Source organism: Pseudoalteromonas sp. DY56-GL22 (assembly GCF_041414715.1).
GTDB lineage: Bacteria > Pseudomonadota > Gammaproteobacteria > Enterobacterales > Alteromonadaceae > Pseudoalteromonas > Pseudoalteromonas simplex.
Genome location: NZ_JANHZR010000003.1, coordinates 115,343 through 173,013 on the forward strand (window position 1 = coordinate 115,343; position 57,671 = coordinate 173,013).

The 57,671-nt window shown below is 41.4% G+C and carries 50 protein-coding genes and 1 pseudogene (1 of these 51 cut by a window edge); 24 read left to right on the top strand and 27 right to left on the bottom strand.

All coding sequences use genetic code 11. The features are described from left to right. Window positions 1–123: 123 nt before the first annotated feature. The 6 genes from NO991_RS08465 to proB all read right to left on the bottom strand — a co-directional run bounded on the left by NO991_RS08465 (window position 124) and on the right by proB (window position 11,480). Window positions 124–5,196, bottom strand: a complete 5,073-nt coding sequence (locus NO991_RS08465; RefSeq protein WP_371351935.1) for a S8 family serine peptidase — start codon at window positions 5,194–5,196, stop codon at window positions 124–126. A 413-nt stretch (window positions 5,197–5,609) separates the two neighbouring features. After that, window positions 5,610–7,136, bottom strand: coding sequence for an arylsulfatase (locus NO991_RS08470; protein WP_300543152.1), 1,527 nt, complete (start codon window positions 7,134–7,136; stop codon window positions 5,610–5,612). A 221-nt stretch (window positions 7,137–7,357) separates the two neighbouring features. Next, the gene (gltX, locus tag NO991_RS08475; RefSeq protein ID WP_054551203.1) at window positions 7,358–8,842 is read right to left on the bottom strand and encodes a glutamate--tRNA ligase; all 1,485 of its coding nucleotides are present in this window, start codon (window positions 8,840–8,842) and stop codon (window positions 7,358–7,360) included. A gap of 81 nt (window positions 8,843–8,923) precedes the next feature. Continuing rightward, window positions 8,924–9,283, bottom strand: coding sequence for a glutathione S-transferase N-terminal domain-containing protein (locus NO991_RS08480; protein WP_054551202.1), 360 nt, complete (start codon window positions 9,281–9,283; stop codon window positions 8,924–8,926). Window positions 9,284–9,350: 67 nt separating this feature from the next. Then, the gene (locus NO991_RS08485; protein WP_054551201.1) at window positions 9,351–10,313 is read right to left on the bottom strand and encodes a GGDEF domain-containing protein; all 963 of its coding nucleotides are present in this window, start codon (window positions 10,311–10,313) and stop codon (window positions 9,351–9,353) included. Window positions 10,314–10,376: 63 nt separating this feature from the next. Further along, the gene (proB, locus tag NO991_RS08490) at window positions 10,377–11,480 is read right to left on the bottom strand and encodes a glutamate 5-kinase (protein ID WP_300543149.1); all 1,104 of its coding nucleotides are present in this window, start codon (window positions 11,478–11,480) and stop codon (window positions 10,377–10,379) included. A gap of 385 nt (window positions 11,481–11,865) precedes the next feature. Between proB and NO991_RS08495 the strand changes: the two genes are divergently transcribed. Continuing rightward, the gene (locus NO991_RS08495; RefSeq protein ID WP_138616362.1) at window positions 11,866–12,810 is read left to right on the top strand and encodes a DMT family transporter; all 945 of its coding nucleotides are present in this window, start codon (window positions 11,866–11,868) and stop codon (window positions 12,808–12,810) included. Here the strand turns inward: NO991_RS08495 and NO991_RS08500 are convergent. Genes NO991_RS08500 through pdsO form a run of 3 tightly spaced genes read right to left on the bottom strand, consistent with a single transcriptional unit; the run spans window position 12,720 to window position 16,056 of the window. Beyond that, window positions 12,720–13,304 (bottom strand): class GN sortase, encoded by a 585-nt coding sequence (locus NO991_RS08500; RefSeq protein ID WP_300360760.1) that lies wholly within the window; start codon window positions 13,302–13,304, stop codon window positions 12,720–12,722. The two genes, NO991_RS08495 and NO991_RS08500, sit on opposite strands and share 91 nt — an antisense overlap. Next, window positions 13,292–15,292: a marine proteobacterial sortase target protein gene (locus tag NO991_RS08505; protein ID WP_300360758.1), complete on the bottom strand. Its 2,001-nt coding sequence runs from the start codon at window positions 15,290–15,292 to the stop codon at window positions 13,292–13,294. The genes NO991_RS08500 and NO991_RS08505 overlap by 13 nt, the downstream gene beginning before the upstream one ends. A 26-nt stretch (window positions 15,293–15,318) precedes the next feature. Further along, entirely contained in the window at window positions 15,319–16,056 is a 738-nt protein-coding gene (gene pdsO / locus NO991_RS08510) for a sortase-associated OmpA-like protein PdsO (protein WP_054551198.1), read from the bottom strand. 219 nt (window positions 16,057–16,275) lie between these two features. Here pdsO and pdsR point away from each other — a divergent pair, with 219 nt between their 5' ends. From pdsR to NO991_RS08530, 4 genes are all read left to right on the top strand, one after another. After that, window positions 16,276–16,965, top strand: coding sequence for a proteobacterial dedicated sortase system response regulator (pdsR, locus tag NO991_RS08515; protein WP_054551197.1), 690 nt, complete (start codon window positions 16,276–16,278; stop codon window positions 16,963–16,965). Next, window positions 16,965–19,091 (top strand): proteobacterial dedicated sortase system histidine kinase, encoded by a 2,127-nt coding sequence (gene pdsS / locus NO991_RS08520; RefSeq protein ID WP_371351936.1) that lies wholly within the window; start codon window positions 16,965–16,967, stop codon window positions 19,089–19,091. The genes pdsR and pdsS overlap by 1 nt, the downstream gene beginning before the upstream one ends. Before the next feature lie 113 nt (window positions 19,092–19,204). Continuing rightward, entirely contained in the window at window positions 19,205–19,375 is a 171-nt protein-coding gene (locus NO991_RS08525) for a hypothetical protein (RefSeq protein ID WP_156426462.1), read from the top strand. Window positions 19,376–19,425: 50 nt separating this feature from the next. Then, on the top strand, window positions 19,426–19,635 hold the full coding sequence (locus NO991_RS08530) for a hypothetical protein (RefSeq protein ID WP_054551195.1): 210 nt from the start codon (window positions 19,426–19,428) through the stop codon (window positions 19,633–19,635). A 1-nt stretch (window position 19,636) separates the two neighbouring features. Here the strand turns inward: NO991_RS08530 and NO991_RS08535 are convergent, their stop codons facing one another. Genes NO991_RS08535 through NO991_RS08550 form a run of 4 tightly spaced genes read right to left on the bottom strand, consistent with a single transcriptional unit; the run spans window position 19,637 to window position 23,478 of the window. Further along, window positions 19,637–20,137: a DUF1543 domain-containing protein gene (locus NO991_RS08535; protein ID WP_054551194.1), complete on the bottom strand. Its 501-nt coding sequence runs from the start codon at window positions 20,135–20,137 to the stop codon at window positions 19,637–19,639. A gap of 8 nt (window positions 20,138–20,145) precedes the next feature. After that, window positions 20,146–21,489, bottom strand: coding sequence for a sigma 54-interacting transcriptional regulator (locus NO991_RS08540; protein ID WP_054551193.1), 1,344 nt, complete (start codon window positions 21,487–21,489; stop codon window positions 20,146–20,148). Window positions 21,490–21,491: 2 nt separating this feature from the next. Then, a complete protein-coding gene (locus tag NO991_RS08545) occupies window positions 21,492–22,019 on the bottom strand; it encodes a hypothetical protein (protein ID WP_371351937.1) in 528 nt (175 codons plus the stop codon). Window position 22,020: 1 nt separating this feature from the next. Next, a complete protein-coding gene (locus tag NO991_RS08550) occupies window positions 22,021–23,478 on the bottom strand; it encodes a HAMP domain-containing sensor histidine kinase (protein ID WP_300360750.1) in 1,458 nt (485 codons plus the stop codon). Between the two features lie 312 nt (window positions 23,479–23,790). Here NO991_RS08550 and NO991_RS08555 point away from each other — a divergent pair, with 312 nt between their 5' ends. From NO991_RS08555 to NO991_RS08575, 5 genes are all read left to right on the top strand, one after another. Next, window positions 23,791–24,018, top strand: a complete 228-nt coding sequence (locus NO991_RS08555; RefSeq protein ID WP_054551190.1) for a cag pathogenicity island protein Cag25 — start codon at window positions 23,791–23,793, stop codon at window positions 24,016–24,018. 9 nt (window positions 24,019–24,027) lie between these two features. Beyond that, on the top strand, window positions 24,028–24,255 hold the full coding sequence (locus tag NO991_RS08560; RefSeq protein ID WP_054551189.1) for a hypothetical protein: 228 nt from the start codon (window positions 24,028–24,030) through the stop codon (window positions 24,253–24,255). 98 nt (window positions 24,256–24,353) lie between these two features. Further along, complete coding sequence (locus NO991_RS08565) at window positions 24,354–24,587, top strand: EF-hand domain-containing protein (protein WP_054551188.1); 234 nt, start codon at window positions 24,354–24,356, stop codon at window positions 24,585–24,587. Window positions 24,588–24,591: 4 nt separating this feature from the next. Further along, complete coding sequence (locus tag NO991_RS08570) at window positions 24,592–24,825, top strand: EF-hand domain-containing protein (protein WP_054551187.1); 234 nt, start codon at window positions 24,592–24,594, stop codon at window positions 24,823–24,825. Between the two features lie 92 nt (window positions 24,826–24,917). Next, window positions 24,918–26,558 carry an amidohydrolase gene (locus NO991_RS08575; RefSeq protein ID WP_300360745.1) on the top strand — a complete coding sequence of 547 codons (1,641 nt, stop codon included), beginning with the start codon at window positions 24,918–24,920 and terminating at the stop codon, window positions 26,556–26,558. Between the two features lie 2 nt (window positions 26,559–26,560). Here NO991_RS08575 and NO991_RS08580 read toward each other — a convergent pair whose 3' ends face one another. Then, the gene (locus NO991_RS08580) at window positions 26,561–26,791 is read right to left on the bottom strand and encodes a YgjV family protein (RefSeq protein ID WP_054551185.1); all 231 of its coding nucleotides are present in this window, start codon (window positions 26,789–26,791) and stop codon (window positions 26,561–26,563) included. Between the two features lie 268 nt (window positions 26,792–27,059). Between NO991_RS08580 and NO991_RS08585 the strand changes: the two genes are divergently transcribed. The 3 genes and pseudogenes from NO991_RS08585 to NO991_RS08595 all read left to right on the top strand — a co-directional run bounded on the left by NO991_RS08585 (window position 27,060) and on the right by NO991_RS08595 (window position 30,938). Continuing rightward, window positions 27,060–27,716: a Crp/Fnr family transcriptional regulator gene (locus tag NO991_RS08585; protein WP_054560870.1), complete on the top strand. Its 657-nt coding sequence runs from the start codon at window positions 27,060–27,062 to the stop codon at window positions 27,714–27,716. Between the two features lie 361 nt (window positions 27,717–28,077). Continuing rightward, window positions 28,078–29,697: a hypothetical protein gene (locus NO991_RS08590; protein ID WP_187490632.1), complete on the top strand. Its 1,620-nt coding sequence runs from the start codon at window positions 28,078–28,080 to the stop codon at window positions 29,695–29,697. 221 nt (window positions 29,698–29,918) lie between these two features. Continuing rightward, window positions 29,919–30,938, top strand: a pseudogene (locus NO991_RS08595) (IS630 family transposase). A gap of 85 nt (window positions 30,939–31,023) precedes the next feature. Here the strand turns inward: NO991_RS08595 and NO991_RS08600 are convergent. Together NO991_RS08600 and pepB are read right to left on the bottom strand one after the other, a co-directional pair. Next, complete coding sequence (locus NO991_RS08600) at window positions 31,024–31,590, bottom strand: phosphoribosyltransferase (RefSeq protein WP_187490633.1); 567 nt, start codon at window positions 31,588–31,590, stop codon at window positions 31,024–31,026. Window positions 31,591–31,799: 209 nt separating this feature from the next. After that, window positions 31,800–33,095, bottom strand: a complete 1,296-nt coding sequence (pepB, locus tag NO991_RS08605) for an aminopeptidase PepB (RefSeq protein ID WP_054551182.1) — start codon at window positions 33,093–33,095, stop codon at window positions 31,800–31,802. Window positions 33,096–33,244: 149 nt separating this feature from the next. Between pepB and sfsA the strand changes: the two genes are divergently transcribed. Next, complete coding sequence (gene sfsA, locus NO991_RS08610; protein ID WP_054551181.1) at window positions 33,245–33,964, top strand: DNA/RNA nuclease SfsA; 720 nt, start codon at window positions 33,245–33,247, stop codon at window positions 33,962–33,964. Here sfsA and NO991_RS08615 read toward each other — a convergent pair. After that, the gene (locus NO991_RS08615) at window positions 33,954–36,497 is read right to left on the bottom strand and encodes a penicillin acylase family protein (protein ID WP_371351939.1); all 2,544 of its coding nucleotides are present in this window, start codon (window positions 36,495–36,497) and stop codon (window positions 33,954–33,956) included. The genes sfsA and NO991_RS08615 overlap by 11 nt on opposite strands. A 147-nt stretch (window positions 36,498–36,644) precedes the next feature. Between NO991_RS08615 and NO991_RS08620 the strand changes: the two genes are divergently transcribed. The 10 genes from NO991_RS08620 (at window position 36,645) to mdoH (ending at window position 47,323) form a co-directional block, all read left to right on the top strand. After that, window positions 36,645–37,634 carry an AraC family transcriptional regulator ligand-binding domain-containing protein gene (locus NO991_RS08620; RefSeq protein ID WP_371351940.1) on the top strand — a complete coding sequence of 330 codons (990 nt, stop codon included), beginning with the start codon at window positions 36,645–36,647 and terminating at the stop codon, window positions 37,632–37,634. Window positions 37,635–37,846: 212 nt separating this feature from the next. Further along, the gene (gene dksA / locus NO991_RS08625) at window positions 37,847–38,290 is read left to right on the top strand and encodes an RNA polymerase-binding protein DksA (protein ID WP_054551179.1); all 444 of its coding nucleotides are present in this window, start codon (window positions 37,847–37,849) and stop codon (window positions 38,288–38,290) included. A 20-nt stretch (window positions 38,291–38,310) separates the two neighbouring features. Continuing rightward, a complete protein-coding gene (gene gluQRS, locus NO991_RS08630; protein ID WP_300359394.1) occupies window positions 38,311–39,255 on the top strand; it encodes a tRNA glutamyl-Q(34) synthetase GluQRS in 945 nt (314 codons plus the stop codon). A gap of 292 nt (window positions 39,256–39,547) precedes the next feature. Next, window positions 39,548–40,834, top strand: coding sequence for a polynucleotide adenylyltransferase PcnB (pcnB, locus tag NO991_RS08635; RefSeq protein ID WP_300543626.1), 1,287 nt, complete (start codon window positions 39,548–39,550; stop codon window positions 40,832–40,834). Window positions 40,835–40,836: 2 nt separating this feature from the next. Next, complete coding sequence (gene folK, locus NO991_RS08640; RefSeq protein WP_054551177.1) at window positions 40,837–41,325, top strand: 2-amino-4-hydroxy-6-hydroxymethyldihydropteridine diphosphokinase; 489 nt, start codon at window positions 40,837–40,839, stop codon at window positions 41,323–41,325. Window positions 41,326–41,354: 29 nt separating this feature from the next. Next, a complete protein-coding gene (gene panB, locus NO991_RS08645; RefSeq protein WP_054551176.1) occupies window positions 41,355–42,149 on the top strand; it encodes a 3-methyl-2-oxobutanoate hydroxymethyltransferase in 795 nt (264 codons plus the stop codon). Then, entirely contained in the window at window positions 42,150–43,001 is an 852-nt protein-coding gene (panC, locus tag NO991_RS08650; protein ID WP_300359389.1) for a pantoate--beta-alanine ligase, read from the top strand. Between the two features lie 96 nt (window positions 43,002–43,097). After that, window positions 43,098–43,298: a hypothetical protein gene (locus NO991_RS08655; RefSeq protein WP_370625252.1), complete on the top strand. Its 201-nt coding sequence runs from the start codon at window positions 43,098–43,100 to the stop codon at window positions 43,296–43,298. A 352-nt stretch (window positions 43,299–43,650) separates the two neighbouring features. After that, entirely contained in the window at window positions 43,651–45,369 is a 1,719-nt protein-coding gene (locus NO991_RS08660; protein ID WP_187490639.1) for a glucan biosynthesis protein, read from the top strand. Continuing rightward, window positions 45,341–47,323 (top strand): glucans biosynthesis glucosyltransferase MdoH, encoded by a 1,983-nt coding sequence (gene mdoH, locus NO991_RS08665; RefSeq protein WP_138599593.1) that lies wholly within the window; start codon window positions 45,341–45,343, stop codon window positions 47,321–47,323. The genes NO991_RS08660 and mdoH overlap by 29 nt, the downstream gene beginning before the upstream one ends. A gap of 52 nt (window positions 47,324–47,375) precedes the next feature. Here the strand turns inward: mdoH and NO991_RS08670 are convergent, their stop codons facing one another. From NO991_RS08670 to NO991_RS08715, 10 genes are all read right to left on the bottom strand, one after another. Then, window positions 47,376–48,344 (bottom strand): PstS family phosphate ABC transporter substrate-binding protein, encoded by a 969-nt coding sequence (locus tag NO991_RS08670; protein WP_054551171.1) that lies wholly within the window; start codon window positions 48,342–48,344, stop codon window positions 47,376–47,378. Between the two features lie 91 nt (window positions 48,345–48,435). Beyond that, window positions 48,436–49,767: a phosphate regulon sensor histidine kinase PhoR gene (gene phoR, locus NO991_RS08675; protein WP_138616392.1), complete on the bottom strand. Its 1,332-nt coding sequence runs from the start codon at window positions 49,765–49,767 to the stop codon at window positions 48,436–48,438. Window positions 49,768–49,823: 56 nt separating this feature from the next. After that, window positions 49,824–50,513 (bottom strand): phosphate regulon transcriptional regulator PhoB, encoded by a 690-nt coding sequence (phoB, locus tag NO991_RS08680; protein ID WP_054551169.1) that lies wholly within the window; start codon window positions 50,511–50,513, stop codon window positions 49,824–49,826. A 146-nt stretch (window positions 50,514–50,659) separates the two neighbouring features. After that, the gene (locus NO991_RS08685) at window positions 50,660–51,610 is read right to left on the bottom strand and encodes a porin (RefSeq protein WP_300359380.1); all 951 of its coding nucleotides are present in this window, start codon (window positions 51,608–51,610) and stop codon (window positions 50,660–50,662) included. A 400-nt stretch (window positions 51,611–52,010) separates the two neighbouring features. Beyond that, a complete protein-coding gene (gene fba, locus NO991_RS08690) occupies window positions 52,011–53,075 on the bottom strand; it encodes a class II fructose-bisphosphate aldolase (RefSeq protein ID WP_187490641.1) in 1,065 nt (354 codons plus the stop codon). Window positions 53,076–53,271: 196 nt separating this feature from the next. Then, window positions 53,272–54,447, bottom strand: a complete 1,176-nt coding sequence (locus tag NO991_RS08695) for a phosphoglycerate kinase (protein ID WP_138599591.1) — start codon at window positions 54,445–54,447, stop codon at window positions 53,272–53,274. A gap of 42 nt (window positions 54,448–54,489) precedes the next feature. Further along, entirely contained in the window at window positions 54,490–55,506 is a 1,017-nt protein-coding gene (gene epd, locus NO991_RS08700) for an erythrose-4-phosphate dehydrogenase (protein WP_054551164.1), read from the bottom strand. Window positions 55,507–55,954: 448 nt separating this feature from the next. Continuing rightward, window positions 55,955–56,416, bottom strand: coding sequence for an isoprenylcysteine carboxylmethyltransferase family protein (locus NO991_RS08705; protein ID WP_054551163.1), 462 nt, complete (start codon window positions 56,414–56,416; stop codon window positions 55,955–55,957). Beyond that, entirely contained in the window at window positions 56,413–57,036 is a 624-nt protein-coding gene (locus NO991_RS08710; RefSeq protein WP_300416656.1) for a 3'-5' exonuclease, read from the bottom strand. The genes NO991_RS08705 and NO991_RS08710 overlap by 4 nt, the downstream gene beginning before the upstream one ends. Window positions 57,037–57,044: 8 nt before the next feature. After that, window positions 57,045–57,671, bottom strand: the end of a protein-coding gene (locus tag NO991_RS08715; protein ID WP_300416658.1) for a DUF294 nucleotidyltransferase-like domain-containing protein. Its footprint extends 1,212 nt past the window's final position; only the last 627 of its 1,839 coding nucleotides appear in the window; the start codon falls outside the window, past its right edge; it ends in the stop codon at window positions 57,045–57,047.

A 57,671-nucleotide genomic window follows, 5' to 3' on the forward strand; every position in this document is an offset into this window, starting at 1 on the left:
AATAGCTTGTACATTTTGCTACATAGGTTTTCAGTTTTAGTTATTAAATTCCATTATTTAATTTACTCAATGACAAAAAAAGGGCCCGAAGGCCCTTTGCTACATAACACACTTAGGGAGTGTTTAGTCTCGTTTCATACGGCGACGAAGACCGGCAAAACCAGCTAATAACACTGTTATCCATGCTAAAGAGCCGCTTGAGCCTCCTTTTTCTTTTGACTCTGGTGTCACAGCAGTTGGTTTATCAACACCATCTGAGTTAACAGTTAAGACAAATGATGTTTCAGCTTTATCAGTTGGGTTTTCTATATCAGAAACCACAACCGTTACATCAATATCGCCATAGAAATATTGTTCAGGGGTGATGGTTACCGTATCACCATCTACTTCATAGCTTGCGTTATCTGCAATTACAGATATTTCATTTCTTGAATTCATCTCATCGATATGCTGAACCTCAAATGAAATAGATGTGTACTCTTCTGTCACCATATCATCAAGTGCAATCACTGTGATGTTACCAGGGATCGCCAGTGTTGCAGTTGAAGTCATGTCATTCAGACCCGAGATTGCTGCTTTAGCTGCAACTTCAAGTGTTTGACCTGTAGCTGTTGGCATAACTTCGGCCCATGCGGTGACTTCAAATTGTGATGACTCTGGACCAACATAGTCCATACATACTACGTATCCATCGCTGATTACTTCATCTAAGTTGTTATAAGCAATCTGAATACCGCGATAGCTTTCAAGAGGACCGTATTGATATTGTGCACCGCGGAAACCTTGTAAACCGATACTTCCAGCAGGACGAGTAGTACCAAAATCTAAATTATCGTATGCATAGTAAATTTCATGCTCGCCTTTACCAAAGCGCGTTTTGGCATTAAACAGCACTTGGAAGTCAAATGAGTTATCACGTTTAGTGTAAGTGTATTGACCCGTTTCACGATCATAAACAGGGTTGTCGTAATCTGACGCGTTATCCCACTCAATAATACCCCAACCTGTTGTTGTACTTGCAAGGGAGATCCCTTCGTTAGACGATAAACCCACTGACATTACTGAACGTAATAAGCCGCTCTCTGCAAACTCCCAACCACGCCATAATGGACCCATATTCTCATAAGGGAATGTTTCATAAGGAAACGGATTATGCACTGGGAAGAAGTAACGACTACCGCTTGTATTCACTGTCCCCATACCACGAATTTGAATTATCGAGTTTTGGATATTTGTATTATCAGCATTGTTATAGAGACTGAATGTGTCAAATGCGCCATTGTAAAAGCTTGCTATTGGTAACGAATAACCACTTCGTGAATTATATAGATTACTTTCATCGAAGCCTGAAAGCATAGGCATAATGCCAAACTCAGATAAGTCGACATAACCGCCTGGGTTTGAGTTACCAAAATCAGGCGTACGACACATTTCATCAGTGATGTTATCAGTGACGATGTAATCTGGCTCTACATCTCGGGTATCCGCTTGTGTGCCCGTTACAATAACTTTACCATCAGCAATTTCAACGTTGATTTCAGATGCTGTTGAAACCATTACATTTTCTGCTTTGATATCAAGACCAGCAGGAATATCGAGTTCTAGTGAGAACTCACGATCTATACCTGAGTTATTCGCTAATACTTCAAATGTGTAAGGCACCATATCGCCCACTTTTGCACCTGTATATGGCGCATCAAGATGAGCAACATCATTGCCACGGTTAAGCTTAAATGGAATAGAGCCTAGGTTGCCATGATTTACGGCCGATGTGCCCACATCAAGCAAAGAGTAGTAAACGCTGTCTGAATCAAATTCCATATCCCAATTAACAGTCATTTCAACTGTGTTTTGGCCATCACTGCTAGGAAGGCTGGCTGTCACACCAGAAGCTACTTGATCAGACACAACCGCTGTAGCAAGTTCAAAGGTTTCTTCAACAGCATCAACAGACGATTTATTCGTATTATAAACTACAACCCAGTACTCACCTTCTTCAGGGTTGTTGATATTACAGAAGTTTTTATAAATTAAATGGTTAGATACACATAAGATCTCGTCTTGTGGCTGAACAATACCATCACCGTTATAATCTTTACCTACATAGATTATTGGGTTACCCACATTCAAGGTACCTTCTAGCTCAGATTCAACACCAACAGTTTCAGCAATAAAACGTTTTGTGTTCGCAGGCACTGTTACAAACTTAGTAAATGTTGCTTCGTCTAGAATATCACTAGCATCAACTTCTTCTGTTCGATTCATGGCCCACGGGAAAGTACGCTCATCATCTTTTGGCAAAGTTACTGTCGTGATATCTGCTTTAACCGGCTCATATGCGCGTGCAACAGGTGCTTCAACACTCGGTAATACAATACCTTTAGCAACATAAGTGCCTACATTTGAATGAGCAGTTGTTTCTAATGAAGATGGTAAATTACCGCGGTCATATTTAAACGCTACTGGCCAATGTGCATCTGGGATACCAGCTTCTTCAGCTTGGAACACAAGGTTGGTATGAAGCTCAACTTCTGAGTTACTAAACCAATCTTGGGTATCCATGATTGATGCTTTAACAATGATTGTTTGCGTTTCACCTTTTTTCAGTGTGAAAGTTTTCGGGAAGATATCAATATTCACACCATTTTGAGCGGTTTGTGAATTAACATCAAATGCCCAGTTTTCAACATCTTCATGGCTTACAGTCCAGGTTCCATCTTCTGTTGCTTTGATAGTTCGAACCCATTGACACTCTGGTGCACAAGAAAAGTTAACCAAATTTGGTAAGTTAAGTTTGTGAGGTGTACCGCCATTATATGGATCAGCCGCTAAGAAGTTGTCGGCTGTTTCGTCCATAACAAAACCTGCTTCAGCTGCTAATGCAACATTGATTCGACCTGCACCAGCACGGTAAATTTTAGCATCAGCAACAACATCATTTTCACTGTTTAAACGATGGTACTTAACTACGTTTTCGGCAGTCATTGATAGTGCAGATTGAATCTCGGCTGCACTCCACTCAGGATGAATCTGACGCAGTAATGCCATTGCACCGGCAACATGAGGTGATGCCATAGACGTGCCGCTAATCGCTGCATAATCTTGACCATGTGGTGCCACAAAAGGATGCTCATCAGAGTATGCCGCATAAATATCAACACCAGGAGCTGCAAGTGTTGGAGCTAGTACTTCAACATTCGAATAAGATGGACCTCGCGATGAGAAGGTTGCTAACCAATCAGCATCTTCAGCATCAACACGGCGCTCAATCACTGTTGGCTTAATAGTGATCATATGACCTTTCTCTGATGTGCTATCAACCCAATCTTCTAAACCGTCATCGGGCCACACACCATTCCATTGATCATAGGTAAAATGAACGCCTGGTAATGAGTAAGCCTCAGGTACTGTAGCTTGATCACTGTCACGGTTGAACATAATGAAACCATCAGCGCCACCGGCTTTTACATGATCTACTTTTGCGGTACGGGCATTGGCAGCTGTATCTGTAGCTGAGTGACGTTGACAGATTACAATAACATTCGTGCTGCCATCAGCCGCACCAGCTATTTCTGTCCCATCTTTGTAGAAATTAAACGTATTTTCAGGATAATCGGCAGTACAGTATCCATCAGAGTCTTTAAAGCCATTGACGTCTTCATAGTCTTTAGCCCAGACAACAACGCCGGTAATTTCTTCGCTATTAATGGCACCGCCAACTAACCCCATATCTGACCAACTTGGTACTTCAGAACCCATCGTTTCATCAGCAAAGCCCGCATATTCAACTGCAGTTTCAACGACAACAGTACGGCCATGTGTTGTTGCTGCAACTTGCGCAAGCCACGGCGACGAGTTATCTAAATAGCCAAAACATTCAGCTGCGCCACACCCCTGACCGCTGTTACCTGCTGCCGCGGCAACGTTGATGCCCGCTTCACGCGCTGCTAAGAATGCAAGTTGTACTGGATCGGCCCAAACGTTTGAATCGGCTCCACCAATTGAGAAGTTGATTACATCAACCCCATCAGAAATTGCATCTTCAATACCAGCAACTAACGCTTCACCAGGACAACCTGCATATTCTTCACTTGATGGGTAACATACTTGATAAGAAATAATATTTGCATGCGGTGCAACACCTGAGATTTCAGGGAATAAACCCTCTTTCAAGATATTGCCATCAGTATTTTCACCAAAACTAGGTAGCATATATGGAACGTCTTTGACTACGTTACCTGCCGCAGTTGACGCAACATGCGAACCATGACCTTGATAATCTTCACCAATCGCTGGCCAGCCTGGGATCATGGCATCAAACGCATCTGTGATCACATCGTAAGAACGTACACCAATTAGTTTGTTATTACATTGAATCTCTTCTGGCTCTTCAACACAGTCACCAACATAAACGCCCGCACCAAATGGGTTTTCATGCTCATAACCATCAGCACCCACAGCTGCAAATGACGGGTGATCTGAGTTAATACCTGTATCAATAATACCTATGATTTGGCCTTCACCTTTGCCCTTGATCCCACTTGGAACACTTGTTCCATCCCAAATTTGATCAGCACCGATGTGCTTAGGGCCTTCATCTGAAAGTAAATCATAATTTTTAGAACGCATTACTGATACAACAGAGCCAAGCGAAGCGACCTGTAATGCCTCTTGCTCTGTCATTTTTACAGAGAAACCATTTAGCGCTTTAGTGAATTGACGGCGCATCTCTGTACGCCCTGTAACTGCCGTTACGTTTTGCATAACAGCACGTTGTTTCGAATAAAGCTTGTTTTGATATTCTGTAACGGCTGAAATTGCAGGCTGACCTTTTTCAAAAACTTTGGTAATACCTTGAGCTTGCATAGATTTTGATAAAGACGAAGTTAAGTCTCTAGCTTCAAGAGCAACAGAGTTATCACGTAAACGAATAATATAAATATGTTCGCCACCCAGACCTTCTTCTTTAAATTTGCTTGCTTGGCTATTTAATTGAACATTTAAACCATCGTTTTGTAGCATGCTTGAAGAGTTACCTTGCTCGAACTCTTTGGAAAATGCTTTCACTTCTTCAAATGTAATATTTGGTGCTTTTAATTGGTGCTTAACTTGATTGTTCTCAACACCGACTGCATGTGCAGCACTAGCACTATAGAGAGCTGCAGCAACAGCGATCGAAAGTGTTTTGACTTTCATAAAGTATCCCCTGGATAGTTAGTTTGAATAGTTATTCAAGCTTTTTGAATTTCCATTTCAACGCTTGTAGTAACAATATAACCACAGGGAGAATCAAAAATGACGTACATTCGTGTAGCGTTTTGTACACACTGTTAACATTAAAGTTACCAAAGGTGGGCTAATATAGCGTTTCTATATACAATATCTCTGAATACAAAATAGAAGTAGCATATTTTATTTAGGTAAGAAATGAAGATAAAATTTATTTATTAATAAATTGATTATGATGATGCAGTGGTAAATCGCATAACTCTCATGCAACTATAACTTGAGCTGGCTCATGGTTTTCAAATTCTAAGCAGTAAAGGCTTTACCAGCGATGAGCAAAACTGTCATTTTGCAACATTGTGTTCTGGTAAAGCCTATCGTTTTTAGCGGTTTAACGCTTGCTGAGAAATCATTTCAGCAACACTACCCACTTGTACTGACATACTCTCTTGACTAGGCGGAAATGCCTTAAAGGTTTTTACAAACTCTGCAATTTGATTACCTGCTGGGCCTAAAATCCAACTACGGTTTTCTGCCCACTCATCATACCCCCTAGCATCAATGAAACGCTCAAATGGATCCATTTTTAAGTTAATAATATAAGGTGTAGTAAGGGCTTGCTGTGTAGACCTAAACCAATGATTTTGTTCCGTAAAGATTAATTTCCAGTCACCGTAACGCATTCCATGAAAGGTCGTCTCGGTGAAATAATAAAACTCTTTACGCTTTGTTTTACCATTGTTTAGTAAGATATCACTTTGATCGAAACCATCTAAATGAACCTTATACTTTTGACCATTGATTTTGGTACCTTTTAATAAATTAGCTTTTAAATCTTTATCGCCAACCCACGACATAATCGTTGGCATCCAATCTTCCATTGTCATGAACTCACCTGTGCTCACACCTTTAGGAATATGGTCCGGCCATTTAACAACCATAGGTACTCTGAAGCCACCTTCCCAGCCACCAACGCCTTTTTCACCATGAAATGGCTGATTACCACCATCTGGCCATGAGTTTGATGCGGCACCGTTGTCGGTAGAAAACATCACTATTGTGTTATCAGCGACTTTAAGTTCATCAAGTAAGTTAAGTAACTCACCTACATCATCATCCATTTCGGCCATACCATCAGCATATAAACCAAAGCCAGTTTTACCGTCATAAGCTTTATTAAGGTTAGTTTGGTAATGCATTCGAGTTGTGTTATGCCACACGAAGAAAGGTTTATTCTGTTTTACTGCATCACGAATAAAGCGTTTTGACTCTACAAGTACTTCTTGGTCTAAATTACGCTGACGCTCTTTTCCAAATGGGCCAAGATCTTTAATCTCTTGTTTGCCATTTCCAAGCGCTTTTGAATGAATGACTCCACGCATTTTTAAGCCTAACTTTTCTTGTGTTTTAGCGTCTTGAGGATAATCTTGCTGCTCTGGATACTCACCCGCATTGAGGTGATATAAGATACCAAAAAATTCATCAAAGCCATGATTTGTAGGTAAGTGTTCATCACGATCACCTAAGTGATTTTTACCGAATTGGCCTGTAACGTAACCTTTTGATTTGAGCATGGTTGCTAAGGTTGGATCTTTCTCTTGCAAACCTTGTGGTGCGCCAGGAAGACCTACGGTACTGAGACCTGTACGCATAGGATACTGACCAGTAATAAATGCAGCGCGGCCAGCAGTGCACGAGGCCTGTGCGTAATGATCCATAAATATCATGCCATCATTCGCAATGCTATCAATGTTCGGTGTACTGCCTCCCATCATACCTCGATGGTAAGCACTAATATTCCACATACCAACATCATCGCCCCAAATAACAAGTACATTGGGTTTTTCTGCAGCGACACTTGGTAAACTTAAGCCTAAAATGGCCACACAGGCCAGTATGTATTTAAACATCACTTTCTCCTTGAAAACTGACTAAAGCATTTGCCTTAGCTTCAAAAATCCCTCGCTTGCAGTCACCTTATACTGCTTTCTTAAGATATTCATACAAGTGATAAATTGTGCATGTTTAATACTATTAGAGCAGTCCCTATTTACAAGTTAAATCTGGGGTAACTTTGATTTAAATATAAAAAAACCGAGCATAAAGCTCGGTTTATAAAACTAAAGGATGATTAAGCTTGCGGATAATCGCGGTATGCACGCTCAATTTTTTTCGCTTGCTTTTTAGACACACCAAGATGTGCTAAAGCAACACGTAAACGAGCACGCGATAAGTCAGAGCCTAAAATTTCCATCGCATCAAGTACTGATGTTGAAGATGTCTTACCTGTGATAGCCACAAAGATTGGCTCTAGGAAGTCTTTAATCTTCAACTCATGGAAAGTCGCCACTTCTTTTGCGATAGCAAAAATCGCTGGTTTTTCCCAACTACGTAAACCTTCTAATTGCCAGATGAAGAACTGTAATGCTTGACGGATTACATCTTCATCAGCTTTACCTGCTGTTAATAGCGCAGGATCATAACTTGGAATACCACCTACAAAGTGGCCCGCAAGGTCAACCATGTCAGAAAGCGTATTAATACGTGTTTTAGCTTCTGGCAATACTTTAGCGAATAGCTCGGTATTAAATTTCCAATCAACAAAACGCTGCATTAGCTCTGCATCAGATAAGTTTTCACGGATCCACATACCGTTTAACCAACTAAGCTTATCGATATCGAAAATTGGGCCGCCAAGCGACACTCGTTTCATATCAAAGTGTTCAATCATCTCTGCTAAGGTGAACTTTTCACGCTCATCAGGCATTGACCAACCCATACGGCCTAAATAGTTTAATAGTGCCTCTGGAAGGTAACCCATTTCTTTATAGTAGTTGATTGAAGTTGGGTTTTTACGCTTCGATAATTTTGACTTATCTGGGTTACGCAGTAACGGTAAGTGACCTAGTACTGGCGCTTCCCAACCGAAGTCTTCATATAATTTTAATAGCTTAGGCGCTGAATTGATCCACTCTTCACCACGGAAAATGTGGCTAATTTGCATGTGATGATCATCAACAACGTTGGCAAGGAAGTAAGTTGGGAAACCATCTGCTTTAAGTAGCACTTGCATGTCTACATTTTCCCATGGGATCTCAATTTCGCCACGTAGGTAGTCGTTAAACTTAAACGTGCCTTCGCTTGGGATCTTCATACGGATTACGTAAGGCTTACCCGCTTCAAGGTTTGCTTTAATTTCATCTTCAGAAAGATTTAAACCACGACCATCGTATTTAGGGCGTAGGCCTTCGGCCATTTGCTCTTCACGCATTTGGTCTAGTTCTTCGCTCGTAGCAAAACAGTAAAAAGCTTTACCCTGTTCAACTAACTGATGCGCGAATTTCTTATATAAATCGCTACGCTCAGATTGACGGTATGGACCAAACTCACCGCCTACATCTGGACCGTGATCCCAGTTTAAGCCTAACCATTGTAAGCTATCCATAATAGCTTGCTCTGATTCTGGCGTACTACGAACTTGGTCTGTATCTTCAATACGTAACACAAACTCACCGCCTTGCTGCTTAGCAAAACAGTAGTTAAATAATGCGATATATGCAGTACCTAGGTGCGGGTCACCAGTTGGTGACGGAGCAACACGGGTGCGAATTGTCATGGTTATATCTCTCAAAAGACAATTAAAAAATTTGCCCAAATGCTAGCACAGCACGGGCTATAATCGAAGTGAAAAGCCGCTTTATGCCGCGACTTTATCTAAATAAGCAATGATATCGTTTGATTCATACAACCAAGTCACTTGGCCGTTTTCTTCAATGCGTAAACAAGGAACTTTTACTTTTCCGCCCTGCTCTAATAGCTCCTGGCGAAATTGCTCGTTATCTTTGGCATCACGGGTTTCAACTGAAAGGCCTTGACGTTTAATGGCACGGCGTACTTTCACGCAAAATGGACAGGCTTTAAATTGATATAGTTTAAATTGTGATGTCACTGAATCAAGCGCGGCTTGCTCTGCTGCCGGACGCTTTTTACTACGTGGCGTGAATACAAAATCAAAAAACAAAATGATGCGGCCTAACAACCAACGAACAAACTTCATCTTACCTTCTCATAGGGTTCAAAAAAATAGTGGGCAATTTTAACACAGCTAAGCGCGCTGCAACACCTTAAAACAGCTCAATTGAATCATCTTGAGGTTGGCTTTGTTGAATATCTAGTTCGGAATAGGCAGTGACACAATTACGACCGCTGTTTTTAGAATGGTATAAGGCCTGATCGGCTTTTTGCACAAGGCTGGCAACCATTTCAAACTCGTAGATTGGCATAAAACCACTACTCACTGTTAAGTTGCCTACTTGAGGAAATGGGTATTGAGCAACACAGGAGCGAAAACGATTAAGTGCATTTCGTGCATCTAGCTCGTCACTTGCTTGAAATAACACAGAAAACTCTTCGCCGCCGTAGCGAAAAACGTAATCTTCAATACGAAAGTTATTTTTTAAAAGCTGTGCCACAAGTAAAATAACCTCATCACCAATTACATGACCATAGTTATCATTAACACGTTTAAAATGATCAATATCGACCATAGCAAGGAACCAATGACACTGCTTAGAGTCATGCTCGACCGCTGTATTGGCAGCTATCTCAATCACTTTTTTATCAAATGTTTGCCTGTTAAGAAGTTCAGTAAGTGGATCCTGCTGTGATTTATGTAATAAAGAGAGCTGATTCGCATAGATATTCAGCATATAAATAGCTAACATACTGCAGCGCTCGGTTAACTCTTTATCAGATTCAACAACAAGTATACCGACAACATTGCCAGTGTAATAAATTGGCACATATGTCGATATCACCCCACAATCACGGCTAATCCGAATTTTATTGCGACTGACTTTTGCCAATAAGTCTAGGACTTCTTGCTCGCTAAGCTCCTCAATGGCTGTGTTCTTATTTAACAGCCGTGCGGGAAGACCAATATTAAAGGTTTTATTAATATAGATTGCAAAACGTGTAAACTCACCTAATTCAGCAACAGCATTTATCAGTGCACTGTCTAACTCAGGCTCTTCTTCCTGTTGCGTTATAGTGACTACCCAGTCATGCCCGCAAGCATTAGAAGCCATTTAGAAGCCCCCAAAATAAAACATAACTTTAGTTTAGTTAAGTTTGCTAGAATTACTAAAAAACTATAACAAAATCATATCATCTCGGTGAATGACTTCACTGCTTGGTGCAAATACAAGCAACTCAGTTATTTGCGATGAATGACAGCCTTTAATTTGATCAATTTCTTGATGGTTAAAGTTAACAAGGCCTTTAGCAATACATTGCCCTTGGCAGGTCACCACTTCAATCACATCACCACGCTCAAACTGCCCTCGCACAGTTTTTACGCCTTTTGCCAAAAGGCTTGCGCCACGTTCTTTAAGCGCAAGGCTTGCGCCATCATCAATCACTAATTGCCCCGTGCTTTTAGGCCCTGCAAGTAACCATTTTTTGCGGCCATCTTTTGGTGCGGTGAGTTTTAAAAAGCGTGTACCAGGGAGCTTGTCGGCCATGCAATTTAAAATCACATTTTTGCCTGCGCCTTTGGCAATAATTACCTCAACACCGGCGCGACGTGCAATATCGGCTGCTTGCAGTTTGGTTGCCATACCACCGGTACCTAGGGTGGTGCCACTGCCACCAGCGAGCTCTCTAAGCTCATCATTAATATGCTCAACTTCATTGATAAGTGTTGCATTGGCATCAGAGCGAGGATCGCCTGTAAATAAGCCTTCTTGGTCAGTTAACAATAACAGCTTTTCAGCATTCGCTAATATTGCGACTAAAGCAGATAAGTTATCGTTATCACCCACTTTAATTTCGGCGGTGGCTACAGCGTCGTTCTCGTTAATAATTGGCACCACATTGTGAGCGAGTAGTGCATTTAAGGTATCGCGGGCGTTTAAGTAACGTTCACGGTCCTCGACATCGGCGCGGGTCAGTAGCATTTGCCCTACATTCACACCATACAAAGCAAACAGACTTTGCCAAATATGAATAAGCTGCCCTTGGCCAATTGCGGCAAGCATTTGTTTTTCAATCAAAGAGCGACCACAGGGGGTAATGAGTTGCTCGCGACCTGCAGCAACCGCGCCGCTTGATACTAAAACAACCTGATAACCCTGTTTTTTTAATTCACAACATTGGCGAACAAGTTCAACCATGTGTGCTTTATCTAATTTGTCGGTACCGCCTGTCAGCACGCTTGTGCCCAGCTTTACAACAACGACGTGTGGCCTTTGCATTTGATTCTTATATTCTGTAATTAAAGTAGAAAGATTATACCCAAGCTACCTCAATATGCAGAATTCAGCGTTTCACAGGTATTTAATATCAAGGCGTTACTTTGCAAGAATGGCAGTCCCTTTTAAGAAGTAACAACGATGAGAGTAAGTGCCTGTGAAGCGCCCAAAGGGTTGGTTTAAAAGCGATTTATACTGCGTTCTTGATTTTAACAATAGAACCACTATTATTTGCAATCAATGCCTTGCCTAAATCGCTTTTAATTCCAACTGAAACTCGCATATTGAGGTAGTTTGGGTATATTTATACCAGCTAACAGTTTTTGAACAAGTTAAAAAAATTCATGCTAGGATCGCGCTCTCGTTTTTTTACTCAATAGCGACACCTATGCCAGCCAGTTTATGCTTAATTATTGCGACCTTTTTATGGGGTAGCTCTTACATTGCTTTAAAGCATGCAATCAATGTTTATGATCCTGTGTTAGTGATTTTTTTAAGAATGCTAACCACGTTATTGATTAGCTTATGTTTATGGCGCTATATAATCCGCTTTGAGTTCAAACCAGGCGACTGGAAGTACTTAATTGGTATGTCACTGGCTGAGCCTTGCTTTTATTATTTATTTGAAGGGCATGCTCTTGAATACACTTCGGCATCGCAAGCTGGGGTGATTGTCTCTTGTTTACCAATTATCGTCGCTATTTTGGCGTTCTTAATTTTAAAAGAGTACATCAGTAAAGCCATTGTCGTTGGTTTTACCTTATGTATTGGCGGCAGTATTTTATTAACGCTATTATCACCAAGTACTGAGCAAGCCCCTAACCCACTACTTGGTAACTTTTTAGAATTGATGGCAATGGTGTGCGCGGCGTTTTATACGGTGAGCGTAAAACACTTAGTCGCACGTTACTCACCGCTGACCTTAATAGCAATACAAGGGTTTAGCGGTAGCTTATTCTTTGCGCCTTTTTTATTATTTATCGAACTACCCAGCGAAAATCAGCACGATTTAAGTGCCCTACTGAGCATTTTATATTTAGGCTCATGTGTCACTTTAGGCGGCTATGGCATGTACAATTACGCCATCAGTAAGGTGTCGGTATTAACCGCTGCTGCTTACTCAAACCTCATTCCAATTTTTGCGTTAATTTTGTCTGCCATTTTACTTGGCGAAGTACTCACACTTTGGCAATGGGTGAGTATTGCGGTGGTATTTGCCGGTGTTATTGTTAGCCAACGTCATCAAGAACTCAAAGTTGACGTAGACGATAATTTATCAGCCGACACCAATAGCCTAAACTCAGTCCCAGAAGCTAACGAGTCAAAAGGGTAACAGGTTAATAAATAAAGGCCTGATTGTGCTAAAAACCCTTGCTCGCTTTGATGAATAACATCAACGCTGCGAACTTGATAGTGCTCAATTTGGCCATTTTGCAATTGCATACTGAATTGCTCACCCACTTTGACATGTTTTAGAAATGCAAAGTGGGTGTCGTTATGACCCGCAATCAACACCCCATTTGTGCTGCCAAGTTCACCGCTTGGCAAAAAATGCCCGGGGGCAAACGCGAGGTTTCGCCCCGATGCACCAGCAAGTACAGTCAATTCTTGCTGCTGGCTTGGCCATTCTATGTGTGCAGTGACATAACCATCGGCGTAAAACCAAGGCCTCACTTGCTGATTAGGACTTTGCAAAGCTTGCTGCCAAGCAGATTCAATCAGAGCCTGAGCCAGCCAAGCTTTCGCCTGCATATAGCCACCATTCACAAACAATGCGATGCCAAGTAAGGCGCTGCAAACTGGCAGCACTTTTTTTAGCGTCGCCATTGCCATAACCACGAAAAAGCGAGTAATAGTAACCCGATTAGCATAAACACGCGGCTTTGTCCGTCGGTTTGCGGTAGCGTCATGCCGTTAGGAAGTTTGTTTCTCACTTGCATTGAACGCTCTGCAATCTCATTATCCGCATAGTTATCAACTGCAATAAAGGCTGTAAAAGGGCTAAGTAAATGATGCTGAAGTGCTAATGTCTCGACTTCTGCGCGTACCGCATCCTTTTCATTATAGAGCAGTAGTGACTTAATTTTTTGTCTTGCCCAGAGTCTAGCGATACCTTCGCCGTTTGCGGCATTGGCCGTTGCTAAATTAATCGTCATTGGCCCTGTGTTTGTTTGCCCCTTTAATGTTAAGTGCTGACTGCCATCAAGCTTCACAGCAACCAAAACCGGCTCTGAAAAATACAAGTCAGGTAATGGCGATGGCCAAAACTCAAGGGCTGCTTTGTCGCCTTCAAGTGCAAGTTCTGTAACCGCGGGATGCGCTAATTTATCAAATAGCAGCTGCATTTTGGGCTGTACTTGGCTGGTGCTACTTATAAAAGTGAATGTACCACGGCCAATATCAGCAGCTCTGGTCATAAAAAAGCTATTAGGTGCGCTACCAATACCGACGGTAAAGAGTCGGCTGTCACCTAAATCTGTTTGAATTTGTTTAAATAGCTGCGTTTCGTTACCCACACTGCCATCGGTTAAAAACACCACTTGGCGTACAAAGCCATCATGCTGTTTACCATCAAGTACCTGAGTCAGTGCTTTTGCTATTTCGGTGCCGCCATCGGCTTGTAAGCCATAAATAAAGCGCTCTGCACGGCGAATGTTAAAGTCATTGGCAATCATTGGCGTGTCACTTAATACCGACACTTCATTATCAAAGCCTATGATGTTAAAACTGTCATTTTCATCCAATAATGAAAGGGCATAAAACAAGGCTTGTTTAGCCTGCTCCATTGATTGGCCATGCATTGAGCCAGAGGTATCAACAACAAACACCATTTCGCGAGGCAGACGAGCTTGCGAAGTAAAGTGATCGCTTGGCGGTACTAACATCAGTAAACCATATTCTTGCCCTGCTACTGTTTCGGTAAAAAATGCAGCCTGAGAGTGGGCTTTATCAAGGGGCTTAAATGTCAGCTCAAAGTCTCTATCCATTGGAACATCACGATTAAGTGATAACTGGTACCGACCAAAGCTTGGGTTATCGATTTGCATGCCCGCTAAATTAGCGCTGATATCACTCAGCTCAAGACCAATATCCATCGAAATAGCAAGGTTTAGGCTCGCATCAGACTCTTGGCTTTGTGCACGATGAAAAACAGGCTTTAGCCACGCTGATGCCAATTGCGCTGTGTTAGCTGTTGCGTCGCTCTGTTGTTCTGTGTCTGTTGTTTCTAGATTCACTTTTTGCTGTAGTTCTGCCGTTAAAGGTTCGTAGCGCGGCGTAATAGTGGTTGGAAAACGCAGTGAAAACACACCATCTCGAAAACCGATGATCTCTTGGTATTGCAAGGTAATTTCAATCTCTTCCCCTGCTCCAAGGTTTGCTACATCAGTAGAGAAAATGTTCGCGCGTTGCTGACGTACTAAAGCAGCGCGCTTTCCCTGTTTTTGAGCTTGCTCAAATTGCTGTTCAGCCTGCTGCTTAAGGGCAATGTTACCGGTGATAATGCGCTCACCAATTTGCATTTGCATGGCATGAACTGCGCTTTCATCTGGTAACGGAAACACATAACGGGCATTTACTGCAAACGGGTGCGGGTTTTGATAACGCTGTTTAACAACAACATGATTAATAAGCCCAGTGAGCGTCATAGTGACATCGTTTTTCACTAATAAGCCCGACGACACTTGGCTATTAGAATCATCATAAAAACGTAGTTCGGCACTGGCATTGGCTGCAAATGCAGGGTTAACTGCATAACCTAATAAGAGGATAAAAAGGCTCCCAAAAAGGAGCCTTTTGGTACGGTTACTCAACATAATATGTCACTCCATCGACCGATGAATTAGTGGTTACTTTGTGCTGTGCGTAAGCTGCTTTGTGAAACAGGGCGTGTCGTTAAGGTTACGCGGCGGTCAAACACGTTGTCTTCGTAGTTATTTGAATCGGCAACACTTTGCTGCTCACCAAAGGCGGTAGCGGTTAAGCGCGTATGAGGCACACCTTGTTTAATTAAGTAGCTTTGCACTGCATTTACACGCTGTTTTGAGAGCATTAAATTAGCCAACTCATCACCACGCTGATCTGCAAAGCCATTTAAGTCGATAGCCAGATTTGGCTGAGCAATAAGTAACTGTGCGACTTTATTGAGCTGGTTAGCAAAGTGTGGGGCAATTTCGCTAGAGCCAGTTTTAAACTGTACCGTCATGGCCAATAAGGTGTTCAATTGGGCTTGTAGTAACTGCTCTTTTTCGTCAGCTAATAATTCAAGCTGCTCACTTAAGGCGGCGTTATCGGCAATTACTTGTTGGTAATCAGCGGTTTGCTCTTTCATTACAACTAATGCGTGTGCTTGTTCATCAATGGTGTTGTCTGCCGCTTCTTTTTCGCCAATTAAGCCACCAGCAAACGCGCCAATAAATGCACCCACTGGGCCGCCGACTAGGCCGCCAACAACGGCACCTGCACCTAAGCCAATGGCTGTTTCTTTTGGTGTTTCTTGTTTAGCTTGACTCGCAGCGTCTGCAAAAGGGGCTACAGATACAGCAGACGTGATAACAGCGGCAATAATTAATTTTTTCATGGTTTAATCCTTTTTCTACTTAATTGCTTGGCAACATTGGTTGGTGTTGCGAACTTGGTATGGAGCTATTAAAACAAGTCGAAATGGCAATAAAGGGGATCAAAAAAGGCAAACTGCTGAGCAATTGTGGCAGAAAAATGGCAATCGCGTTTTTGCCAGTACGCAAGGCAAAAAATTAGGTATAGTTCGCTATAGAAAGAATTTAAGTAAGTATTAACAATGAAGAAAATAGCAATCGTTGAAGATGAAACAGCAATCCGCGAAAACTACACAGAAATGCTCAGCGCTCAGGGCTATCAGGTTGTAGGCTTTGCTGACAGAGCCAGTGCTGAATTAGCATTTAGTCAATCTTTACCAGATTTAGCCATTGTTGATATTGGCCTTGGCCATGAAGTGGATGGTGGTTTTTTACTTTGCCAAACATTACGCAGTCTTTCTAAAACCTTACCGATTATATTTTTAACCGCCCGGGATAGCGAAATTGATACCGTATGTGGCCTGCGCATGGGTGCTGACGATTACTTAACCAAAGACATCAGTATGGCGCATCTTGCTGCTCGCATTGGTGCCTTGTTTAGACGCCTTGATGCTTTCGATCAACCCGCCGATCAAACTGCTCTTTTGCATCGTGGCCCGTTAAAGTTAGATACCCAGCGCATGCAGGTTTTTTGGCAAGAGCAACTGGTTGATTTAACTGTGACAGAATTTTGGATGGTACATTCACTTGCACAGCGTCCAGGCCATGTAAAAAGCCGCAACGAATTAATGAGTGATGCGAAAATTTATGTTGATGACAGCACTATTACCTCACACGTAAAACGCATTCGTAAAAAGTTTATTGCTTTAGATGGTGCATTTGACTGCATTGATACCGTTTACGGTATGGGTTATCGCTGGGAGCAAGCTTAATGCTGCGTTTGGGGCTTAGAACAAAGTTTATTTTCTTATCCTGCTTTTTATTTTTATTGCCTTGGCTTGGCTATGAATATGTTTGGGAAATGGAAAAATTCTTAAGACAAGGGCAAGAAAAAACCTTAGTGGGCACCACCCGCGCACTCGCAACCGCATTACATGAGCGCCCTGCTTTGTTTGACTCGCAAACCAACTTTTTAGATCAAGTTGTAAAAGGCCGAGATTTATATGCCTATAACCTAAATAACCCGATTCAACTTGATGGTAAATTGTCAGAGTGGCAGCCTTATCAAAACCTATTTTGGCATTACGACGAGCGCTATTTACAGGGGTTAAGCCATGAGCATCATGATAGTGATCTAAGTTTTGATCATATGGTGGGCAAATACGAAAACTACCTCTATGCGGCTTTTAAAGTCACTGACAGCTCACTGGTGTATCGTGCTAAAAATGTGCTTAGCTTTACCCGTAATGATCACTTACAGATCATGTTAAAAACACCTGAAGGTGAATTTAAACGTTATGTGGTGGCCGCCCGCCAAGATGGTTGGGTTAATGCCTTTGATGCTGCTACACAAGAGCCGGTCACTAAAATCCAAGGCTATTTTAAAAGCACCAACGCGGGTTACAACATAGAGCTGCGTTTTCCACTTTCGATGCTAGGTAATAAGCTTGGTTTTGCTATTGAAGATTGGGATGAAGACAAGGTTGAGCCTCAGCTTATGTCGACCTCAAATCTACAAAACCCCAATGATATCGGCTCTGTTTTAGTGCCTTCGCCAGAAATTAACCGTATCTTGAAAGGCATGGGCCACAGTGGCAGCCGAATTTGGGTCGTCGATAACCATCATCGTGTACTTGCACAATCTGGCTCAATTCATCATGCCGATGGCGTTTGGGCAGACGGCCTAAAAGATGCGCCCGCAACAACCTGGTGGCAACGCTTTGAGCAAGATTACTTACACCCACTTTACTATAAAATTTTAACTCGCCCAGAAAATGAGTTTATTGATACCTTACATGATGTCGCAGCGATGCAAGGTACTCACATAGCCAGCGCTTTAAATGGTAAACCCGCATCATCATGGCGCTTAACCCCAGATAACAAAGCCGTTATTTTATCGGCGGCCTACCCTATTTGGATCCAAGACAAAGTAATAGGTGCAGTAATCGCAGAAGAAACCACCAACGGCGTGCGTACTCTGCGTAATAAATCGTTAGAAAAGCTATTTAATGTCATTTTAGCGGTGATGCTTGTTGGTACTGTGACACTGTTCTTTTTTGCTTCAAGAATTTCCAGCCGTATTCGCCGCTTACGTGACAACGCCGAACAAGCCATTGATGCTCAAGGGCGGATCACCGGCAAAATTACTTATTCCGATTCGAATGACGAAATTGGCGATCTTTCTCGCAGCTTTGCCAACATTGTTAGCCGTTTAAGTGGTTATACTGATTACTTAGAAAATATGTCATCACGACTCTCCCATGAACTTCGTACGCCCGTGGCTGTTGTGCGCTCATCGCTTGAAAATTTACAAATGCAGCCGCAATCTGAACTGAGTCAAAAATACCTCGACCGTGCCAGTGAAGGGGTTGAGCGGTTAGGTAAAATTATTACCACCATGAGTGAAGCAACGCGCCTTGAACAAAGTATTCAAAGTGCCGAGGCAGAAGAGTTTGACCTGACCAAGGTGATCACCGGCTGCATGCAAGGCTATCAAATAACCTATGGTGAAAGCCTATTTACCTTGTCGCTTTGTAAAGAGCCGTTAAATGTTAGTGGTGCACCAGAATTTATTGCCCAATTACTCGATAAGCTCATCAACAACGCACTTGAGTTTAAAACCCCGCAAAGCACAATTTCAGTCAGCTTAACCAAGCAAGAGCAGCATGCATTATTAAAAATCAGCAACCAAGGGCCTTTGCTCCCTGACGGTTTAGTTGAACACATTTTCGACTCAATGGTCTCGGTGAGAAGTCAACAGCATCAGCAGCAGCCCCACTTGGGTTTAGGTCTTTATATTGTAAGGCTTATTTGCGATTACCATCACGGTAAAGTATTGGCAGAAAATTTAGATGATGGCACAGGTGTTGTGTTTACTGTGGAGCTGCCTATTAAATAAGCATATTTGCGTTACATATGATTACAGTTTAGTGACGCGATGTTCACCGATAATTCAGATTACAGGACGTAATATTTGTAATACAAAAGGCAAATTATTCTTTGGAGGGCATCATGCGATCTGGATTACAACGTGAAGAGATTGAATTCATTATGGGGCTGTTTAGCTATAATGAAGCAACCGATAAACCAGCGGCTCCAAAAAAGCAGCCTGTAAAAGCTGACACTAAAAAAGTTGATACAGCGCAATATAAAGCAAACTACAAAGCAACTTATTTGACCTGAGTAAGCTGAGATCATTACAATGGCGCACCTTTGGAATATAACGCTTTGTAATGAAAAAACACTCACCTAAAAAAGAACTGATTTTACTGCCCGTTTTATTCGTGGCTATTTTACTTTGTGTTGCAGGTCACTTCCTACTCCAGCCCAACTATCAAGACAGCCATACCGTTGAGTATTTACTCGCTGCACTGCCATTTGCCTTGTTTGGATTGGTGATTATCGCCTTTAAAGTTGCCAGTAAAAACGATAACCAAGAATAGATCACAACACGTGATAGCCAAACCAATCGGGCTTCATTGCTTGTGCTTGCCCGCTTGGCGTTAATTTGATTGATAAGTTGCTATCTAACAAGTCAATCGCAAAACAATCGTCTACATCGTGTAAATCATCTTTATGAAGATGAGTCATTCCCGCCAATAAAGACTCTTTAGCGCGTTGCTTTGCTTCTTCACTGCTACGCGCAACGTACAATGCAAAATCATGCTGCTCTGCAAGGCTATCAGCTCTATAGGCACCTAAGTTCACAAAATACAGTTTTTCGGCTTGGTGATGCGCACTATCAACCACTTCGACCTGATAACCATCAATGTGCTGAATTTGCATGTAGCTATCCATGTGTACGTTGCTTTTATCACCCACCCATTGTGCTTTTAGTTTTGAGTAGGTTTGCTCAATGCTATCGCCTACGACAAATCGAACGTCGTGCATTTCAATGTGGCAACCTTGAATACGACCGCCCAGATAGACTAAAAAAAGCGCCATGTTTTTCCTTATATTAAGCTTTCAACATTAATGTTGTGCTTTTTGATTAATTTATAAAAATCTGAGCGATTACGTTTCGCAAGCTTTGCGGCTTCGGCAACATTACCCGCTGACATTTTCAGCGTATTAATTAAATAATCTCGCTCAAATTCTTTTTTTGCATCATTTAACGAAAGTGGCTCAGCAATACTAACATTACTATTTAATGCACTCTCAACTAACTGAGCAGCTATCACTTTACCAGGTGTAAGGGCTACTACCTGCTCTATCACATTTTGTAATTGACGGATATTACCCGGCCAATCATAGCGCACCAAAGCATGCATCGCATCATTGGCAAACTGCTTTTGCTCTTGCCCCATACGTTTAGCAATTAGACCTGCAAAATGCTGTGCTAGCAAACTAATATCTTCTCGGCGTTCACAAAGCGGAGGCAGTTTTAAGTTCACCACATTTAATCGGTAATATAAATCTTCACGGAACTGCTGATTATTGATTGCCTCTGGGAGGTTCTTATGAGTCGCCGACACCACCCGCACATCAATTGGGATCTCTTCTTGAAAGCCCACAGGGCGAATGGTTTTCTCTTGTAAAACCCTCAGTAGTTTTACCTGTAAATTTAGCGGCATATCACCAATTTCATCTAGAAAAAGGGTCCCACCTTGAGCTTGTTGAAACAAACCTTGATGGTCTTTGACTGCGCCTGTAAACGCGCCTTTTTTATGCCCAAACAATTCAGACTCTAAAAGCTCCCCCGGCACAGCGCCGCAGTTAATTGCCACAAATGGCCCGTCACTAACATGGCTATGTTGATGTATTGCTTGTGCAAGCAACTCTTTACCTGTGCCGCTAGCACCGGAGATCAACACATTCACTTGCGTTGGACCAAGCAATTTAACTTGCTCAAGTAAATGCAACATCGCGCCGCTACGGGTGACAATATTTGTTTGTGTCGGTGTTTCATCACCGTGTACACCATGGATCTCAATAGCTTTAGCAAGGCTGTCGAACAGCTCATCTTTATCAACTGGTTTGGTAATAAATGCAAAAATACCTTGCTTCGTCGCTTCCACTGCATCAGGTATCGAACCATGTGCTGTCATCATAATCACCGGCATTGAAGGGTAACGACTTTGTAACTGGCGATGTAGAGCCATGCCGTCCATTTCATCCATTCTTAAGTCAGTGATCACCGCATCATAGGTTTGGTTTTTTAGTGTTTGTAATGCCTCAATGCCACTTTCAACTGTGTTTACCAAATAGCCTTTAGACTCAATTCTAATCGCTAGTAACTTTAATAAACTCGCATCGTCATCTACTAATAAAACCCGTGGTTTTGTTACTTCATTCATGGTTACTGCTCCTTGGTCTCTTCACGTAGCAGAAGTTGTTGTTCGATAGTCGCAAGCGACGATAAGGTTTTTTCCATTTCATCACTCAGTGCTTGCTTAGCTTGTTTTGCCGCTAAATTCTGTTGTAAATATTGCTTTTGTAACCATAGATACTGCTTAATATCATCTGGCCAATAAAAAGCATGGTCACTTTTTTCAAGCTGACTAAGAGCTTTTTCTGGCTCTGAAGCACCGAGTAAACAAATCGACCCAAACAGACGCTTTAGCTCATTTTCGCCAACATAATTTGCTTTATCAGAGCTTGCTTTAAAGCCACCGCACTTGGCAGCATGCCAAGCAATGACTGTACTTGCAGGCGGGTATAACGGCTCACTTTTCGGCCGAGGCTTTGGATTAGGTTGCCCTTGAGATTTCACATCTGCTGTCGGCTCTATTTGCTCTGCCTCAACATGCTTTTGCGTGATCGTGCACCCTGTTATAAAAAGTGTGCCTATAACAAGCATAAAACTGGCTTTATTCGCTAAGCCCATATCAGTTAACTCCTTGGGTTAATTGAATTGGTAAAATGGCTGTAAATACACATCCTTGCGGCTCATTATCAGTAATAGAGAGCTTACCGTTTAATTGTTCAACAGTTTCTTTAACTATGGTTAAACCGAGTCCACTGCCCATTTCAGTATGTTGTTTTGCATTCTTGCCTTTGTAAAAAGCCCCAAACACGGCGGCTTTTTCAGTATCTTCTATGCCTATTCCTAAGTCGCTGACACTCAAAATTAACTGTCCCTGCTTTAAGCTTGCTTTTATTGTCACTGACTCATGTTCTGGCGAAAACTTTAACGCATTTGAGGTAAGCTGAATAAGCACCATTTCAAGTAGCTCAATTGAGATAAACAAAGCTTTATTTGGTAATTCATTCACCCACACAATGGATAAGTCACGCGCTGATAATCGGTGCTCAAAATGACGCTCAATTTTGTTCATCATCAAATTAAAGTTAAGCTCGCTTAGGCTTTGCTTACTGGTGCGAATGGCGTTGTAACTCAATAAGCTTTCAATCATGGCTCTGAGTCGCACCATACTTTGCGTTATTAGCTCAAGAACGGCTTGTTGCTCGCTATTGATAGGACCAACAATTTCATCTGCGAGTAAGTCTGTGCCTTCAACCATCGAAGCTAGGGGCGTTTTTAATTCATGTGTCACATGGCGTAAAAACGTATCTTTTTGCTGCTCAAGCATATGTAACTGCGCTTGAACCCACTCTAATTTATTACCTAATTCAACTAACTCTGACGAGCCGCGAACTTGAATTTTTTGCTGCCAGTGACCTTGTCCAACTTTATCAATCACATGTGTGAGTTCTCTGAGCCGCCCGCTGATCCGCCAAAGAAAGCCGCCCCCGACCAATAACGTGAGTGGAATTAACGCAACTAACCAATTAATAAATGAAGCTTGAAGCGCTTTTAATTGCTGCTGATTTTTTGTGATGCGCAATTCATTTTGCTCTTTGAGCCAATTTGTTTGCTCACTGATAAGCTTACTAGCGGGTGCAAACAGCTCACCATCTTGCTTTTGTTCTATTAATAAATGCTGATGCGCAAATTGTAATACCTCAGCCAATTGCCGCCACTGCGAGACATAATCAGCGGTTGGGCTTAAGAAAATGAGCTCATCGACACTTTGCAATGACGATTGCCACTTGTTGGCAATCAAGCTATCGAGGGATTCACTTTTAAGCACCCAGTTTTGTCGAGTTGCTCGTTCAAGGCTATTTAAGTCTTGTTTGAGGTTGTTAAATGCTTTAGTAATCTCGTAATTGTCACCGACGATTTCTTGAGTCACTGCAAGCTGCTTATTGAGCGCATTTAAAAATAAAATCACCACCAAAGATAACGGTAGTAAAGACAGCAAAATGCTACAGACGAACTGGCCAATAAGACTAGGTCGCCAATTGAGTAACTGTTTTATTTTTATCGCTACTGTATTTTGCATATTCACTCTCAACATAATTGCAGATGCTGATTATTAGCGAACAAACTTAGACACTCGCTGAATCCGACCTTAAAAAGTACTGATTTCCCCCCAAAAACCGATACAAAGTTGCTATTTGGCAACAAACTAACTCATTGAAATAAAATAGATAAACTTTTAACACCTGAAAATCGTTGCAAAAAAGACACAACACCCTGTAACTATTTCGCATTCAAATCCACACAAAAACCATAACCACCTGATAACTAATAACTTTTAATATTGGCACTGATTTTGATTAGTACTAAGCAAATTAGTTATTTAGGACACAAAATGAAAGTAACGGCCCCGGTAGCCACCCTGCTTATAAGTCTGTTCTCAGTTCATAGTTACGCACTTGATTTGCAGACAACATTTAATGAGCTAGATAAAGACAGCAATGGTTTTTTGAGTGAGGCAGAAGCATCTGAAGATGCCTTGTTGCACGGCAACTTTACGCAAATTGATAGTAATCAAAATGGCCAAATTTCATTTTCTGAGTTTCAGTCGTTTATTCAATAGGAGATTGTAATGAAACAACTTTTAGCTGCATTCTCGCTGATGTTTTTAGTTATCAGCGCCACCGTTTTAGCATCACAAATGGATGTTCGATTTGCTAAATTTGATACAAACGCCGATGGCGAGATTTCATTAACTGAAGCAACCAAACACGATAACTTACTTAAGCAATTTGCCGATCTGGATGAAAACGGCGATCAGGTTTTGTCTGAACAAGAGTTTGAAAAATTCAAACCTTAACGGCTTAAAGTGCTTGCCATAATCCCAGAGGGAATGTGTAAACGGATTTAAATTTTGGGAGTTAAATTATGGCAAGCACTTTTATTTAGGAGGCAATTATGAGAATTTTCTGGCTTGCTCCATGCACCTTAATTACTATAAGCTTCAATAGCTTAGCATTGGACGTAAAACAACGCTTTGATCACCTAGATAAAGATAAAAATGGCTTTTTATCTGAGCAGGAACTGTCATCGCAACCGCACTTGCAAAAACGCATAGCGCAATGGGATACAGATAAAGATCAACAAATCTCGCTCCTTGAGTTTAAACACTATTTAACAAACAAGAGTTAAAGTAATGTCAAAATTAACCTTTGCCAGCCTAGTTTTAAGTTGTGCATTTAGCACAATGAGTTTTGCTGCAGATAGTATTGGTGAAAAATTTAAACAACTTGATCGTAATGACGATGGTTACCTGACTCGCTCAGAGTCTGCGAGAGACCCAGCTCTGTGGTCGCGATTTAAAAATTACGACAGTGATAAAGATAATAAATTATCCCTCAGTGAGTTTAAGATTTATGCGAGCAAATAAAGAGTTATAGTTAATTATTAATCTCTGCTGAGTTGCAGTTTACTGCAACTCTGATACTGTTTTCATAAATCAATAAAAACTATTAGAAGATTATGAAACTCATCATCAGCTTACTCGCAACAGCTTCACTTAGCTGCTTTGCCAACACCACTGTTATTTATAATGTAAATGGCTATACGCCTACCTATAAAGGCGAAACCCAACACTTTTCTGCACTGGTTTTTAAAGACGGTAAAATCGTAAAAACAGGCAATGACTCAATTAAAAATAGCTTCCCTGATGCCACCGCAATTGATGGCAAGCAAGCCACATTGTTACCAGGCTTAGTCGATGCTCATGGCCATGTGATTGGTTTAGGAAATAACCTTTCACAACTTGATGTAAGGAATACGCGCTCGGCAGATGAGGTTGGCAAAATGCTGGCTGAGTTTGCCAAAGATAAACAAAGTTGGATCATTGGTCGCGGTTGGAACCAAGAGCAATGGCCTGGCGGTGAGTTTCCAACTGCAGCTGATTTAGACAAATACGTAAAAGACAAACCTGTGGTGCTTTCTCGCGTTGATGGTCATGCTGTGTGGGTTAACTCAAAAGCCATGGAACTTGCAGGTATTGCCAAACAAACTCCCTCTCCTGCTGGCGGTGAAATTTTAAAGCTAGATTCTGGCTTACCTTCAGGGGTATTCATTGATAAAGCCGAAACGCTTATTACTCAGCATGTACCAAAAGTAAGCCATGCCAGCATAAATACAGCCTTAGATAATGCAGGTAAACATCTACTAAGTTTAGGCATCACATCAACCCATGATGCCGGTATCGATTACGACACGTGGCAAGTATACAAGCAGCGCTCTGAGCAAAGTACTCTTCCTGTCAGAATCGTAGCCATGCTAAGTGCTGCCGATCCTCAATTAGAAACCATGCTCAAAGCGGGTAAATATAAAGACATGAATGACATGCTGTCGATTCGCAGTGTCAAAGTGTATGCGGATGGCGCTTTGGGAAGCCGAGGCGCAGCCCTCATTGAAGAGTACGCTGATCGTAAAAATCATCATGGCTTAATGCTTGAAACTCAAGAAAAGCTTGAGCAGCTATTTAACCTAAGCTTTTCCCACGGCTTTAGTGCAAACACTCATGCAATTGGTGATAAAGCCAATCACGTAGTACTCGATGCCTATGAAAATGTGTTCAAAAAAACCGGTGGTATTTTACTTCGTAACCGAATTGAACATGCACAAATTGTGACTCCTGAAGATATTCCTCGTTTTAAAACATTAAAAATTATTCCATCAATGCAGCCTGTTCATGCAACCTCTGATATGCATATGGCGGAGCAGCGCCTAACTGAAAAACAACTTGAAGGGGCGTATGCTTGGAAAACCTTTTTAGCGCAAGGCTCAGTAATTGCTGCAGGTTCTGACTTTCCTGTAGAGCTTGCTGATCCGTTTGATGGCTTATATTCAGCCATTACACGAATGGATCATAATCAACTTCCTGAAGGTGGCTGGCGACCACAAGAGCTGCTATCGCGTGATGAAGCTTTGCGTGCATTTACTTTAGGTGGTGCTTATGCTGCACATCAAGAGTTTAAGGTAGGCAGTTTAGAGCAAGGTAAATGGGCTGACTTTATTTTGATTGATAAAGACTATTACAAAGCGCCAATTTCTGAAATTCACGATATAAACGTGACGCAAACTTGGATTGCGGGCGAGCTGAAATATAAAAAAGAGGAATAATATTACTCGGCGTCAGCTTTTTGCTGACGCTTTAATTTAACGATGTGGTAAATATTCACAAACGCCAGTAAGCCATTAGTGAAGGCAACGGGCACGGCTCCTATTGCTAATCCGTAGAAGGTAAATGCAATACACCCTGCTAAGTTAAGCCAACGTAGTTTTACTACATCGCTCATTGTCAAAGAAGCAACCAACAGTGCTGACGCTAAATAGCCTAAATATTCCCAACTCAATTGTTCTCTCCTAGGCTTTAGGTTAGCATTGGAGCTTGTCATTTTTTTTGACGCACTCTGTGCTATTTTGACAATAAAATAAAAAAGCTAACTTACTAAAAACCTTGTAAAGCTTAAGAATAACCTTGGCTTTAAAATCATTACACGGGAAATGAAGGTATCAGTAACGTGAAACACCTTACTAGCAAGTTAGCGTAAATTCTTAGAATCTTAATGCTAACGTCATTAAGATGTAATAAATAGGACAATTGTCCGAAGAGCGGCGTTAATGTTTCAATATCATTTTTCAAGCTACCTTGTTGACCAATTACTGACATTTGCTGGCAGCAGTTTTCAACAAGCTAAAAAAGAGGTGCTGATCCACCAAGATCAACCCTTGTCAAAACTCGTATTAGTGAGAAGCGGCACAGTGTCGTTCAGCTATGACGTGGGTAATGGCCGACGCCTTCTTTTAGGCCAGCTTGATTGTAACAACACACTGATAGGTGAAATTGAAGCTCTGAATAACTATCCGTGTATTTATACAGTTACGTGCTTTAGCGATGTAAGCTATAACCTAATAGAGCTCAAGCATTGGCGCGCCCTTCTGTTAGAAAAGCCAGAGTTAAGCTTGTACACAGCGCAAACAATTGCCGCTAAATTCCAAGAAAACCAAAAAATAAACTTAGATAAGCTGCTATTACCTCTTAGCTACAATATAGCTAAAGATTGCTTATTAAGAGCTGAAAACAGCAACCCAACGTTACTGCGTGCCTACCCTACCGTCAATGCTGAAGCTGAGCGCTTTGCTACCACCGAAAGAGCATATAGACGCGTCGTTACAGAGTTAGTTGAAAAAGGCTTAGTGCAGCGAAGCAATCAAGGTTTACAAGTAGTAGATATCGACAAGCTTAGTGATTACGTCGAAAGTTTTGCGCAGTTATAAATGTGTTACAAATTTTTCTTAAATGCTTTAAAATAATTTTACCAAACTGAATAATAAAGTCAGCATAAGTTCAGTTGGACAATCTATAAATATTCATAGAGTTAAGCTTCTTAATGGCATAGCTCTGTATTATAATTTTGCAAAGCGGTTGGTTAACAGAATTTACACTCGAAAGATAAGGTAAAACTTTCTTATTTTATTAATGAAAGTATATATAATGTTCACTTGACGTATATATAATGTACGCTTATCCTTCAATAACAGATAACCATGTGTGGCGTATTTTCGGTGCACAAACCGGTACTATTTGCTCTAATAAAAGTCTGATTACTTTACGAGAAAGGAAAGAAAGGTAACGATTATGGGAAACAATGAATTTAAACTAACCAAGCTAGCGCTAGCGTTAGGTGTCACTTTAAGCTTAAGTGGTTGTTTGAGTGATGACGACAAAAACGACACAGTGCCTGAGCCACCTGTACCTACAGTAGACGTTCCTGTGGCTGATACACCTGAGGATTTAACGTTCTATGTTTCAGGAAACGTAGTTCAAAAATCAACAGGTAACCCAATTGCTGCAACTATTATGTTCTTCCAAGACGGTTCTCCTTCTGAAAATGTTGTAGATATCGATGGTAACGCTATTACTTCTATCACAACTGAAGATGGTTCTTTCACATTCAACCTAGCTTCTTCTGATGTATCTACGCTTAAAATGATTGTTTCTTCAGATGAGTTCATTTCTAAAACTTCAGTTTTAGACTTTTCTGAAGTTGATGATTCAGAACCATTTGAAGCATTCGTTCAACTTACAAAACTTGATGACACTGTTACTTCCGCCTCTGGAACAGGTACAACAACTTCTGGTCAACTTGCCGAAGAATTAACTGTATCAGCAGATGCAGACTCAAGCTCAGCTTCAGTTGCTATTGGTACTGATGTTGTATTACAAGATGCTGATGGCAATGCAATCTCTGACGGTGATATTAGCTTATCAATTGTTACTGCTGATGTTGATGCCGCTTCAGGTAAAGCAAAAGCAATTGACCTTGTCCCAGACGGTTTAAATGAATCAAGTACAACTACAGTTCAAGTTCCAGTTTCAATGATGAATGTTGAATTGAAAGCGGGTGATACAAAAGTTAAAAACTTTTCTAGCCCAATTTCTCTTACTGCATCATTACCAGCAACAGTTAATGGGCAAGCTATTTCTGAAGGCGATTCTCTAAGCGTAATGTCTTACAACGAAGATACAGGTGAGTGGGCTCCTGAAGATTCTGTAACTGTAGATGCTGACGGTAACGCGACAGTTTCTACCGATCACTTATCTGGCTGGCCTTTCCTGTGGAGCTTCCCTGCTTGTACAGCAGTTCCAACTTTTGCGCTAGGTGGTTATCCAGGCAGCGTACCTTTGATTATAGATATTGATACTCCTCAATTCTCTTACAGCCGTCGTATTAAATCTGGCAGTGGCAACCTATTTTTACGTGCTGCGGCTAAGTATGGTCTATGGAATACACTAAATGCTCGTGTTTCTGTGCGTGATTTACTTGGTAATTCATGGGGTTTCAGCTCACAATTAGTTTGTGGAGCCATTTCAATTCCGGTTGTTCAACCTTACGAAATTGTTAGTGAGAACATCAATGTTACTTATTCTTGTTCAAATGCTAGCGAAGATTTCCAAGATAATACATACCCATTCACAGGTGCTTTAGTTAAATATGCACAATCAAACAGAATCAAAACAGCGGCAAGTGGTTCTGAGGGTTCATACAGCTTAATTGGCTTACAAAGCGGTTCAGAGTATGATGTTGTATTCACACCTCGTGGAGTTGACGTTGATGAACAAACATTCACTATTACAGCCGATGGTAATGATGAAACATTTAACATCGTCCGAGATAACTGTGAAGTAGAAGAAGTTCCTGTAACTGGTGGTACTGGTGGTACTGGTGGTACTGGTGGTAATGGTAACGGTGGCTAGTCCACAGCTAATGAAGCTTTTAAAACCGCGCTTATGCGCGGTTTTTTATTGTCTTTTTAAACTATACACAACACTAATCTTCTATTTTGTGATAAGCATCAATGTATTTGCACAGCTTAAACTACCACTTTTATCAATAGAGTGTTTTATACCATTCCGCTTAAATATCTGAGCTAATATAGGCTATATAAAACCACCGGCTAATAACATTGAACCCAAACATATCTGAACAACTTTTGACGCTTTCTCGAAAAGAACCAAGCGCACGAAAACACTTGCGATTGCTCGCAGTGTCATTATTTTATGAAAGTAATAGCAGAACCGATATTGCAAAACGTCTAAACACAGCAAGAAGTAGTGTTAATAAATGGGTTTCTAGTTACCTAGAGCATGGGCTAGATGCCTTAGACAATAAGCCTATTCAAGGACGTCCATCAAGGCTGCAACAGCAACAACTTGTACAACTGTCTGAGTTTATAAAACGTACGAACACAGACCTTCGAGGTGGCCGCCTTACCGTTGAAGACATTGTGCATTACATTCAAACTGAGTTTGGTATTCATTACCACTTAAATCATGACTATAAAATTCTAAAGCAACTTGGCTTTAGTTGGATCACAAGCCGCTCTAAACACCCGAAGCAATCATCACAGAGCCAAGAGGCTTTTAAAAAACTTCCAACTGGAAACGATCCTTCACACACCAGGACATCTTCCTCTTGCTCGTATCGACGTATGATTTCAAGATGAAGCGCGATTTAGCCAGCAAAATCCGACTACGCGCATTTGGGCTGAAACAGGCACTCGGCCACGGATTGTAAAAAACAGTAATTTGACTATGGATACTTATTTGGCGCGGTATGTCCAGCCACAGGCCAGACAGAAGCGTTAGTAAGTCCACTTGTAAATAAAGAAGCAATGACGCAGCATATGCGTCAGATATCACACGCGGCACCTATTGGAAGGCATGCTGTAGTGATAATAGATGGCGCAGGCTGGCACACATTTGATACTGCGGCAGAATTTAAGAACCTGACACTGATAAAGCTTCCTCCTTATTCACCTGAACTAAATCCAATAGAGCAAGTATGGAGCTGGATACGACAACATTGTTTATCCAATAGAGTATTTTCGGGCTATGATGAAATTGTCGATGAAGTTTCAAAGGCATGGAATCACTTTATTTCGGTACCAGATAGAGTGAAGAAAATGTGTAATCGGGAATGGATTAAGTTGATTTAATCTTTATGCGGAATGGTATTATCCCCCTAACTTCAAGCAATAAAAAAGGCTCACTAAGAGCCTTTTATGAAACATCTAGACAAGATTACTTTTCAAGTAAAATGTCTTGGATGTTCGCTAAATCTGACTTACCTTCGATAATTTCGTCTGGCGTTAGGCCTGAAAGCTCATGAGGGAACACTAACCACTCTTCAGACTCATGAATGAAGTAGTCTGGCACCATGTCTACCTTTGAGTTCTTTGGCTTGTAGTATGGGCAAGCAACGCGAATATCACGTGGTAGATTTAAGCGCATTAATTCAGAAAGCTTTTCTTTTAATGCAAAAATACTGCGGCCAGAATCGAACACGTCATCAACGATTAGTAATGAGTTATCTGCATTGGCATTTTCGATGATGTAATGCAAACCGTGAACTTTAATTTCTTTAGATTGCTGGTTAATACCGTAATACGAAGAAGTACGCACTGCGATATGGTCAGTTTCGATGCCTTTATAATCGTAATATTCTTGAACTGCGATACCAATTGGAGCACCACCACGCCAAATACCAATGATGAAATCAGGACGGAAACCATCTTCATAAACTTGTGCCGCAACACGAAATGAATCTTCAAGAAGCTGCTGCGCAGTGATATAGCACTTATCTGACATAAATAGAGACCCCAGTGTGAAATGATCATTCTAGTGTAGCTAATTTAATAAAAACTAACCACAGGATGAGAAAATGTGGGGCGGGATTTTATACTAATTTACTCAAAAAAGCTTGTATCAGTTTGTAAAATTCCCCTTTAGATCAAAAAAGCCCCTTAACTTAGATAAAGTTAAGGGGCTTTTAATTAGCTACAGAAAAAGTAAATTGCTTATGCTTTTTCTAGTAAAGTTCTTGCAACGGTACGCATACCTTGTGTTGTTGCGCCTGCAGCCCACTCGCTTGTGCTACCCATGTTAAATGCAGCAGCAAGGTCAATGTGCACCCAACCTTTGCCTTCATTTGGTACAAAGCGTGATAAGAAACCAGCCGCATTAGAAGCACCACCGTAACCACCACCTTTTTGAGGACGGCTATTTGCGGTATCTGCATATGGCGACGGGCAATTTTGTTGATGCCATTTTTCAAGTGGTAATGGCCATGCAGCTTCCATTTCTTGCTCTGCAAAGTCTTGTACGTCACGTACAAGCTCTTTATCAAGACCGAACAATGCATTGTACTCTTGACCAACAGCAACAAGCGCAGCGCCTGTTAGTGTTGCCGCATCAATGATTAATGGCGCGCCAGACTCACCTGCAGCCATTAAGCCATCAGCTAGGACTAAACGGCCTTCAGCATCGGTATTAACGATTTCAACTGTAGTGCCATTTTTATACGTTAAGATATCACCAAGTTTGTAGGCATGACCTGAAATTAAGTTTTCAGCACAACATAAGAACAATTTAATACGTTTGTTGATACCACGGCTAATAGCAAGTGCTAAGCCTGCAGTTACTGTAGCAGCACCGCCCATGTCGCACTTCATGCCTAACATGCCTTCACTTGCTTTGATTGAGTAACCACCTGAGTCAAAGGTAATGCCTTTACCAACTAAAGCGGCCGCAACAGGTGCGTTTTCGTCGCCCGTTGGGTTGTAATCTAATGCCAATAATACCGGTGGACGCTCACTACCACGGCCTACCGCGTGAATACCAATCCATTGTTGTTCTAATAAAGCATCGCCTTTAATGATTTGGTAGCTTACGTGCTCAGGCGCTAATGACTGAATAAACTCAGCAGCTTTACCAGCTAGGCTCTCTGGGAAAATATCATCCGCAGTGCCATTGATCATTTGACGAGCCCACGTCGCAGCTTGCTTTAACGAAGTCAGCTCTTTGCTGTCTGTTTTTGCATTTTCAACAAACTCAATTGCGTCTAAATTCTTTGGTGATACAAAACCTTGATAAAAAGCCCACTGTGTTTCTGTGCACCAAACATCGCCTACTAAGGCAATATTTTTTAAGCCTTGATTAGCTAACGTACGTGCTGCTTTTTGTACGTTTTTAAGTGTATCTTGCTCAGTTAAATGAACAGTTGCGCCTTGTTCAGTAAAAGAAAGAGCGGCTTTTTCGCCCCAATGTGCGGCAGCGCCCTGCTCGCTAAGTTGAACTAGAAATTTTTCTGACATGTTAGAATACTCTTTGCGCTAAAAATGTTGATTGAGTTTACTACAGCCAACGTCAGTTCCCAACAGCTTGCGATAAATAGCGTTATGAAGTGTGGTTTAATCCGCGTAATGAATCACTTACAATAAATAAAAACTAATCAGGTAGAGTCATGAAGTTTACTCCTGCATTACAATCAGCCACCTTAATTAAGCGCTACAAGCGCTTTTTAGCCGACTTAAAAACTGCCGATGGCGCAGAGTTTACAGCTCACTGTGCTAATACAGGCAAAATGACGGGCTGTGCAGAGCCTGGGTTTAAGGCTTTTTATTCAACCAGTGATAATGCTAAACGTAAGTACCCTCAATCCTTGCAATTAACTCAGAACCAATTCGACCACTTAATTTGTGTTAATACCGCTATTGCAAACCAGGTTGTGCTAGAAGCTTTAAATACAGGCGCGATTGCTGAACTTGTTGGCTATCAAACCATTGCTGCAGAAGTAAAATACGGCCAAGAAAATAGCCGTATCGACTTTTTATTAACAGATGAACATAAACCCCATTGCTATGTAGAAGTAAAATCTGTGACATTACTTTCACAAACAGAACCACACTCCGGACAAGGGTATTTTCCGGATGCAAAAACTGAACGTGGCCAAAAACATGTCAGGGAATTAGTAGAAATGGTACAGCAAGGGCATCGTGCCGTTCTGCTTTTTGCAGTTTTACACGACGGTATCAATCAAGTAAGTGCAGCAGAACATATCGATCCGAAATATGCCCAGCTTTTGACTGAAGCTATAAAAAAAGGGGTTGAAGTGATTGCTTATAAAGCAGAAATTTCAGCCAGCCAGATCAGACTGGCTGAAAAAGTACCTTTTATTGCTTAGTCATTGACAGGTCGACTTCATCAATCAGGTTAAGCTCAATATCTTCATCTTTAAAAAGTAAAGGTCTAAGCTTAGCCGACTGAGAATAATAGCGACTTTGATCATCAAAATGTTCTGAATGTGAGTCTGAACTTTGTGACATGGTTAACAAACCTTTTGCCTCAGGGCCATTTTCTGTAAAGTTCATTACAAACATCCAACTAGAGCCATAGTTAACAGGGTATCCCTGCGGCGTTAAGTTTGATGTAAGAGGTTTACCCGTCACAGCATCATTTAGAACAGCATAATCCGTGTAAGGGATTAGTGTTGAACGCGTTAAGTTACTGCGATCATATCTGAACACGTTAAACCCACCTTCCACATGCATAGGACCAGCCCAAGGTAGCTTTTCACCTGAGCCACTGCCACCGGCAAGTGATTTTTCGACAAACTGTAATTCATCTAAGCGACTATCCAGTGCAACATTATTTGCTTGTAAATTATAAACAGCATGTGCCAATGCAGTTAAAGCAACTTTATCTTTGCGTAATGTATTTGGCGTATTAGCAGGGTTAGTCACATCAAAATTGTCATAAAGATGCTCTTTTGCGTTAAATAAGTGCGCAAACTCGCGAAATAAAGCAGCACCTTGCGTATCTAAGTTCATTTTACCATCGGCATTAGCTAATAAATCACATGCTTGGCTGATATAAACTTGCGTACCGTTACTTAATTCAATTGGTAAGTCCCCTTGTGTAAAACATTGTAATGCCAGCTCTTCAAACACTAAACTCTCAAGGTAAAAGTGATTACCAACTAATGCCTGCTCTAACTCATCCAAGGTAAATTTAGCATCTTCGCCTCCTCCTTGCTGAAGAAGCTTCAATCCCATTCTTGTTCTTAGTGATAGGGGTTTATGCACATCACCATATTGAGCCGCAAAGCCGATGAGTGGCTCGTTAAGATTAGTAACCCAATAGCTGTCATTAGAATTTTGTACATAATCTGTGCGTGTTAATTGCGGCGCTTCGTTAAATGGTACTTTGCCTTGGCTTTCAAATAGCTTCATATTGCCAGGAACAATGTCAAAGCCGACGGACTCTCTCAAAGCAACAAGCTCTGGTTGTAATCGAATGGCTAAGTTCGCTTGATCGTCAAGCTTTAAAACCGTGCTATCGTCAACATAAAAGACATTACCTTCTTTGTCTGCTGCCATGGTGTTATTGAAAGACACACCATCAAACTCAGCAAAGGCTGCTTTCATATCTTCAAGGCTTACAGCTTGGTTTAAAGCCGACCACTGAGCAACGACATCCATATTAAATTCGTTAGCATCTTTTATCGTAAATGCTTGAGTATCACTCCAACCTAAGCCATTTTCTACAGGTGTTTCGAGCATTAATCCATGATGGCTATAATAAAAGGGCTTGCTCAACTCAATTGTGCTGCCAGCACCTGTAGCCACTTCAACAGTAACGACTTTTTCAGTAATTGAGTACTGCTCATCTTCAACACTATAACTCATTCTATCATTTTCATTTAAAGCCAATTGATAAATTAAAAAGTGACGCGCAGTCGAAAAAGTATGCGTCCAAGCTACATGCTCGTTAAAGCCAATATTAATAACGCCCGGCATTCCCTGAAGACTCCCCCCCATTACATCCATAGCACCAGGTATGGTCAAATGAGACTGCCAAAACCGCAAATTTCCCTCATAAGGAAAGTGTGGATTAGCGAGTAATCCTCCTTTGCCATTGGCCATCATGTCTTTACCTAGGCCCCAACCGTTTGAACCCAAATGTTTATATTTTTTTTCAAGTTTAAATTGCGCAGCTTGCTGAGCAATGTTGTTAGTGATACTAGAAACAGCTGAAGGAGCACCGCTCATTGGTACAGGTAAATATTCATTGCTATCCCCAGGGTTGGCAAAAAAAGCTAACTCTAAAAAATTAGCTGAGCTGGCTAACTGCACGGTAGCCATTGAATAGGCAAGCATATCTTGTGCTGTTAGTTGGGTAACCCAAGGTTGCGATGCACACTCTGGAGCAAGGTTTTCAACACCGGTGTCTGTTACGTATTTATTAAACCCCTGTACAAACCCCTCGTAGTGGGCGCGACTGTCTTCATTGAGTTCATCATAATGTTGCAGTGCGTACTCATTCACTCCTAATGCTTTATAACCAAAGTCTGATATTAAGTGCTGTGAATCTCCACTTCCAGCAACCTTATCTGGGCCATAGTATTTTGAGCGTTCGCCTCGCACTTTAATAATTTGGTCCATTAATAAGCAAGCATGATCTTTTGCATATGCAAACCCTGCTCCAAACGCCAAACTCTCTAAATTTGCTGCTGTGATATGGGGTACACCATAGGTTGTCCATCGCACATTCGCTTGTAACGTATTGCCTTCGGAAAATGCAGGAATATCTACTTTTACAACTGGATCTGGGTAAGGGGTAACAACGGGAGCTGTGGTGTCATTGTTATCTTTATCTGAATTACAGCCGACGAGCAAAGCCGCAGCAATACCGATTAGCAGGGGATTGAGTTTCATTGTGGATCCTTATTATGATTGTATGTCCACCCCCCAGCTTGCCTTAAATAGTAGGCTAAATCTTGACCTTTCACGCAAAAAATTGACTTTGCGCGCCAACTAATGCAGCGTTACTTCTATTAAAATAATAATAACTATGAATGACCTATGTTTTATATCAGTTGCCAGATAATTCGCTCACTTGTATTTTTTTTAGAACGCCAAGGCATGTGTAGCAAACAGATTGAAGCTTTGCTCGGTGAACGACTGAAAGATTTGGACGATGTAAGCGCCCGCTTTCCTATTGCTGACTATGAGTCACTCATGCACTATGGCGATAAAATATTACAACAAGAGCATATTGGGCTGGAGTTTGGCAACTCTTTAAAAGCACAAAATTGGGGGCTATTAGGTCATGTTGCATTAGTGAGCAAAAACTTAGAAAAAGCACTGGATCATGCACAGAGATTAAGCAAAACAATACGAAATATTGGTCACATTGAACTCGTTTCTGAAGACGAGTTTTGTCGTCTAAGCTGGCATGCTCAAAGTAACATACAGCATTACATGGTAGATGAATTATTTAGCAGTTGGCTTTCATTTGCTAAGCACTGTTGTCACAATCATGCCGATGTTAGCCTTGAAAAAGTACAGTTGACTAGGCCGACCCCTAACCCAGAAAGTTTAACTGTTTATAAACAGGTTTTTAATTGCCCTATTGAGTTTTCAGCTAACTCAAACTCTCTTATTTTTAGTAAATCGATTCTTAAATGTCGATTGCAATCTCCTAACCCCGAGCTTGAAAACATTTTATTATCTCAAGTCGATACAGCTGTATCACAGCATGATTATGCCTCGCAGTTAGTTACTTTCATTAATACCCAATTGCCTCACATACCGACCCTTGAGCAAGCATCAATTCAACTCAATATTAAAAAACGCACTTTACAACGTCACCTTTCAAATCAGCAACTTAGTTTTTCTAAACTCATTGATCAGCAACGAAAACTACTTGCAAAAGAGATGCTTCTAAAAGGCCTATCTGCACTGGAAATTAGCAACAAGTTAGGCTTTTCTGAACAAAGCGCTCTACAACGCGCCTTTAAGCGTTGGTACAAAACCACGCCAAAAAAGTTTTTAGCTTTATATACTATTTAAGTTGTATTATTTTTTTTTGCCCATATAACTTAGCAAATTTAAAAAAATGACGAGTAGTTAAGGGCTTACCAAACCGCCCATAATTATTTGAGCAATCATTAGCACAAGGTCAAGAGGATTAATTAAAAATAAATTTGCCTCAGTCTAATGATTCTGCTATTTATAGCCGCCGGCTAACGCTGGGCAAAATATTAAGGATTTAGGAGAAAGTTATGCCAGACCAAAAAAGACTAGGGTTATTGGCTCAGGCCGGGTTGGAACCATACCAAGAACAGCCAGGTGAAGAGTACATGAATGAAGCACAACGTGCTCATTTCAAAACAATTTTAGAAGCTTGGCGTAACGATTTACGTAACGAAGTAGACCGTACTAAATCGCATATGCAAGACGAAGCAGCTAACTTTCCGGATCCAGTAGACCGTGCAGCACAAGAAGAAGAATTCTCATTAGAACTTCGTACTCGTGACCGTGAGCGTAAACTGATCAAGAAAATTGAAAAAACGATTCAATTAATCAAAGAAGATGACTTTGGTTTCTGTGAATCATGTGGTATCGAAATTGGTATCCGCCGCCTAGAAGCGCGTCCTACAGCTGATTTATGTGTAGACTGTAAAACGCTTGCGGAAATTAAAGAAAAGCAATCTGGACGCGGTTAATTACATCCTTTAATTAGCCCATGTCTACCACAGCCGTTAACACGCCAATGCGTGAATATCGTGGCCGCTTTGCGCCATCCCCTTCAGGGCCATTACATTTTGGCTCACTTATAGCGGCTGTGGGTAGCTTCCTTGATGCAAAAGCAAATCAAGGAAAATGGTTAGTACGCATTGAAGATATCGACACAACGCGTGTTGTAAGCGGTGCTAGCGACGATATATTACATACCTTAGAGGCTTACGGCTTGCACTGGGACGAGCCTGTCATATACCAAACCCAGCGTCATGAGCAATACCAAGCCATTGTTGACGAGTTAATTTCGCAAAACCTTGTTTATGCATGTCATTGCACGCGCAAAGAAATTAAAGCAATCGGTGGAATATACCAAGGCCACTGCCGGTATAAAAACCACGCTTTAACTGATTCAGCGCTACGTTTAACCCAGCAATTTGCAACCAGTCACTACCATGATTTAATTCAAGGTGAAGTGTATGTTGATAGCCAACTTGCCAAAGAAGATTACTTAATAAAGCGCAGCGATGGTTTATTTGCTTACCAACTGGTCGTAGTCGCCGATGATATCGCACAAGGTATTACAAGAGTCGTTCGCGGCGCTGATTTACTCGAGCCAACTGCACGACAACTCAGTTTGTTTAAGCAACTAAGTAAACCGGCCCCAGAATACGCCCACCTTCCTTTAGCGGTAGCTAAACCTGGTTTTAAGTTATCAAAGCAAAATTACGCCCCCGCAATAGCAAAATCAAATCCAAAGCCCGCGTTGTTCGATGCCTTGCGCTTTTTAGGTTTAAAGCCAGAAAGTTCACTATTATCGTTAAGTACCGAACAGATGTTAGCTTGGGCTGTTGAAACTTACCGCCTTGAACACATACCAAAGGTGCAAGAAATACAAGTTAGCGAGGATCCTAACTCTCCTTTTTGTAACTTTGTTACTATTGAAAAATAAATTGCCAATTTTAAAGGCCGAGTAACTTAATTTTTCAGCCCTGCTGGTATATGATAGCGACCCAAAGTGTGCGAATCATCAACACCTTAATTTAGCGCCATTTAAAACACACTGATTACACGTCAATCTCACATCGGCGAAGTATCAAACAAACGCTATACTTGATGAGTCGCAAAGTCCGCGTCGTAGGAGACAGATTATTATTTCTAAGCTTTTTCAATTTTGTCGGCAGATTATTGGCCCAAATGCCACGACATCAAGTGATGCTTTGCCAACGAGCGAGTTACCTTTGGTGATCGAGCGCAGTGAACATGGTATTTCGCGCAAACAATTTAGCCCAAATGCAATCAAAGTATTGTACCGCCTTAAAGAAGGTGGTTTTGATGCCTACCTTGTAGGTGGTTGTATTCGAGATATATTGTTAGGCCAACAACCAAAAGACTTCGACGTTGTAACAAACGCAACCCCTGAGCAAATCAAAAAGCTATTTCGTAACTGTCGTCTAATTGGTCGTCGTTTTCGTTTAGCCCATATCGTGTTTGGTCGAGAAATTATTGAAGTGGCGACCATGCGCGGCCATCACGAAGCCGAAGAAAGCAAAAATCAAATTAGCCAATCAAGCGAGCACGGCCAACTCCTGCGCGACAATGTCTATGGCAGCATCGAAGAAGATGCCGAGCGCCGTGACTTTTCGATTAATGCACTTTACTACTCAATTAACGACTTTTGTATTTATGACTATGCCAATGGCATTAGCGCAATAAAAGCAAAACAAATTGAATTGATTGGCGACCCAGAAACACGTTACCGTGAAGACCCTGTGCGTATGTTACGTGCAGTGCGTTTTGCTACCAAACTGGGAATGAGCATTGCGTCTGGCACCGAAAAACCAATTAAAGGCCTTGCTAATTTACTTGACCATATTCCGCCTGCTCGTTTATTTGAAGAATCACTTAAATTGTTCTTAAACGGTAAAGCTGAAGAAAACTACCTAATGCTACGCCAATATGGCTTATTCAAAGCATTATTCCCTGCACTTGATAAAATCTTAGATGCCAATCCTGATGGCCTTGAGCATGCGTTTATTCTGCAAATGTTTAAAAACACCGATAAGCGTATCAATGCAGATAAAAAAGTCACGCCGGCCTTTATTTTTGCAGCCTTATTGTGGTTCCCATTACTCAGTATTGCTAAGAAGCTACAACAACGCGATCAACTTTCAGAGTACGATGCATTTGCACAAGCGATGAACAAAGTACTGAGTGAAAACGCACAACATGTAGCAGTACCAAAACGCTTCACACTGGGTGCACGCGATATTTGGCATATTCAGCAACGTCTTGATAAACGAGGTGGTCAACGTGCTTATAGGCTGACTCAACAGCCTCGCTTCAAGGCAGCCTATGATTTCTTACTTTTGCGTGTGCAAGCTGGCGAAGAGCAGCAAAAAGAGCTTGCTGATTGGTGGACAACCTACCTAAGCCAAGACATCAACGGCCAAAAAGAGATGGTTAAAAATTTAGGACACCAAGGTGGCCCTAAGCGCCGTCGTCGCCCACGCAAGAAAAAAGTAGACTAAGTATGCATACCGTTTATTTAGGTTTAGGTGCCAATTTAAACGCGCCACGTAAACAAATTCATGCTGCTGTCGCTGCCCTAAAAGCATTAGAAGATGTTGAGTTTGTTTGTGTATCCCATGATTACGCAAGCAAACCCATGGGGCCACAAGATCAACCCGATTATGTAAATGCGGTCGCATGTGTTAAAACTGCACTTATGCCAGAGCAGTTGCTTGATTTAACGCAAGCCATTGAGCTTGAGCATGGCCGTGTTAGAAAAGAACAGCGCTGGGGTCCGCGTACCCTTGATATAGATATTTTATTGTTCGGTAATGACGTAATAGACACCCCTCGCTTAACCGTGCCTCATTATGGCCTAACAGAGCGAGAGTTTGTTGTTTACCCCTTGTTGGAAATTGCACCAACACTTGTACTACCGAATAATCAATCACTTGCTGATATAACAAAAACGTTGCCTTTAAACGATTTACAACAACTCCCTCAGCAGTAATCAACCAAGGCTAAGCCTTAGAGGAAATTATGTCTAAAATCACCGTTTCAACCTTGAATAAAATGAAACAAGAACAACAAAAAATCACCGCATTAACAGCTTACGATGCCAGTTTTGCTAAATTGTTTCATGATAATGGCGTCGAGGTGATTTTAGTTGGTGACTCTTTAGGTATGGTATTGCAAGGTGCTGATGACACATTAGCAGTAACCAACACAGAGATTGCTTATCATACACGCTGCGTACGTGCTGGTAGCCGCGAATTATTTGTAATTGCTGACTTACCCTTTATGACCTATGCCAACCCAACTGATGCCTGTAAAAATGCTGCAGAGCTGATGCGTGCTGGGGCAAACATGATCAAGCTTGAAGGTGGCGAATGGCTGCACGACAGCATTCGTGCGATGACTCAACAAGGTATTCCAGTATGTGGCCACCTAGGCTTAACACCTCAGTCAGTGCATGTATTTGGTGGCTTTAAAATTCAAGGTCGTGAGCAATCTCAAGCCGATAAAATGGTTAGCGATGCGAAAGCACTTGAGGCGGCAGGTGCGCAGTTACTTGTTTTAGAATGTATTCCAAGTGAGCTTGCTAAACGTATTACTGATGAGCTGAACATTCCTACCATTGGTATTGGTGCAGGTAATCAAACTGATGGGCAAATCTTAGTTATGCACGACTTAGTTGGTATTTCAGCAGGCTATATTCCTAAGTTTTCAAAGAATTTTTTATTAGAAACCGGCAATATGCCAGCAGCAGTGCAAAAGTATTGTGAAGATGTAAAAAGTGGTGCTTTCCCAAGTACCGAACACGAGTTTAAATAAATGCAATCAATCACTGAAATCAAATCGTTACGCAGCCAAATCAAAGCTTGGCGTCAAGCAGGCCTGAGCATTGCACTAGTGCCTACTATGGGCAATTTACACCAAGGTCACTTTTCACTGGTTGAAAAAGCCAAAACCTTGGCTGATAAAGTGGTTGTGAGTATCTTTGTGAACCCAATGCAGTTTGGGGCTAACGAAGATCTTGATAGCTACCCACGTACACTTAACGAAGATAAACAAGGTTTAGCTGAACTCGGTACTGATATCGTGTTTACACCCTCCGTTGAAACGATTTACCCAAATGGTTTAGGCGAGCAAAGCTTTGTCGATGTGCCGGGTGTTTCTATGGGTTACTGTGGCGGCTCGCGCCCTGGTCACTTCAAAGGCGTCGCAACCGTTGTCACTAAGTTATTTAATTTAGTACAGCCTGATTTTGCCTGTTTTGGCGAAAAAGACTTTCAGCAGCTGCAAGTGATTAAAACCATGACACGCGATTTATCTATCCCTATAGAGATAATTGGCGTACCTACTTGCCGTGAAATCTCTGGGTTAGCAATGAGCTCTCGTAATGGCTATTTATCTGATGAGCAAAAAGACACTGCAAAAGTACTGTTTGCCACGTTAAATAATACAGCAACAGCACTGAAGCAAGGCAATGCAGACATTGCTACACTTGAGGCTGATGCAAAAGCACAGCTTGAAAGTGCAGGCCTTAAACCTGACTATTATGCGGTAGCAGAGCGCTCAACATTAAAGCCTGCAACAACGGCTGATAAACAACTTGTTATTTTAGCTGCTGCTTATTTGGGCTCAGTACGTTTAATTGACAATTTACAAGTTGAGCTGGATTAAATAGCAATAATCTGGGTAAGATGGATTGCAAAGAAAAGACATAAACTAGGGATAAGCATGAAAAAACTACCTGCAATTGCAGCAACATTATTTGCTATGACATTACTGTCTGCTTGCTCAAATAAAATTGAAAACCCAGAAATGCAACAATGCGCTCAACAAAACTACCAATGCGAGGCAAGCTGTGAACAACAAAGCACTGCTGATGGCTTAGTTCATAAGGTGTGTAGTAACAAGTGCATTGAAGCTTATAATCAATGTAAAGCTAATGCCGAAAAATTAGGTGAAGTTAAATAATACTTACTTTTAGCTCGCTTATTAGGGCACTGAAACCTGTTCGGTGCCTGCACTTCTCTTCTCGATTACAATTTCATTTCCATAATTAAGCCTCTGGTAATTTTGTTCATATTTTTGTTTACCCTTTAATCTATTCATATTAGGGCAAGCTTTCGTTCATTAAACTTCTCTATATTGGTGACGAATAAACAACTGCAACCATGTAATTGTTTCTCACTAATTTCAAAATTTTACTCTTCGCATTTAACTGCACCAACTCAAAGTCATTGAGATTATTAGTTTTTATTTTGGGTTCAGTAATTGCTAAGGGATATGAATGAATTAACGTGATTTACGGCTAAAGGAAAATTGAATGAGACCAGAAACTCGAACCAAGCTCTTCAGTGCTGCTAAAAAGAAGACCTTATTGGGCGTATTATTAGCCATGAGCGCAGGTCATACATACGCAATTGAAGAACAAGATCAATCAAACGTAACTAAAACAGAACAAACAGCCGTTAAAGTTCAAGCAGCCGAAAATGAAAAACTGGCCTCAAAGGAAAAGGCTGCTGTTGAGCTTAAGCCTGAGATGATCACTATTCCCCAAGAAAAGCTATTTGATGTTATCACTGCGCGTGCTAAAAAACTCGCTTCAGAGCCTTATGTAGCCCCGAAAGATCTTGAACTTGAGGCGCTCACAAGCATCAATTACCAAGACTACCGTGCAATCCGTTTTCGTACTGAGCAAGCAATTTGGAAAGATCAAAGCCTTTATGAAGTGCAGTTGTTCCACCCAGGCTTTTTATATCGCTCACCGGTTGCAATTAATACTCTTGAACAAAACGCTGAAGTAAAAAGTTTACCTTTTAAAACAGATTACTATCGTTATGATGCAACTGCTGCCCCGTTAGAGCAAGAGATCAGTACCGCGATTGCCAATACACAACTTGGCCATGCAGGTTTTCGTTTGCATTTTCCACTGAACAACAACCAGTACAAAGATGAAGTGGCTGTGTTCCAAGGTGCTTCATATTTTCGTTTAGTTGGTCCGCACCAAGTATATGGTCTGTCAGCTCGAGGGCTTGCGGTGGATACTGCTCTTAGTTCAGGTGAAGAATTCCCTGTATTCAAAGAGTTCTGGTTAGTAAAACCAGCACCCGAAGATACCACTATCGTGCTCTACGCATTATTAGATAGCCCATCTGTGTCGGGCGCCTATCGTTTTGAATTAACACCTTCGACCAACACTGAAGTGAAAACTCAAATGCAAATTTTCGCCCGCAAAGACATCAAAAAGCTTGGTATTGCCCCGCTAACAAGTATGTTCTACCACGGTGAAAACAGTACAAAGTTCTTCGACGACTACCGCCCTGAAGTACATGACTCTGATGGCCTTCTAATGCAATCAGAACAAGGTCAATGGGTTTGGCGCGCACTCAATAACCCGAAGAAGCTAAGTGTCACTTCGTTTAGCTACGAGAACCCGAAAGGCTTTGGTCTTGCACAGCGAGACCGTGACTTTAATAACTACCTTGATACCGAAGCACATTATCACAACCGTCCGAGTATGTGGATTGAGCCAGAAGGTAATTGGGGTAAAGGGCGCGTTGAGTTAGTAGAGATCCCAACAGATACAGAAACCAACGACAATATTGTTAGCTACTGGGTGCCAGAGCAGCCAATGAAAGCCGGTGACAGCTTAAGCTTTAGTTACAAGCTTTCGACTTTCAATGCCACGCTTGCAACTCAAGATAAAGCGAGTGTGTTAAGAACTCGAATTGGTAGTGCAGCATTACCTGGTGAAGACAATCCACCACCAAAAAGCCACCGCCAATTTACCGTTGATTTTAGTGGCGAAACCATTAATCAACTATCTGCTAATTTTGCCATGCAAGCGGATCTTACACTCTCTGCTGGGCAAATAAGCGATAAAACGGTACAGCAGTTACCAAACAATCAAGGATGGCGCGTAGCCTTTAAAGTGGCGCCAGAGGGAGATAAGCCAGTTGATATGCGCTTATCGTTAAAACTACGTGATAAAGAAATCAGCGAGGTATGGAGCTATGTCTGGTATCCAAACGACGTCCAATAGTAAAGCGTTAGAAGCAACAGCAATGCCATTTAAGAAAACCCGCGCTTGGCTTTTTTCGAGCCTAGCGCTCAGCATTACCGCCTATGGCGTGTGGATCATGTTCGATATTTTAAATTCTAACGGCATGACACCGCTTGAGTACGCTTTACTGGCATTATTTACAGTTACCTTCGCGTGGATTGTTACAGCCTTTTGTAGTGGCTGTATGGGCTTTATCTTGCAATTATTTCGTATTGACCCGTTGACCTTAAAACGTCAAAAGCCAATCGAGATTAATCAGCATGCCTTGAGCCAAACGAAAACAGCCATTGTTATGCCTATCTACAACGAAGATACAGAGCGTGTAATTGCCGGTTTTGAGGTTAGTCTTCGCTCGCTGGCCAAAACAGGACAAATGCCACACTACGATTTTTACTTACTTAGTGATACGCAAGACCCTGAAATCGCACGTAATGAACTAAAAGCATGGAATGCTCTCACTAAGCGTTTAGGTGATTTAGCTGCGCATACTTTTTATCGTCGCCGTGAAGACAACAAACACCGTAAAGTAGGTAACTTAACTGATTTTTGTGAACGTTGGGGCAGCCAATACGATCATATGATTGTGCTTGATGCCGATAGCATTATGACGGGTCAATGTATGCTTGAACTGACTTCTAGCATGATCAGCAATCCAAAATCAGGTTTGATCCAGACGATCCCTATTCCGGTTCGCCAAGACACGTTTTTTGGTCGCTTTTTACAGTTTGCATCGATTTTATATAGCCCAATGTTGGCAACTGGTTCTGCTTTTTGGCAAACAAACCAAGCAAACTACTGGGGTCACAATGCAATTATTCGCGTTGAAGCATTTACAAAATGCTGCGGCCTGCCAGTTTTAAAAGGCAATGCCCCATTTGGCGGTGAAATCTTAAGTCATGACTTTGTTGAAGCCTCACTGCTACACCGTAGTGGTTGGGATGTGTTACTGCTGAGTGATGTTGAAGGTAGCTACGAAGAAGTGCCAAGTAATATTCTCGATTACGCAATTCGAGATAGACGATGGGTGCAAGGAAATATCCAGCATTTAGGTTTATTGCCTAAATCTGGCCTTAAGCTAATGAGTAAAATGCACTTTTTATTTGGTGCCACAGCGTATATTTCATCGTTAATTTGGTTATCTATGCTGGCATTAAGTACCTTAGATGCAGTGACTCGTGCTCTTAATAGCGACGTATACTTTAACCATGCTTATCAGCTTTTCCCAACCTGGCAAATTGCCAAAACGGATCTAATTGATTCGTTGTTATTCATTACTGCCGTATTACTGTTACTACCTAAATTAATGGGTATTATTGTGACTTTAGTACACCGTAATAAAGCCTTTGGTGGCACGATGAAGCTAATTGCAGGTTCACTCATCGAAACGGTTTTTGCCATTGTGATTGCACCGCTAATGATGGTGTTTCATAGCTATTTTGTCGTGTGCGTATTTTTAGGCAAAAAAGTTAGCTGGGATGCACAGCCTCGTGAAGGTAGAATGGTACCGTGGAAGGAAGCGATTGGTTATACGTTATTTTCGACTATTACCGCGATTATTTGGGGCTCGGTTGCTTACTATTACACACCGACCTTCTTTTGGTGGTTATCACCTATTTTAGTGGGCCTTATTTTAGCAGCGCCAATTGTACGTTACTCAAGCAGCATCGGCTTAGGTGTGAAAATGCGTAAAATGGGCTTATTCTTATGTCCAAGTGAAGTTGAAAACGATGATACCTTAGCGGCACTTCGTGTACATCAACAAGAAATTGGTTTACCTAAGGATGAGCACGCTGACTTTAGTGTACCTGCACTACCTAATGAATATCCAACGGTAATGCCAATTCAAAGCTTTAAGGCTCCCTCGGGTAAAAAGCGTAAGCAAGTACGCCTTGCTCAGCAACGCATTAAGGCAAAATTATTTGCTAAAAGCTAAACGAAAAAAAACCGCTCACTGAGCGGTTTTTTCGTCTATGTCTGTATGGTTGTTACAGAAGGCCTAGCTTTTTAAGTTCAGCCATTGCCATTTTACCTGAAAGTGGCACATAACCATCTTTCTCAACAATTTTTTGACCGTCTACAGAAAGAACCATTTTTAAGAACTCTGCATCGATTGGTGAAAGCGGCTTGTTAGGGTGCTTGTTCACGTAAACGTATAAGAAACGAGATAGTGGGTATTTACCTGTTGCTACGTTTTCTAATGTTGCATCAACAAAGTTGTCGCCTTTCTTAGAAAGTGGAACCGTACGTACACCTGATGTTTTATAACCGATACCTGAGTAACCAATCGCGTTCACTGAAGAAGAGATTGACTGTACTACAGATGCAGAACCAGGTTGTTCGTTTACGTTGTTACGGAAGTCACCTTTACAAAGTGCTTTCTTCTTGAAGTAACCGTAAGTACCCGATACTGAGTTACGACCGTAAAGCTGGATATCTTTTGCTGCCCAATCGCCCTCAAGACCTACTTCGCTCCAACGATTAACCTGTGCATCAGCACCACATTTACGTGTTGAAGAGAAAATCGCATCAACTTGGTCAATACGTAAACCTTTGATTGGGTTATCTTTGTGTACGAATACAGCAAGAGCATCGATTGCAACGCGTACTTCAGTTGGCTTGTAGCCGTAACGCTTTTCGAATGCTTCAATTTCTTTTGACTTCATACGACGGCTCATTGGGCCGAAGTTTGCTGTCCCTTCAGTTAATGCTGGAGGAGCAGTTGAAGAACCCGCTGCTTGGATTTGAATGTTTACGTTTGGATAGAAGCGCTTGTACTCTTCTGCCCAGAACGTCATCATGTTTGCAAGCGTGTCAGAACCTACAGATGAGAAGTTACCAGAGATACCACTTACTTTAGTGTACTCAGGCATATCTTTATCAACTGCAGCTGCTTGTGCTGATACAAATGTTGTTACAGCCACACCCATTGCGGCAACGAGATTTTTGAATTTCATAGGGGTTACTCCGATTTGTTCGTCCCATTTCCTAACTGCGGTCTACTCTAATAACACTAGATGACAGTTAGATTACCCTTAAATGACATTTTTATGACTTTGCAGTTTTTTTAATATTATCTGTTAAACGCACGACTTTTTCGCTACCAAATGCAAACGCAAAGGTCGAGCCTTGGCCTAATTTACTGCTGATATCTAAACGACTGTCATGCCTTGTAAGTACATGTTTTGTAATCGCTAAACCTAATCCAGACCCACCTGTAGTGCGGCTACGAGCCTTATCAACACGATAAAAGCGTTCCGTTAAACGGTTAATATGTTCAGCAGCAATACCATCACCATTATCGGTCACACTAAACGCGGCTTGGTTATTTTTAAGCTGCCAATCAACCACAATCTTGCCACCGGGCTTGGTGTAATGAATGGCATTAAAAACAAGGTTAGAAAAGGCACTTCGTAATTCATCTTCGGCCCCTTTAATGTCTAAGCTCGCATCAACATTAAAGATAAGCTCATGGCCTTTGTCTTGGTTTAATGACTGTGCTTCGGTTTGAATATAGGTAAGTAACTGCGGCACATTAACCGGCTTATCGTTATCTTGACGACGTGCTCCCTCAATACGCGACAACGACAATAATTGATTAACCAGACTGTCCATGCGCTTACATTGTTCAAGCATGGTAGTTTGCGCTTTTTGCCACATTGCAGGAGGTGGTAAGCTATCTGAATCAAGCATTTCTAAGTAACCGGTTACCACTGTAAGTGGTGTTCTCAGCTCATGAGAAACATTGGCCACAAAATCTTTACGCATCTGCTCAAGTTGCTTTAAGCGAGTAACATCACGCACCACCATCATCAACTGTGAACTTGCATAGGGCATAACACGAAACTCTAAGGTTTGATCGTAGCTGTGGCCACCATCAAGCTCGAGCGGTTCATCGAAACAGGCTTTATGCATGTACTTTGCAAACTTAGGATCGCGAATAAGATTATCTAAGCGTTGCCCATGATCGGTAGGCCACTGTAACCCTAAAACCTTTAGAGCCAATTGGTTACACCAAATGATGCTGAGATCTTTTTGTAAAACCACTACCGCATCAGGCACAGCCTCGGCGCCATCACGAAAGCGGCGTATTAAGTCTGCAAGTTCATTACGTTTTTTACGGTTTCGATGTTGTAAGTGATAGATCCCTTCAAAGACTTGCTCCCACGCTCCCTCCCCTTCGGGTGGGTTGAAACTACGTTGATTAAGAAGCCAATCGCTGAGGCGATATAATTGATGATAATGCCAAATTAGCAGTGCAAAAGAGCCTAAAAATAAAAGCAAAAAAGGCGCACCTACAAGTACGCCAACTAATAACAAGGGTAAGAAATACATAAACAGGCGTTTTGCTAACGCCTGTTTATTCACTACTCGATACATACACTCACTTTACCTTAAGTATGTAAATTAGCTTGTTAAGGTCATTGCTATGACACTTATAATTTACTTGAAAAACGATAGCCTGCACCGCGAACGGTTTGTACTAAACGGTCATGCCCTAATGGTGCAATCGCTTTACGTAGACGACGAATATGTACATCAACTGTACGGTCTTCTACATATACATTTGTTCCCCATACATGATCAAGTAATTGTTCACGGCTGTAAACACGTTCTGGATGCGTCATGAAGAAATGGAGTAATCTAAATTCAGTAGGACCCATATCTAATTCACTCCCTTCTGATGTTACACGGTGTGAGATTGGATCAAGGCGTAAACCATGAACTTCAATGGCTTCTTCTAATGAGGTTGGTGAAACACGGCGAATAACCGCTTTAATGCGCGCCATTAATTCTTTAGGAGAAAATGGTTTTGTTACGTAATCATCAGCACCTACTTCAAGACCGCGTACTTTGTCTTCTTCTTCACCGCGAGCTGTTAGCATGATGATAGGAATTTGACGAGTGTATTCGTTTTGCTTAAATTTTTTCGCAATTTGAATACCGCTACCACCTGGTAACATCCAATCTAATAAAACCATATCTGGGTATGGTTCTACCATAGCTTCAATTGCAGAGTCATAATCTTCTGCTTCAATTGCTTGAAAACCATTTTGCTCTAGAACAAAAACCAGCATCTCTCTGATAGGCGCTTCGTCATCGACGACTAGTACTTTACGTGACATTCCAATTTATCTCTTTCGTTAGCGAACTGGTTTCATTATTATGACTAAGTATGACATTTTTATGAAAGTCTAACGAGTAATTCAAAAAGCGCAAAAAAATCAATGCAAAAATAGCCATTTTTTACGCTTTAATAGTAAATTTCGGATTAAAAGTCATACCTTAAAGTGACTGCCAAGTGATCTTCATCAGCATTATTATCTAGTGAAAACTGCGTATACCACATGTACATACGTGCTTGTTTTGACAGGCTTCGTTCAACGCCAACAGAGGTACCACTCCCCGAATCTTTTAACTTACCGAAGTTACCATCAGTATCTTGGTATTGCGCCAATAACTTATATTTATCTATTTTGTAGGATGCACTTACCAAAAAGCCATCTTCTTTATCAGAACCAGCTACTTTTTCGCTTTGTTGATACATACCACCTAAGGTTAAATCGCCTAATTTACCTTGCGCCGTAAACCGTGTTGTATCATAACCGGCTACTTTACTGTCGTGGGCAACACTGACAAAGTAAGGCGCTTTTTTAAATTTACTATCACCATACATAAAGGCCGCAGAGATACCGGTTTCTTCGTCTTGTTTAGAATTATCTTCAGCAATATAGGTGACCACAAATTGCATATTGCCGACAATTGGCGAGCTATAATGAACCACATCGCCAAGGCGATTTTCGCCATTAAATAAGGCTTTAACATCACCATTAAAGTCGTTCATTAAATCAATTTTACCCTGCGATACTTTTAACGCTGTATCATGTCGACCAAGCACTACCTGCCCATAACTGCCTTGAAGACCAACATATTGGTTACGAGCGGTAATATTCTCTTCTGTTTTACCATCGCTATCTTGATCAGCCGCATTTACTGCAAATTCAAACTTATATACAGCTTTTAATCCATCACTTATTTCACCACTACCTTTAATACCCATACGTGAACTGTAGCTCTCAATAGACGTTTCGCTGCCATCGCCAGTGTCGCTATTAGCAATTCCTAAATGGGCCCGACCATACACATCTACAGCTTCGGCAGCACTATGAAAAGAAATAAAGCACATTGCAAAGCTCGACAACATCATGGCAGGTTTATTCATGGTAGCGATCCTCAATTTAAGCAATAACTTAAAAATCGAACATAAAGGGCTTTTGGTCAAGGTAAGGTGACTATATTTCACATAAAAATCACGGATCACAGATCTACTAACTCTATCAGATCAAGATCAGGTTTTTACCAAGTTGATCACCCACAGATCAGTTTTTTACTTAGAGAGTAAGATAACTTGTTGATTTAATGTTAAGACACTCAGCATTTCGTTTAAAAGCTGAGCAAAGAAAAGCATATGATCAGTATACAACTAGTAAAATAATGATCCGTGAAAGCGAAGGTTAGTAAAACACTGATCCTGAAAAACACGAGTAAGTAAATCGCTGATCCGTCTTGATCAAGGCAATAAAAAACCGGCATGCAAGCCGGCTTTTTCAACTTATTATCAATTACTTGATTTGTGGATCAAGTTCACCTGATAAGTATTTAAGGTGCATATCATCTAAAGAGATAGGCTTGATCTTACCAGCTTGACCTGCCGTACCAAAGGCTTCGTAGCGAGCAACACAGATCTCAGTCATTGCTTTCGTTGCTTCAGCTAAGTATTTACGTGGATCGAAGTTAGCTGGGTTTAAAGCTAAGTGGCGACGAATTGCACCTGTAGATGCTAAACGAAGATCGGTATCGATATTTACTTTACGAACACCGTATTTAATACCTTCGATGATTTGCTCTACTGGCACACCATAGGTTTCAGGGATTTCACCACCGTATTGGTTGATCACTTCTAACCACTCTTGTGGCACTGAAGACGAACCATGCATCACCAAGTGCGTGTTAGGAATACGCGCGTGGATCTCTTTGATGCGATCAATCGCTAAGATATCGTCTGTTGGTGGACGCGTGAATTTGTACGCACCATGTGATGTACCACAAGCAATAGCAAGTGCATCAACTTTAGTTTTACGAACGAAATCAGCGGCTTCTTCAGGATCTGTCAGCATTTGATCAGTAGATAATTTACCTTCTGCACCCACGCCGTCCTCTTCACCTGCTTCACCTGTTTCAAGTGAACCTAAAACACCTAACTCGCCTTCTACAGACACACCACAAGCATGTGCCATTTCAACGGTTTGACGAGTAACATCAACATTGTATTCATAACTTGAAGGAGTTTTACCATCAGACATTAATGAGCCATCCATCATAACTGATGAAAAGCCTAACTGGATTGAACGCTGACATACACCTGGTGAAGTACCGTGGTCTTGGTGCATTACGACTGGAATATGTGGCCATTCTTCAACGGCAGCTAAAATCATATGACGAATAAAAGGGGCACCAGCATAGGCACGTGCGCCTGCTGAACCTTGTACAATTACCGGGCTGTTTGTTTTGTCAGCCGCTTCCATAATTGCGCGCATTTGCTCTTGGTTATTAACGTTAAAAGCAGGTACGCCGTAACCATTTTCAGCTGCATGATCAAGAAGTTGTCGCATACTGATTAAAGCCATTTGGTATTCTCCAAATTGTATCGACAGTAGTTTCCTACTATCTAGTTTGAACGGATAAGTTATTTTTTGATGCATCACTGCATCACGAAAAGCTCGCGCCTACCGTAACAGCTGTAAATAAAACGAGGGTGAGAGGTATTTTATTAACAGCTAAACCAGCGTAATTACCTAATAACTACGCTGGCATACGCACTAATTACTTAGCACGTTCTTCAAGCATAGCAACTGCTGGTAATTTTTTCCCTTCTAAAAATTCAAGGAAAGCACCACCACCGGTTGAAATGTAAGAAACTTTATCGGCAATGCCGTATTTATCAATCGCTGCAAGCGTATCACCGCCACCAGCAATCGAGAATGCACTTGAGTTAGCAATCGCATCAGCAATAGCACGTGTGCCGTTGCCAAATTGGTCAAATTCAAATACACCTACTGGACCATTCCATACAACGGTGCCTGCATTAGCAATGATTTTTGCTAATTGGTTTGCTGTATCAGGACCAATATCGAAGATCATGTCTTCGTCTGTTACTTCATTCACATCTTTTAGTGTTGCCACTGCAGATTCTGAGAACTCATTACCTACAACAACATCAGTTGGTACCGGGATTTCACCGTTATTAGCTTTTGCTGCCGCACTTAATTTATTTGCTTCATCAATTAAATCAGCTTCAAATAAAGACTTACCTACTGAGTGACCTGCTGCTGCGATGAAGGTATTAGCGATACCACCACCTGTTACAAGTTGGTCAACCACTTTAGAAAGTGAATCAAGTACAGTTAACTTAGTCGATACTTTAGAGCCACCAACAATAGCAACTAAAGGACGAGCTGGGTTATCAAGCGCTTTACCTAGTGCGTCTAACTCTGCCGCAAGTAGTGGACCAGCACATGCAACATCAGCAAATAAACCCACACCGTGAGTCGATGCTTGTGCACGGTGAGCCGTACCAAATGCGTCCATTACGTAAACATCACATAATGCAGCTAGTTTTTTAGACAATGCTTCGTCGTTTTTCTTTTCGCCAGCGTTAAAACGCACGTTTTCGAAAACAACCACTTCGTTATCAGCAACGTCTACGCCTTCTAGGTAGTCTTTTTCTAGACGAACTGTTTGCTCAAGGGCATCATTTAAATAATTAACCACAGGGGCAAGTGAAAACGCTTCATCATATTCCCCTTCCGTAGGGCGGCCAAGGTGTGACATCACCATTACTTTAGCGCCTTTTTCTAACGCTAATTTGATAGTTGGTAATGCTGCACGAATACGCGCATCAGAGGTCACTTTACCTTCTTTTACAGGCACATTTAAATCTTCACGAATTAACACGCGTTTGCCGTTTAAATCTAAATCTGCCATTTTAATGACCGACATGGACTTCTCCTTAGTTAACGATACTAATATTATATTTATAAATTATTGGCTTACAGCCATCATCGCACGCGCAGTGTCGAGCATACGATTCGCAAAGCCCCACTCATTATCGCACCACACTAACAACTTTATCAGTCGTTTATGACTAACACGTGTCTGAGTGCCATCTATGATACAAGAATGTGGGTCATGATTAAAATCTACCGATACCAATGGCTCTTCAGTGTAACTTAAAATACCGTCAAGGCGGTCTTTTGCAGCTAACTTAAGAGCTTGATTGACAGTCGCTAAATTCACATCAGTATTCACTGTTACACTTAAATCCATCGCCGTCACGTTGATAGTGGGTACCCTAACAGCAATGGCTTCAAAGCGACTATGAAACTTAGGCAATATACGCTCAATACCACGAGCAAGCTTTGTATCTACCGGAATAATAGATTGGCTTGCAGCACGAGTGCGGCGTAAATCATGATGATACGCATCAATCACTTGCTGATCATGCATCGAGGCATGAATCGTTGTAATAGCCCCAGATTCAATCGAAAATGCGTCATCCAGCACTTTAATCACTGGCACAATACAGTTTGTGGTACATGAACCGTTTGAAACAATCGTATGTTCAGCTTTTAGCTCATCATCGTTAATACCATACACAATTGTGGCATCGACATCAGCATCTGCAGGCTGCGAAAACAATACTTTTTTTGCACCAGCAGCTAAGTGTAGTTCTGCATGTTCACGAGAGTGATACACCCCAGTACATTCAAGAACCACATCAACATCAAGCGTTTGCCATGGCAGTTCTGCAGGGTTTTCTTCTGCAAATAAGGCTATAGAGTCGTTAGCAACCGTTAAAGTATCTTCGCCAAGATTAACTGGAAATGAAAAGCGGCCATGAGATGTATCGTATTTAAGGAGATGGGCAATGCCCTTAGGGTCGGCTAATTCGTTAATAGCGACAATTTTGATTTGATCTTCAAGCCCAGATTCATACAGAGCACGGACGATGTTGCGCCCAATTCGACCAAAACCATTAATTGCAAGTTTGATTGCCATGAAGAAGAAAATCCACTCTATTTGCTTGCAGATAAAGGCAGCTGCCTTTTAGATGGCGGTATTGTAATCGACCTTTGAAGTTTTTATAAGAGGGCAAGGTAAATAAAACTACTTTAACAACCCTAGATGGCTCAATTTTGGTAATCGACCTGAAGAGTTTTTATAAGAGGTCAGGTGAAATAAAAGTTGCTTAGCATGTTTTAGATGGCTCAATTTTGGTAATCGACCTGAAGAGTTTTTATAAGAGGTCAGGTGAAATAAAAGTCGCTTAGTATGTTTTAGATGGCGCAGTTTTGGTAATCGACCTGAAGAGTTTTTATAAGAGGTCAGCAAAAATAAAAATTGCTTAGCATATTTTAGATGGCGCAGTTTTGGTAATCGACCTTAGACATTTTTATAAGAGGGCAAGGTAAATAAAACTGCTCTAGCAACCTCTCTCTTTTTTCCTTTATAGCCAGCGACGAACAGATTTTTTGTATTGCTGGTATGCTGACCCAAATTTCTCTGCCATAAACGTTTCTTCTGGCATAATTTGAAATCGGTTCATATAAAGAATAAATACCGGCAACATAATAAAACTCGCAATATTACCAAGATAAATTCCCCAACCAACTAGCATTAGTAACATACCAACATACATTGGGTTACGGCTAAATTGATAAACACCACTTGTAACAAGACTCGCCGACTTTTCTGGAATTCGAGGGTCAACAGTTGTACCTTGCTTACGAAATTGATAAACACCTAATAAAGCAAACACCACACCTAAAAATGCAATGATTAGTGCTACAAAAGATGATGCAAAAAACGAGAAGCTAAAACTCATAAACAACTCTGCTATGCCCCACATCATCAACGCAATGATCAGCAGCAGCGCGACTGGAGGAATTTTTAATTCTAACTGATTCACACAAGCTCCCCTACTTTCAATGCCTTACCACGACTGATTTGATGACACTGGGCTAAGAGTAACTCGGCCGTTGCCATGGCATCAGTCAGGGCATGGTGCGAGCTGTAATGCGGTAAGTTGTAGCGTTTACGGCATTCGCTAAGTGTTAAATCATCGTGGCCAATTTCGTGGCCTTGCTGGTGCAAGCGTTTTTTTTCAATAACAAAGGTATCAAGAATTAAACGCGCTTTTGCATCTAAGCCAAGCGTTCTGCAGGCCTGTTTTAAAAACCCCCAATCAAGTGCCGCGTTATGAAACACTAAAATGCACTCACCAAAATGCTGATGCAGCTTGCCAAGAATGCTTTCGAGGCTTTCACCTGTATCTATATCTTGTTTTGCAATACCGTGATAAATCGGACTTTGCTCTAAGCTTTGCACGTCTTTATTTATTAAGTGCTGCGCACCGCTGAGTTTAATGCATTGATCTTCTATCATCACCCACGCCACCGAGACAATTTCGTGCTGGCGAGGATCTAGGCCCGTTAATTCCATGTCTATCACTACGTAGCGTTCTTTATAGGCATCGGCTGCCAAGAGTTGCTTGCGCGCTAAATACCGACTTAACCAGCGTTTAACCATACCCTCTCCTATAAACTACCGCGAGCAAATTTAAATGCGGCAGCTTGCTGTGCCTGTTTAACCAAATAAAATGCTTCTTTTAATTGATGTCGCTCCAATGAATTCAACGCATTTGGGTTAATACAGTTGCTTGGCAATCCCTCTTCGTTAATTTGCGTGCCTAATCGCAGCTGGGTTAAAAAGCGCCAACAGTCTTTTAGGTTATATAAGTCATCTTTATTGAGTAACGAAAATTTCATTAACGCATCAATACGCTCTTGCGTATTAGCACGCTGAATACCCGCTTTGAGGGAATATAAACGTACTATGTCGTTGATGATCACCACACCGCGTTTTTTTAAGTCGAGGTACTTATGCTGCTTTTCGTCTTTCTCTAATTTAAATTGATTAAACAAACCAATGGGCACTGGCGTATTTTTAATGTCGCTGGCCATAGCCGCATAGAATAAGTCGTTTTTAGAAATGCGTTTTAGCTGCTCACAAAAGCGCGCATATAAGGTAGTGGAACCTTCAATAAAACGTAGGTCAAAAAATATCTTACAATTGAGCATCGCCTCTGGTGTAGGTGAGGTGATCCACTTATGAAACTTTTCTGTCCAAGCATTAATGCCCATACGGCACTGTGCATTGCTCGC

Excerpts from the sequence above, each read along its gene's own strand:
- NO991_RS08465 (WP_371351935.1), bottom strand. The coding sequence starts at position 5,196 with ATGAAAGTCAAAACACTTTCGATCGCTGTTGCTGCAGCTCTCTATAGT.
- NO991_RS08470 (WP_300543152.1), bottom strand. The coding sequence starts at position 7,136 with ATGTTTAAATACATACTGGCCTGTGTGGCCATTTTAGGCTTAAGTTTA.
- gltX (WP_054551203.1), bottom strand. The coding sequence starts at position 8,842 with ATGACAATTCGCACCCGTGTTGCTCCGTCACCAACTGGTGACCCGCAC.
- NO991_RS08480 (WP_054551202.1), bottom strand. The coding sequence starts at position 9,283 with ATGAAGTTTGTTCGTTGGTTGTTAGGCCGCATCATTTTGTTTTTTGAT.
- NO991_RS08485 (WP_054551201.1), bottom strand. The coding sequence starts at position 10,313 with ATGGCTTCTAATGCTTGCGGGCATGACTGGGTAGTCACTATAACGCAA.
- proB (WP_300543149.1), bottom strand. The coding sequence starts at position 11,480 with ATGCAAAGGCCACACGTCGTTGTTGTAAAGCTGGGCACAAGCGTGCTG.
- NO991_RS08495 (WP_138616362.1), top strand. The coding sequence starts at position 11,866 with ATGCCAGCCAGTTTATGCTTAATTATTGCGACCTTTTTATGGGGTAGC.
- NO991_RS08500 (WP_300360760.1), bottom strand. The coding sequence starts at position 13,304 with ATGGCGACGCTAAAAAAAGTGCTGCCAGTTTGCAGCGCCTTACTTGGC.
- NO991_RS08505 (WP_300360758.1), bottom strand. The coding sequence starts at position 15,292 with ATGTTGAGTAACCGTACCAAAAGGCTCCTTTTTGGGAGCCTTTTTATC.
- pdsO (WP_054551198.1), bottom strand. The coding sequence starts at position 16,056 with ATGAAAAAATTAATTATTGCCGCTGTTATCACGTCTGCTGTATCTGTA.
- pdsR (WP_054551197.1), top strand. The coding sequence starts at position 16,276 with ATGAAGAAAATAGCAATCGTTGAAGATGAAACAGCAATCCGCGAAAAC.
- pdsS (WP_371351936.1), top strand. The coding sequence starts at position 16,965 with ATGCTGCGTTTGGGGCTTAGAACAAAGTTTATTTTCTTATCCTGCTTT.
- NO991_RS08525 (WP_156426462.1), top strand. The coding sequence starts at position 19,205 with ATGCGATCTGGATTACAACGTGAAGAGATTGAATTCATTATGGGGCTG.
- NO991_RS08530 (WP_054551195.1), top strand. The coding sequence starts at position 19,426 with ATGAAAAAACACTCACCTAAAAAAGAACTGATTTTACTGCCCGTTTTA.
- NO991_RS08535 (WP_054551194.1), bottom strand. The coding sequence starts at position 20,137 with ATGGCGCTTTTTTTAGTCTATCTGGGCGGTCGTATTCAAGGTTGCCAC.
- NO991_RS08540 (WP_054551193.1), bottom strand. The coding sequence starts at position 21,489 with ATGAATGAAGTAACAAAACCACGGGTTTTATTAGTAGATGACGATGCG.
- NO991_RS08545 (WP_371351937.1), bottom strand. The coding sequence starts at position 22,019 with ATGGGCTTAGCGAATAAAGCCAGTTTTATGCTTGTTATAGGCACACTT.
- NO991_RS08550 (WP_300360750.1), bottom strand. The coding sequence starts at position 23,478 with ATGCAAAATACAGTAGCGATAAAAATAAAACAGTTACTCAATTGGCGA.
- NO991_RS08555 (WP_054551190.1), top strand. The coding sequence starts at position 23,791 with ATGAAAGTAACGGCCCCGGTAGCCACCCTGCTTATAAGTCTGTTCTCA.
- NO991_RS08560 (WP_054551189.1), top strand. The coding sequence starts at position 24,028 with ATGAAACAACTTTTAGCTGCATTCTCGCTGATGTTTTTAGTTATCAGC.
- NO991_RS08565 (WP_054551188.1), top strand. The coding sequence starts at position 24,354 with ATGAGAATTTTCTGGCTTGCTCCATGCACCTTAATTACTATAAGCTTC.
- NO991_RS08570 (WP_054551187.1), top strand. The coding sequence starts at position 24,592 with ATGTCAAAATTAACCTTTGCCAGCCTAGTTTTAAGTTGTGCATTTAGC.
- NO991_RS08575 (WP_300360745.1), top strand. The coding sequence starts at position 24,918 with ATGAAACTCATCATCAGCTTACTCGCAACAGCTTCACTTAGCTGCTTT.
- NO991_RS08585 (WP_054560870.1), top strand. The coding sequence starts at position 27,060 with ATGTTTCAATATCATTTTTCAAGCTACCTTGTTGACCAATTACTGACA.
- NO991_RS08590 (WP_187490632.1), top strand. The coding sequence starts at position 28,078 with ATGGGAAACAATGAATTTAAACTAACCAAGCTAGCGCTAGCGTTAGGT.
- NO991_RS08600 (WP_187490633.1), bottom strand. The coding sequence starts at position 31,590 with ATGTCAGATAAGTGCTATATCACTGCGCAGCAGCTTCTTGAAGATTCA.
- pepB (WP_054551182.1), bottom strand. The coding sequence starts at position 33,095 with ATGTCAGAAAAATTTCTAGTTCAACTTAGCGAGCAGGGCGCTGCCGCA.
- sfsA (WP_054551181.1), top strand. The coding sequence starts at position 33,245 with ATGAAGTTTACTCCTGCATTACAATCAGCCACCTTAATTAAGCGCTAC.
- NO991_RS08615 (WP_371351939.1), bottom strand. The coding sequence starts at position 36,497 with ATGAAACTCAATCCCCTGCTAATCGGTATTGCTGCGGCTTTGCTCGTC.
- NO991_RS08620 (WP_371351940.1), top strand. The coding sequence starts at position 36,645 with ATGTTTTATATCAGTTGCCAGATAATTCGCTCACTTGTATTTTTTTTA.
- dksA (WP_054551179.1), top strand. The coding sequence starts at position 37,847 with ATGCCAGACCAAAAAAGACTAGGGTTATTGGCTCAGGCCGGGTTGGAA.
- gluQRS (WP_300359394.1), top strand. The coding sequence starts at position 38,311 with ATGTCTACCACAGCCGTTAACACGCCAATGCGTGAATATCGTGGCCGC.
- folK (WP_054551177.1), top strand. The coding sequence starts at position 40,837 with ATGCATACCGTTTATTTAGGTTTAGGTGCCAATTTAAACGCGCCACGT.
- panB (WP_054551176.1), top strand. The coding sequence starts at position 41,355 with ATGTCTAAAATCACCGTTTCAACCTTGAATAAAATGAAACAAGAACAA.
- panC (WP_300359389.1), top strand. The coding sequence starts at position 42,150 with ATGCAATCAATCACTGAAATCAAATCGTTACGCAGCCAAATCAAAGCT.
- NO991_RS08655 (WP_370625252.1), top strand. The coding sequence starts at position 43,098 with ATGACATTACTGTCTGCTTGCTCAAATAAAATTGAAAACCCAGAAATG.
- NO991_RS08660 (WP_187490639.1), top strand. The coding sequence starts at position 43,651 with ATGAGACCAGAAACTCGAACCAAGCTCTTCAGTGCTGCTAAAAAGAAG.
- mdoH (WP_138599593.1), top strand. The coding sequence starts at position 45,341 with ATGTCTGGTATCCAAACGACGTCCAATAGTAAAGCGTTAGAAGCAACA.
- NO991_RS08670 (WP_054551171.1), bottom strand. The coding sequence starts at position 48,344 with ATGAAATTCAAAAATCTCGTTGCCGCAATGGGTGTGGCTGTAACAACA.
- phoR (WP_138616392.1), bottom strand. The coding sequence starts at position 49,767 with ATGTATCGAGTAGTGAATAAACAGGCGTTAGCAAAACGCCTGTTTATG.
- phoB (WP_054551169.1), bottom strand. The coding sequence starts at position 50,513 with ATGTCACGTAAAGTACTAGTCGTCGATGACGAAGCGCCTATCAGAGAG.
- NO991_RS08685 (WP_300359380.1), bottom strand. The coding sequence starts at position 51,610 with ATGAATAAACCTGCCATGATGTTGTCGAGCTTTGCAATGTGCTTTATT.
- fba (WP_187490641.1), bottom strand. The coding sequence starts at position 53,075 with ATGGCTTTAATCAGTATGCGACAACTTCTTGATCATGCAGCTGAAAAT.
- NO991_RS08695 (WP_138599591.1), bottom strand. The coding sequence starts at position 54,447 with ATGTCGGTCATTAAAATGGCAGATTTAGATTTAAACGGCAAACGCGTG.
- epd (WP_054551164.1), bottom strand. The coding sequence starts at position 55,506 with ATGGCAATCAAACTTGCAATTAATGGTTTTGGTCGAATTGGGCGCAAC.
- NO991_RS08710 (WP_300416656.1), bottom strand. The coding sequence starts at position 57,036 with ATGGTTAAACGCTGGTTAAGTCGGTATTTAGCGCGCAAGCAACTCTTG.